Source organism: Stenotrophomonas sp. YJH_SMC_12-1 (assembly GCF_059370935.1).
Map to the genome: position 1 here is coordinate 1 of NZ_JCAFUD010000009.1, position 54,856 is coordinate 54,856.

General features: G+C 67.5%; 55 protein-coding genes, 1 tRNA gene and 1 other RNA gene (1 of these 57 cut by a window edge). 33 read left to right on the forward strand and 24 right to left on the reverse strand.

The window, feature by feature from the left end; genetic code table 11:
* Positions 1 to 184: 184 nt before the first annotated feature.
* The 5 genes from recG to gmk all read right to left on the reverse strand — a co-directional run bounded on the left by recG (position 185) and on the right by gmk (position 6,182).
* Positions 185 to 2,296 carry an ATP-dependent DNA helicase RecG gene (gene recG / locus AC5P8Y_RS16490; RefSeq protein WP_049403446.1) on the reverse strand — a complete coding sequence of 704 codons (2,112 nt, stop codon included), beginning with the start codon at positions 2,294 to 2,296 and terminating at the stop codon, positions 185 to 187.
* 7 nt (positions 2,297 to 2,303) lie between these two features.
* Positions 2,304 to 2,690, reverse strand: coding sequence for a RidA family protein (locus AC5P8Y_RS16495; RefSeq protein ID WP_005410875.1), 387 nt, complete (start codon positions 2,688 to 2,690; stop codon positions 2,304 to 2,306).
* A 148-nt stretch (positions 2,691 to 2,838) separates the two neighbouring features.
* Positions 2,839 to 5,001: a RelA/SpoT family protein gene (locus AC5P8Y_RS16500; RefSeq protein WP_005410876.1), complete on the reverse strand. Its 2,163-nt coding sequence runs from the start codon at positions 4,999 to 5,001 to the stop codon at positions 2,839 to 2,841.
* Between the two features lie 105 nt (positions 5,002 to 5,106).
* On the reverse strand, positions 5,107 to 5,406 hold the full coding sequence (gene rpoZ / locus AC5P8Y_RS16505) for a DNA-directed RNA polymerase subunit omega (RefSeq protein ID WP_005410877.1): 300 nt from the start codon (positions 5,404 to 5,406) through the stop codon (positions 5,107 to 5,109).
* A 110-nt stretch (positions 5,407 to 5,516) separates the two neighbouring features.
* Positions 5,517 to 6,182, reverse strand: a complete 666-nt coding sequence (gene gmk, locus AC5P8Y_RS16510; protein WP_032956072.1) for a guanylate kinase — start codon at positions 6,180 to 6,182, stop codon at positions 5,517 to 5,519.
* 290 nt (positions 6,183 to 6,472) lie between these two features.
* Between gmk and fdnG the strand changes: the two genes are divergently transcribed.
* The 9 genes from fdnG to selD all read left to right on the forward strand — a co-directional run bounded on the left by fdnG (position 6,473) and on the right by selD (position 17,068).
* Positions 6,473 to 9,541, forward strand: coding sequence for a formate dehydrogenase-N subunit alpha (gene fdnG, locus AC5P8Y_RS16515; protein WP_146257010.1), 3,069 nt, complete (start codon positions 6,473 to 6,475; stop codon positions 9,539 to 9,541).
* Positions 9,542 to 9,551: 10 nt separating this feature from the next.
* Entirely contained in the window at positions 9,552 to 10,469 is a 918-nt protein-coding gene (gene fdxH / locus AC5P8Y_RS16520) for a formate dehydrogenase subunit beta (RefSeq protein ID WP_033834948.1), read from the forward strand.
* Positions 10,466 to 11,113 carry a formate dehydrogenase subunit gamma gene (locus AC5P8Y_RS16525; RefSeq protein WP_005410882.1) on the forward strand — a complete coding sequence of 216 codons (648 nt, stop codon included), beginning with the start codon at positions 10,466 to 10,468 and terminating at the stop codon, positions 11,111 to 11,113. The genes fdxH and AC5P8Y_RS16525 overlap by 4 nt, the downstream gene beginning before the upstream one ends.
* A gap of 252 nt (positions 11,114 to 11,365) precedes the next feature.
* Entirely contained in the window at positions 11,366 to 11,521 is a 156-nt protein-coding gene (locus AC5P8Y_RS16530) for a hypothetical protein (protein WP_158228824.1), read from the forward strand.
* Positions 11,502 to 12,485, forward strand: a complete 984-nt coding sequence (gene fdhE / locus AC5P8Y_RS16535) for a formate dehydrogenase accessory protein FdhE (RefSeq protein WP_049403445.1) — start codon at positions 11,502 to 11,504, stop codon at positions 12,483 to 12,485. Before AC5P8Y_RS16530 ends, fdhE begins: the two co-directional genes overlap by 20 nt.
* A gap of 4 nt (positions 12,486 to 12,489) precedes the next feature.
* The gene (selA, locus tag AC5P8Y_RS16540) at positions 12,490 to 13,914 is read left to right on the forward strand and encodes an L-seryl-tRNA(Sec) selenium transferase (protein WP_049433561.1); all 1,425 of its coding nucleotides are present in this window, start codon (positions 12,490 to 12,492) and stop codon (positions 13,912 to 13,914) included.
* Complete coding sequence (selB, locus tag AC5P8Y_RS16545; RefSeq protein ID WP_495202095.1) at positions 13,911 to 15,842, forward strand: selenocysteine-specific translation elongation factor; 1,932 nt, start codon at positions 13,911 to 13,913, stop codon at positions 15,840 to 15,842. Before selA ends, selB begins: the two co-directional genes overlap by 4 nt.
* A gap of 24 nt (positions 15,843 to 15,866) precedes the next feature.
* A tRNA-Sec gene (locus tag AC5P8Y_RS16550) sits at positions 15,867 to 15,962 on the forward strand.
* A 26-nt stretch (positions 15,963 to 15,988) separates the two neighbouring features.
* Positions 15,989 to 17,068 (forward strand): selenide, water dikinase SelD, encoded by a 1,080-nt coding sequence (gene selD / locus AC5P8Y_RS16555; protein WP_184014293.1) that lies wholly within the window; start codon positions 15,989 to 15,991, stop codon positions 17,066 to 17,068.
* Positions 17,069 to 17,125: 57 nt separating this feature from the next.
* On the opposite strand, the gene AC5P8Y_RS16560 is transcribed toward selD, so the two are convergent.
* Entirely contained in the window at positions 17,126 to 17,986 is an 861-nt protein-coding gene (locus AC5P8Y_RS16560) for a YicC/YloC family endoribonuclease (RefSeq protein WP_005410888.1), read from the reverse strand.
* Positions 17,987 to 18,109: 123 nt separating this feature from the next.
* Between AC5P8Y_RS16560 and rph the strand changes: the two genes are divergently transcribed.
* From rph to pepQ, 7 genes are all read left to right on the forward strand, one after another.
* Positions 18,110 to 18,835, forward strand: a complete 726-nt coding sequence (rph, locus tag AC5P8Y_RS16565; protein ID WP_495202096.1) for a ribonuclease PH — start codon at positions 18,110 to 18,112, stop codon at positions 18,833 to 18,835.
* Positions 18,832 to 19,221, forward strand: a complete 390-nt coding sequence (locus AC5P8Y_RS16570; protein ID WP_005414366.1) for a VOC family protein — start codon at positions 18,832 to 18,834, stop codon at positions 19,219 to 19,221. Before rph ends, AC5P8Y_RS16570 begins: the two co-directional genes overlap by 4 nt.
* Positions 19,218 to 19,814 carry an RdgB/HAM1 family non-canonical purine NTP pyrophosphatase gene (gene rdgB / locus AC5P8Y_RS16575; protein ID WP_033834954.1) on the forward strand — a complete coding sequence of 199 codons (597 nt, stop codon included), beginning with the start codon at positions 19,218 to 19,220 and terminating at the stop codon, positions 19,812 to 19,814. Before AC5P8Y_RS16570 ends, rdgB begins: the two co-directional genes overlap by 4 nt.
* Before the next feature lie 56 nt (positions 19,815 to 19,870).
* Positions 19,871 to 21,097: a radical SAM family heme chaperone HemW gene (gene hemW, locus AC5P8Y_RS16580; protein ID WP_033834955.1), complete on the forward strand. Its 1,227-nt coding sequence runs from the start codon at positions 19,871 to 19,873 to the stop codon at positions 21,095 to 21,097.
* A gap of 202 nt (positions 21,098 to 21,299) precedes the next feature.
* Positions 21,300 to 23,579: a DUF1631 family protein gene (locus tag AC5P8Y_RS16585; protein ID WP_033834956.1), complete on the forward strand. Its 2,280-nt coding sequence runs from the start codon at positions 21,300 to 21,302 to the stop codon at positions 23,577 to 23,579.
* The gene (locus AC5P8Y_RS16590; protein ID WP_005410894.1) at positions 23,576 to 23,950 is read left to right on the forward strand and encodes a PilZ domain-containing protein; all 375 of its coding nucleotides are present in this window, start codon (positions 23,576 to 23,578) and stop codon (positions 23,948 to 23,950) included. The genes AC5P8Y_RS16585 and AC5P8Y_RS16590 overlap by 4 nt, the downstream gene beginning before the upstream one ends.
* A gap of 75 nt (positions 23,951 to 24,025) precedes the next feature.
* Positions 24,026 to 25,357, forward strand: a complete 1,332-nt coding sequence (gene pepQ, locus AC5P8Y_RS16595; protein ID WP_012481166.1) for a Xaa-Pro dipeptidase — start codon at positions 24,026 to 24,028, stop codon at positions 25,355 to 25,357.
* 559 nt (positions 25,358 to 25,916) lie between these two features.
* Here the strand turns inward: pepQ and AC5P8Y_RS16600 are convergent.
* The gene (locus tag AC5P8Y_RS16600) at positions 25,917 to 27,239 is read right to left on the reverse strand and encodes an aminopeptidase P N-terminal domain-containing protein (protein WP_088470160.1); all 1,323 of its coding nucleotides are present in this window, start codon (positions 27,237 to 27,239) and stop codon (positions 25,917 to 25,919) included.
* Positions 27,240 to 27,244: 5 nt separating this feature from the next.
* On the reverse strand, positions 27,245 to 27,793 hold the full coding sequence (locus AC5P8Y_RS16605) for a YecA/YgfB family protein (RefSeq protein WP_005410897.1): 549 nt from the start codon (positions 27,791 to 27,793) through the stop codon (positions 27,245 to 27,247).
* A gap of 153 nt (positions 27,794 to 27,946) precedes the next feature.
* On the opposite strand from AC5P8Y_RS16605, the gene AC5P8Y_RS16610 reads away from it, so the two are divergent.
* From AC5P8Y_RS16610 to AC5P8Y_RS16645, 8 genes are all read left to right on the forward strand, one after another.
* Positions 27,947 to 28,168, forward strand: coding sequence for a TIGR02449 family protein (locus tag AC5P8Y_RS16610; RefSeq protein WP_005410898.1), 222 nt, complete (start codon positions 27,947 to 27,949; stop codon positions 28,166 to 28,168).
* Positions 28,165 to 28,461 carry a cell division protein ZapA gene (locus AC5P8Y_RS16615; RefSeq protein WP_006467013.1) on the forward strand — a complete coding sequence of 99 codons (297 nt, stop codon included), beginning with the start codon at positions 28,165 to 28,167 and terminating at the stop codon, positions 28,459 to 28,461. The genes AC5P8Y_RS16610 and AC5P8Y_RS16615 overlap by 4 nt, the downstream gene beginning before the upstream one ends.
* Before the next feature lie 97 nt (positions 28,462 to 28,558).
* Positions 28,559 to 28,744: non-coding RNA, 6S RNA (gene ssrS / locus AC5P8Y_RS16620), on the forward strand.
* A gap of 83 nt (positions 28,745 to 28,827) precedes the next feature.
* Entirely contained in the window at positions 28,828 to 29,421 is a 594-nt protein-coding gene (locus AC5P8Y_RS16625; RefSeq protein ID WP_033834478.1) for a 5-formyltetrahydrofolate cyclo-ligase, read from the forward strand.
* A complete protein-coding gene (locus AC5P8Y_RS16630; RefSeq protein ID WP_005410901.1) occupies positions 29,418 to 29,897 on the forward strand; it encodes an EVE domain-containing protein in 480 nt (159 codons plus the stop codon). The genes AC5P8Y_RS16625 and AC5P8Y_RS16630 overlap by 4 nt, the downstream gene beginning before the upstream one ends.
* Before the next feature lie 22 nt (positions 29,898 to 29,919).
* On the forward strand, positions 29,920 to 30,567 hold the full coding sequence (gene rpiA / locus AC5P8Y_RS16635) for a ribose-5-phosphate isomerase RpiA (protein ID WP_111172499.1): 648 nt from the start codon (positions 29,920 to 29,922) through the stop codon (positions 30,565 to 30,567).
* A gap of 21 nt (positions 30,568 to 30,588) precedes the next feature.
* Positions 30,589 to 31,032, forward strand: a complete 444-nt coding sequence (locus AC5P8Y_RS16640) for a DUF192 domain-containing protein (RefSeq protein ID WP_005410903.1) — start codon at positions 30,589 to 30,591, stop codon at positions 31,030 to 31,032.
* A 144-nt stretch (positions 31,033 to 31,176) separates the two neighbouring features.
* Positions 31,177 to 32,022, forward strand: a complete 846-nt coding sequence (locus AC5P8Y_RS16645) for a SirB1 family protein (RefSeq protein ID WP_024957828.1) — start codon at positions 31,177 to 31,179, stop codon at positions 32,020 to 32,022.
* A 78-nt stretch (positions 32,023 to 32,100) separates the two neighbouring features.
* On the opposite strand, the gene AC5P8Y_RS16650 is transcribed toward AC5P8Y_RS16645, so the two are convergent.
* Complete coding sequence (locus AC5P8Y_RS16650) at positions 32,101 to 32,325, reverse strand: rubredoxin (protein ID WP_005410905.1); 225 nt, start codon at positions 32,323 to 32,325, stop codon at positions 32,101 to 32,103.
* A 34-nt stretch (positions 32,326 to 32,359) separates the two neighbouring features.
* On the opposite strand from AC5P8Y_RS16650, the gene thiE reads away from it, so the two are divergent.
* The gene (gene thiE / locus AC5P8Y_RS16655; protein WP_049403926.1) at positions 32,360 to 32,986 is read left to right on the forward strand and encodes a thiamine phosphate synthase; all 627 of its coding nucleotides are present in this window, start codon (positions 32,360 to 32,362) and stop codon (positions 32,984 to 32,986) included.
* A gap of 16 nt (positions 32,987 to 33,002) precedes the next feature.
* A complete protein-coding gene (gene hemL, locus AC5P8Y_RS16660; protein ID WP_495202097.1) occupies positions 33,003 to 34,292 on the forward strand; it encodes a glutamate-1-semialdehyde 2,1-aminomutase in 1,290 nt (429 codons plus the stop codon).
* A 123-nt stretch (positions 34,293 to 34,415) separates the two neighbouring features.
* Here hemL and azu read toward each other — a convergent pair whose 3' ends face one another.
* The gene (azu, locus tag AC5P8Y_RS16665) at positions 34,416 to 34,865 is read right to left on the reverse strand and encodes an azurin (protein WP_005410908.1); all 450 of its coding nucleotides are present in this window, start codon (positions 34,863 to 34,865) and stop codon (positions 34,416 to 34,418) included.
* 122 nt (positions 34,866 to 34,987) lie between these two features.
* Between azu and AC5P8Y_RS16670 the strand changes: the two genes are divergently transcribed.
* Positions 34,988 to 35,590: an HAD-IA family hydrolase gene (locus AC5P8Y_RS16670; protein WP_005410909.1), complete on the forward strand. Its 603-nt coding sequence runs from the start codon at positions 34,988 to 34,990 to the stop codon at positions 35,588 to 35,590.
* 53 nt (positions 35,591 to 35,643) lie between these two features.
* On the opposite strand, the gene AC5P8Y_RS16675 is transcribed toward AC5P8Y_RS16670, so the two are convergent.
* The gene (locus tag AC5P8Y_RS16675) at positions 35,644 to 36,870 is read right to left on the reverse strand and encodes an acetylornithine transaminase (RefSeq protein WP_049431186.1); all 1,227 of its coding nucleotides are present in this window, start codon (positions 36,868 to 36,870) and stop codon (positions 35,644 to 35,646) included.
* A gap of 63 nt (positions 36,871 to 36,933) precedes the next feature.
* On the opposite strand from AC5P8Y_RS16675, the gene AC5P8Y_RS16680 reads away from it, so the two are divergent.
* On the forward strand, positions 36,934 to 37,806 hold the full coding sequence (locus AC5P8Y_RS16680) for an ion transporter (protein ID WP_049403922.1): 873 nt from the start codon (positions 36,934 to 36,936) through the stop codon (positions 37,804 to 37,806).
* Between the two features lie 61 nt (positions 37,807 to 37,867).
* On the opposite strand, the gene AC5P8Y_RS16685 is transcribed toward AC5P8Y_RS16680, so the two are convergent.
* From AC5P8Y_RS16685 to AC5P8Y_RS16695, 3 genes are all read right to left on the reverse strand, one after another.
* Positions 37,868 to 38,818, reverse strand: a complete 951-nt coding sequence (locus AC5P8Y_RS16685) for a YiiG family protein (RefSeq protein ID WP_495202098.1) — start codon at positions 38,816 to 38,818, stop codon at positions 37,868 to 37,870.
* 159 nt (positions 38,819 to 38,977) lie between these two features.
* On the reverse strand, positions 38,978 to 39,970 hold the full coding sequence (locus tag AC5P8Y_RS16690; RefSeq protein WP_049431194.1) for a YiiG family protein: 993 nt from the start codon (positions 39,968 to 39,970) through the stop codon (positions 38,978 to 38,980).
* 93 nt (positions 39,971 to 40,063) lie between these two features.
* Complete coding sequence (locus AC5P8Y_RS16695; protein WP_005410913.1) at positions 40,064 to 40,882, reverse strand: SDR family oxidoreductase; 819 nt, start codon at positions 40,880 to 40,882, stop codon at positions 40,064 to 40,066.
* 108 nt (positions 40,883 to 40,990) lie between these two features.
* Between AC5P8Y_RS16695 and AC5P8Y_RS16700 the strand changes: the two genes are divergently transcribed.
* Positions 40,991 to 41,674: a hypothetical protein gene (locus AC5P8Y_RS16700; protein ID WP_049403917.1), complete on the forward strand. Its 684-nt coding sequence runs from the start codon at positions 40,991 to 40,993 to the stop codon at positions 41,672 to 41,674.
* A gap of 51 nt (positions 41,675 to 41,725) precedes the next feature.
* Here AC5P8Y_RS16700 and AC5P8Y_RS16705 read toward each other — a convergent pair whose 3' ends face one another.
* The gene (locus AC5P8Y_RS16705; RefSeq protein ID WP_033834484.1) at positions 41,726 to 42,232 is read right to left on the reverse strand and encodes a DUF2867 domain-containing protein; all 507 of its coding nucleotides are present in this window, start codon (positions 42,230 to 42,232) and stop codon (positions 41,726 to 41,728) included.
* The gene (locus AC5P8Y_RS16710) at positions 42,229 to 42,891 is read right to left on the reverse strand and encodes a serine/threonine-protein kinase (protein ID WP_049403914.1); all 663 of its coding nucleotides are present in this window, start codon (positions 42,889 to 42,891) and stop codon (positions 42,229 to 42,231) included. The genes AC5P8Y_RS16705 and AC5P8Y_RS16710 overlap by 4 nt, the downstream gene beginning before the upstream one ends.
* Positions 42,892 to 42,976: 85 nt before the next feature.
* Between AC5P8Y_RS16710 and AC5P8Y_RS16715 the strand changes: the two genes are divergently transcribed.
* Positions 42,977 to 44,974 carry a bifunctional DedA family/phosphatase PAP2 family protein gene (locus tag AC5P8Y_RS16715; RefSeq protein WP_033834485.1) on the forward strand — a complete coding sequence of 666 codons (1,998 nt, stop codon included), beginning with the start codon at positions 42,977 to 42,979 and terminating at the stop codon, positions 44,972 to 44,974.
* 149 nt (positions 44,975 to 45,123) lie between these two features.
* Here the strand turns inward: AC5P8Y_RS16715 and AC5P8Y_RS16720 are convergent, their stop codons facing one another.
* The 3 genes from AC5P8Y_RS16720 to AC5P8Y_RS16730 form a co-directional block, all read right to left on the reverse strand.
* Positions 45,124 to 45,702 carry an LON peptidase substrate-binding domain-containing protein gene (locus tag AC5P8Y_RS16720; RefSeq protein WP_012481182.1) on the reverse strand — a complete coding sequence of 193 codons (579 nt, stop codon included), beginning with the start codon at positions 45,700 to 45,702 and terminating at the stop codon, positions 45,124 to 45,126.
* Positions 45,699 to 47,063, reverse strand: coding sequence for a UDP-N-acetylmuramate:L-alanyl-gamma-D-glutamyl-meso-diaminopimelate ligase (gene mpl / locus AC5P8Y_RS16725; protein WP_024957120.1), 1,365 nt, complete (start codon positions 47,061 to 47,063; stop codon positions 45,699 to 45,701). The genes AC5P8Y_RS16720 and mpl overlap by 4 nt, the downstream gene beginning before the upstream one ends.
* Positions 47,064 to 47,392: 329 nt before the next feature.
* Positions 47,393 to 47,956 carry an adenylate kinase gene (locus AC5P8Y_RS16730; protein ID WP_033835617.1) on the reverse strand — a complete coding sequence of 188 codons (564 nt, stop codon included), beginning with the start codon at positions 47,954 to 47,956 and terminating at the stop codon, positions 47,393 to 47,395.
* 136 nt (positions 47,957 to 48,092) lie between these two features.
* Between AC5P8Y_RS16730 and AC5P8Y_RS16735 the strand changes: the two genes are divergently transcribed.
* Both AC5P8Y_RS16735 and AC5P8Y_RS16740 read left to right on the forward strand, forming a co-directional pair.
* Positions 48,093 to 49,349 (forward strand): 6-phosphofructokinase, encoded by a 1,257-nt coding sequence (locus tag AC5P8Y_RS16735; protein WP_005410921.1) that lies wholly within the window; start codon positions 48,093 to 48,095, stop codon positions 49,347 to 49,349.
* 118 nt (positions 49,350 to 49,467) lie between these two features.
* Complete coding sequence (locus tag AC5P8Y_RS16740; protein ID WP_033835619.1) at positions 49,468 to 49,857, forward strand: DUF488 domain-containing protein; 390 nt, start codon at positions 49,468 to 49,470, stop codon at positions 49,855 to 49,857.
* A 73-nt stretch (positions 49,858 to 49,930) separates the two neighbouring features.
* Here the strand turns inward: AC5P8Y_RS16740 and AC5P8Y_RS16745 are convergent, their stop codons facing one another.
* A complete protein-coding gene (locus AC5P8Y_RS16745; protein WP_012481186.1) occupies positions 49,931 to 50,434 on the reverse strand; it encodes a hypothetical protein in 504 nt (167 codons plus the stop codon).
* A gap of 308 nt (positions 50,435 to 50,742) precedes the next feature.
* On the opposite strand from AC5P8Y_RS16745, the gene AC5P8Y_RS16750 reads away from it, so the two are divergent.
* Positions 50,743 to 52,770, forward strand: coding sequence for a sodium-translocating pyrophosphatase (locus tag AC5P8Y_RS16750; RefSeq protein ID WP_005410924.1), 2,028 nt, complete (start codon positions 50,743 to 50,745; stop codon positions 52,768 to 52,770).
* Between the two features lie 78 nt (positions 52,771 to 52,848).
* Here AC5P8Y_RS16750 and AC5P8Y_RS16755 read toward each other — a convergent pair whose 3' ends face one another.
* The 4 genes in view from AC5P8Y_RS16755 to AC5P8Y_RS16770 are tightly spaced (at most 9 nt apart) and all read right to left on the reverse strand, a layout consistent with a single transcriptional unit that may run on beyond the window.
* Entirely contained in the window at positions 52,849 to 53,568 is a 720-nt protein-coding gene (locus AC5P8Y_RS16755; RefSeq protein ID WP_231522123.1) for an energy transducer TonB, read from the reverse strand.
* Positions 53,565 to 53,990: a TonB system transport protein ExbD gene (exbD, locus tag AC5P8Y_RS16760; protein WP_005410926.1), complete on the reverse strand. Its 426-nt coding sequence runs from the start codon at positions 53,988 to 53,990 to the stop codon at positions 53,565 to 53,567. Before exbD ends, AC5P8Y_RS16755 begins: the two co-directional genes overlap by 4 nt.
* A gap of 9 nt (positions 53,991 to 53,999) precedes the next feature.
* Entirely contained in the window at positions 54,000 to 54,728 is a 729-nt protein-coding gene (gene exbB / locus AC5P8Y_RS16765; protein WP_049403908.1) for a tonB-system energizer ExbB, read from the reverse strand.
* A protein-coding gene (locus AC5P8Y_RS16770) for a YbaN family protein (protein ID WP_049453128.1) crosses the window boundary here: on the reverse strand, positions 54,715 to 54,856 show its end. Its footprint extends 326 nt past the window's final position; 142 of the gene's 468 nt are visible here — the last part of the coding sequence; the start codon falls outside the window, past its right edge; it ends in the stop codon at positions 54,715 to 54,717. The genes exbB and AC5P8Y_RS16770 overlap by 14 nt, the downstream gene beginning before the upstream one ends.

The following is a 54,856-nucleotide window of genomic DNA, read 5'->3' on the forward strand; positions in this document are numbered from 1 at the left end:
CAACTGTTCGGGCGGTTCAGGGAGAATCCGGCGTGGGGACCCAAGCTACTTCTCGGTCGCAAGACCTGGATCCACACGGTCGCCCACGCCGGGCTCTCGGCACCCAAGGTGCCAGATTGGCAAGAGATAAGATCCACGCCACGCGTGGATGCGTGGACCAAGGTCCACACCCATCAAGGTGGCGCTACGCCGAGGCGTAACGCACGGCGGTGCCGATCCAGCGCTGCACCACGCGGTCGGCCAGCGTGGGTTGCTGGGCCAGCAGGCGCTCGGCCAGGTCGTGCACGCCGGGCAGCAGGCCGGCATCGCGGGCCAGGTCGGCGATGCGGAAACCGGCCAGGCCGGTCTGGCGGGTGCCGAGCAGTTCGCCGGGGCCGCGCAGTTCCAGATCCTTTTCGGCAATGACGAAACCATCGTTGGTTTCGCGCATGGTCTGCAGGCGCTCGCGTGCCATCTGCGAGAGCGGTGCCTGGTACAGCAGCACGCAGCGCGACACCGCCGAACCGCGGCCAACACGGCCGCGCAGCTGGTGCAGCTGGGCCAGGCCGAGGCGTTCGGCGTTCTCGATCACCATCAACGAGGCGTTCGGTACGTCCACGCCCACTTCGATGACGGTGGTCGCCACCAGCAGGTCGATCTGCCCGGCCTTGAACGCCACCATCGTGGCCAGCTTTTCCGCAGCTTTCAGGCGGCCATGCACCAGCCCCACGCGTACGCCGGGCAGCAGCGCCTGCAGCGATTCGTAGGTGGCCTGCGCGGGCGTAGCGTCCAGCTCTTCGCTTTCCTCGATGAGCGTGCACACCCAGTACACCTGCCGCCCTTCCTGGCAGGCCAGGGCGATGCGCTCGATCAGCTCCGGGCGACGATCGTTGTTCAATGCGACGGTCTGCACCGGGGTGCGGCCCGGCGGCAGTTCGTCGATGGCCGAGACATCCAGGTCGGCGTATTCGGACATCGCCAGCGTGCGCGGAATCGGTGTTGCGGTCATCACCAGCTGGTGCGGCACGCTGTTGCCGCCTGCGCCCTTGTCGCGCAGCGCCAGCCGCTGGTGCACGCCGAAGCGATGCTGCTCGTCGACGATGGCCAGGGCGAGATCCTGGAACACCACCGCCTCCTGCATCAGCGCGTGGGTACCCACCACCACCTGCGCTTCGCCGCTGGCGACCTGCTCCATCACCTTGGCGCGCGCCTTGCCGGTGACCTTGCCGGCCAGCCAGGCGATGCGCACGCCGAGCGGTTCCAGCCAGCCGCGCAGGTTGTTGAGATGCTGTTCGGCCAGCAGTTCGGTGGGCGCAGCCAATGCAACCTGCTTGCCCTGCTCCACCGCCAGCATCGCCGCCAGCGCGGCGACCACGGTCTTGCCGGAACCGACGTCGCCCTGCACCAGCCGCAGCATCGGGCTGGGCCGCGCGAGGTCCTCGCGGATCTGCTTGAACACGCGCGCCTGTGCGCCGGTCAGGGCGAACGGCAGCTGCTTCAGCAGCGCCTTGGCCAGTTTGCCGGGGCCGGCCAGCGGCGGCGCATGGTGCGCCTGCAACGCGATGCGCTGGCGACGCAGGCTGAGGTGGTGGGCCAGCAGCTCTTCCATCGCCAGGCGGCGCTGCGCCGGGTGGGTGCCGGCGGCCAGCGCGGCCAGATCGGCATCTGGTGGCGGCCGGTGCACGGTCAGCAGCGCGCTGCGCAGTGACGGCAGGCCGAGGCCATCGAGCCAGCCGCTGGGCAGCAGTTCCAGCGCGCTTTCCTCGGGCAGGCGGTCCAGCGCCTGGCCGATCAGCTTGCGCATGGTCATCGGACCGACGCCTTCGACGGTGGGATACACCGGGTCGAGGCGGTCGCCGAGTTCGGGATCGTCGTTACGGCCCAGCACCTGGTAGCTGGGGTGGACGATTTCCAGGCCGAGCTGGCCCGGTTTGGGCGTGCCGAAGCAGCGCAGCCGGTTGCCGACCGCGAAGTGGCCGACCTGCTGCTGGCGGAAGTGGAAGAAGCGCAGCACCAAAGTGCCCCGCCCTTCGTCTTCCACCGCCACTTTCAGCATCGGCCGGTAGCGCATGCCGCGCTCGACCGCGACCACCCGCCCTTCCACCTGCGCCGGTACGCCGTTGCGCAGGTCTTCAATGCGGGTCAGCCGGGTCCGGTCTTCATAGCGCAGCGGCAGATGAAGCCAGAGATCCTGCAGGGTGGCCAGGCCACGCGCCTGCAGTTTGGCGGCCACGGCCGGACCGACGCCCGCGAGCATCGCCAGGGATGCTTCGCCGGACGGTGACAGGACCGGGGTGACCGCCGCCTTGCGTGCCACGTGGCGGTCAGTCGATGACCATCACCGCGTCGACCTCGAAGTTGGCGCCCTTCGGCAGGCCGGAGACTTCGATGGTGGAACGGGCCGGGTACGGGGCCTGGAAGTAGTCCTGCATGACCGCGTTGACCTTGGCGAACTCGCCCAGATCGGTCAGGTACAGGCCCAGACGCACGACCTTGTCCAGCGAGCCACCAGCGGCTTCGGCCACGGCCTTGAGGTTGTCGAAGGCGCGGCGGGCCTGTGCTTCGACGTCACCCGCGCCGACGATGTCGCCGGTGGCCGGGTCGAGCGGGATCTGGCCGGAGAAGTACACGGTGTTGCCGGCGCGCACGGCCTGCGAGTACGGGCCGATGGCGGCGGGGGCCTTTTCGGTGTTGATGATCTGGCGGGACATGGGTCGCTCCGGTGCTTGGGGGAAAACAGAGCGGTGATTGTACCGGGTGGGCGCGGCATCGGCTGGGGGTCGGATCCGTTTCCCGGCGGGAAACGGATCCGACCCCGTACGTCGTGTGCGCGGAACGTCATCCACGCATGGCGTGGACCTACTGACGGCGTACCGACTGCACGACCGACAGACGACGCAGGCGGCGCATCACTTCGGCCAGGTGGTTGCGGTCGCGTACCTGGATGTTGAACGCCAGCACGGCGGCGTTGAAGTCGCGGTCCAGGTAGTCCACGCGCTCGATGTTGGAATGGCTCTGGGCGATGGCGGCGGCCAGCTGCGCCAGCACGCCGGTGCCGTTCTCTACTTCCACCACCAGCGAAGTGTCGTAGTCGCCGGAGACGGTGGTGTCCCAGCCGATCGGCACCCAGCGCTCGGGCGACTTGCGCAGCTCGGCCAGGTTCGGGCAGTCCATGCGGTGCACCACGATGCCCTTGCCGGCGGTGTGGTAGCCCATGATCTCGTCGCCGGGAATCGGCTGGCAGCAGCCGGCGAAGGTGACCACGCCGCGCTCGCTGCCGTTGATCAGGATCTTTTCCTGCGAGTGGTGGCGCGAATGCGGGCCGCCACGCAGTTCGGCGTAGGCCATCAGCGCCTGCGCGGCCTGGGTCGGCATCCAGTTGCCCAGCGCCACCTCGGCCAGCAGCGCCTCCAGACGCGGGAAACGGTGCTCGGCCAGGAACGCATCCAGGCGCCCCTTCGGCAGCCGTTCCAGCGACGAATCCATCGCCTCCAGCGCACGGTCGAGCATGCGGTGGCCGAGCTGCACGGCATCTTCGTGCTCCAGCTGCTTGAGCTGGTGGCGGATGGCAGTGCGCGCCTTGCTGGTGACCACGAATTCCAGCCACTGCGGTTTCGGCGTGGCCGAGCGCGCGGTGATGATCTCCACCGACTGCCCCGACACCAGCTTGGTGCGCAGTGGCACCAGTTTCTTGTCCACGCGCGAGGCCACCGCCATGTTGCCGACATCGGTATGCACGGCGTAGGCGAAATCGAGCGCGGTGGAATTGCGCGGCAGGGCCAGGATCTTGCCCTTCGGCGTGAACAGGTAGACCTCGTCCGGGAACAGGTCGACCTTGACGTTGTCGAGGAACTCCAGCGAGGAGCCGGCGGCGCGCTGCGAGTCGATCAGCTCGACGATCCAGGCGTGGGCACGGCTCTGCGCGCTGTTGGGCGAATCGCCACCAAACTTGTAGGTCCAGTGCGCGGCCACGCCGCGCTCGGCGATCAGGTCCATTTCCTCGGTACGGATCTGCACTTCGATCGGCGAGCCGTACGGCCCGAACAGCACGGTGTGCAGCGACTGGTAGCCGTTGGCCTTGGGAATGGCGATGAAATCGCGGAAGCGGCCATCCAGCGGTTTGAAGGTGGCATGCACCGAACCCAGCGCGTGGTAACAGCTGGGCACGCTGCGCACGACCAGGCGGAAGCCGAACACGTCCATCACCTGGTCGAAGGATTTGTTCTCGTCGCGCATCTTGTTGTAGATGCTCCACGGGGTCTTGATGCGGCTGATCAGCCGATGCTCGATCCCCTCCTTGGCCAGGCGCTGCGACAGCTGCACTTCCACCTGCGCCATCGCCTCGCGGCGCACCACCGGCTGGCTGCGGATGTGTTTTTCAATGATGGCGTGGCGCCACGGGTAGAGCGCCTTGAAGCCGAGGTTCTGCAGCTCGCTCTTGACCAGGCTCATGCCCAGGCGCTGGGCGATGGGCGCGTAGATCTCCAGCGTCTCGCGGGCGATGCGGCCGCGCGCTTCGCGGCTCTGCGCGCCCAGCGTGCGCATGTTGTGCAGGCGGTCGGCCAGCTTGATCATGATCACGCGCAGGTCGCGCGACATCGCCAGCAGCATCTTGCGGAAGCTCTCGGCGGCCGCTTCCTGGCGGTCGCGGAACTTCAGCTTGTCCAGCTTGGTCACGCCGTCGACCAGTTCGGCCACAGCTTCGCCGAACTCGGCAGCCAGCGCCTCGCGGGTGAGCGGGGTGTCTTCGATGGTGTCGTGCAGGATCGCGGCGATCAGCGCTTCCACGTCCAGGCCGAGCTCGGCCAGCACCTGGGCCACGGCCACCGGATGGGTGATATAGGGCTCGCCCGACTTGCGCGTCTGCCCAGCGTGCGCGGAGGCACCGACTTCCCAGGCACGGCGCAGCAGCGGCAGCTGTTCCGGCGGCAGGTAATGGGCGGCGCGTTCAAGCTGGAGGACGTAGTCGGGTACGGCGGCAGCGGGGGCTGCGGCGACCTTGGCAGTGGGGCCTGGGTTCATGCCCGAAGCCTATTCCAGCGCGACGTTTACGGCAAATCCTGAATGCGAAACAGCCCGCACGGGGCGGGCTGTTCGGCGATCCAGCAATGACGTTGATCGATGCGATCAATCGTCGTTCTTGGACATGTCTTCGTCGGCGACCACTTCGGCGGCAGCCCACTCCAGCGCTTCGCGCTCGGCGCGCTCACGCTCGGCCTTCTCGACTTCGTCGATCAGCGCGTTGTCGATCTTGCGGGCGGCGATTTCACGCAACGCCAGCACGGTCGGCTTGTCCTCGGTCTCGCTGTTGTCCAGCGTGGCCTGCACGCCGTTGGCGAGCTGGCGGGCACGCTTGGAAGCCATCATGACCAGTTCGAAACGGTTGTTAACGACTTCCAGGCAATCTTCTACGGTGATGCGGGCCATACGGGCTCCCGGCGACCGGTCGGCCGCTCAGTCGAATGAGGGAAAGGGGACGGAGTGTACTGGCAGGGGCTGGAAAAAATCAAGCCAACCCCCACCCGATTCTTTTGGAATCAGTCAGTTGCACCCGGATCGGGGGTCAGCAGAGCCTGGATCAGGCCGGCGTGGCGGACCTTCTGGGCCTCCCGGCGCAGGCGGCTGGCGGTGAAGATGGCGCACAGCTCGTCCACGGCGGTGTCGAACACCTCGTTGACGATGACGTAGTCGAACTCGTTGAAGTGCAGCATTTCATCGCGTGCCGCGCCCAGGCGCTGGGCGATGACCGCCTCGCTGTCCTGGCCGCGCTTGCGCATGCGGTCCTGCAGGGCCTGCTTGGACGGCGGCAGGATGAACACGGTGACCGTGCCCGGCACCAGCTGGCGCACCTGCTGCGCACCCTGCCAGTCGATTTCCAGCAGCACGTCCTGGCCGGCGGCCAGCTGCGGCTCCACCGACTGCCGGGCGGTGCCCTTCCAGTCGCCGTGCACCCAGGCATGCTCGAAGAAGTCGCCGGCGGCGATCATTTCCTCGAACCTCTCCGCAGAGACGAAATGGTAGTGCTGGCCGTTCACTTCACCCGGGCGCATCGCGCGCGAGGTGAAGGAGATCGACAGGGCGATCTGCGGGTCACGCGCCAGGGTGGCGTTGACGATGCTGCTCTTGCCGGCGCCGGACGGGGCGGCCACGATGTACAGCGTGCCGCGCGCAACGGCGTCCGACGGCTTCGACGGGGCGCTCATGCGCGGAACCCAATTGGTTGATTTCGCAAAATTTTTCCTCGGTGTTCCAGGTCCGGCGCGGAGGATCGCGCCAGGACGGCGGGGGCTGCGCGGAACATCCTGGAACCAGGCCCGGCAGACGCTTCCCCAGGGGGCGGGCACGCAACTTTACCAGAGCAGGCCCTTTCCGGGCCCGTCCAGCAGGCGCCGCGCCTTGTGCCACATGGGCATCCGGAGGCCTGTGCTATAACCGGCCCGTACCCAACGACAGCCCGGAGGCCTGCGCCTCCCCGCCATCCCAGGAGAACGGCATGCCATCGATGAGCCGCCGCCAGTTCCTGAAAGTGACCGGGACAACCCTGGTCGGCTCCAGCCTGGCATTGATGGGCTTCGCGCCCGGCATCGCGCTCGCGGAGGTCAGGCAGTACAAGCTGACCCGCGCGACCGAGACCCGCAACACCTGTACCTACTGTTCGGTGGCCTGCGGCATCCTGATGTACAGCCTCGGCGATGGTGCCAAGAACGCCGAACCGAGCATTTTCCACATCGAGGGCGACCCGGACCATCCGGTGAACCGCGGCACGCTGTGCCCGAAGGGCGCCGGCCTGGCCGACATCATCCACAGCAAGTCGCGCCTGCTCTACCCCGAGTACCGCGCGCCGGGCTCGAACGAGTGGAAGCGGCTGAGCTGGGACGATGCGCTGGACCGCATCGCGCGGCTGATGAAGGAAGACCGCGATGCCAACTTCGTGCAGAAGAACGAGGCCGGGCAGACGGTCAACCGCTGGCTGACGACCGGCATGCTGGCGGCCTCGGCCACCAGCAATGAAACCGCGGTGCTGACCCACAAGGTCGTGCGCTCCCTTGGCATGTTGGCATTCGACAACCAGGCACGTGTCTGACACGGCCCGACGGTGGCAGGTCTTGCCCCGACGCTAGGCCGTGGTGCGATGACGAATCACTGGGTCGACATCAAGAATGCCGACCTGATCCTGATCATGGGTGGCAATGCCGCCGAGGCGCACCCGTGCGGGTTCAAATGGGTGACCGAGGCCAAGGCACACAACAAGGCACGCCTGATCGTGGTCGATCCGCGCTTCAACCGCTCGGCCGCGGTGGCCGACGTGTACGCGCCGATCCGCACCGGTACCGACATCGTGTTCCTGGGGGGCCTGATCAACTACCTGCTGACCGAGGACCGCATCCAGCACGAGTACGTTCTGAACTACACCGACATGTCGTTCCTGGTGAAGGACGAGTTCGCCTTCAAGGACGGCCTGTATTCGGGCTACAACGAAGAGAAGCGCAGCTACGACCGCTCCAGCTGGGACTACGCCTACGGTGATGATGGCTTCGTGCGCAGCGACCCGACGCTGAAGGACCCGCGCTGCGTCTACAACCTGCTCAAGCAGCACTATGCGCGCTACACGGTGGAGATGGTCGAACGCATCTGCGGCACGCCGGCCGACAGCATCCGCCAGATCTGGGACATGATCGCGTCCACCGCCGGCAAGGACAAGGCGATGACCATCCTGTACGCGCTGGGCTGGACGCAGCACTCGATCGGCGCGCAGAACGTGCGTGCCGGCACCATGGTGCAGCTGCTGCTGGGCAACATCGGCGTGGCCGGTGGTGGCATGAACGCCTTGCGAGGGCATTCCAACATCCAGGGCCTGACCGACATCGGCCTGATGTCCGACCTGCTGCCCGGCTACCTGACCCTGCCGAAACAGGACGAGCAGGACTACGAGGCCTACATCGCCAAGCGCACGCAGAAGCCGCTGCGCGCCAACCAGATGTCGTTCTGGCAGAACTACCCGAAGTTCCACGTCAGCCTGATGAAGTCGTGGTGGGGCGATGTCGCCACCGCCGACAACAACTGGTGCTTTGATTACCTGCCCAAGCTGGACAAGCCGTACGACATGCTGCAGGCGTACGAGCTGATGAACGAGGGCAAGATCCATGGCTACATCTGCCAGGGCTTCAATCCGCTGGCCTCGGCGCCGAACAAGGGCAAGCTGATCAGTGCGTTCTCCAAGCTGAAGTTCATGGTCAGCATGGACCCACTGGAGACCGAGACCATCGCCTTCTGGCAGAACCACGGTGCGTTGAACGACGTCGACCCGAGCACGATCCAGACCGAAGTATTCCGCCTGCCGACCACCTCCTTTGCCGAGGAGAACGGCGCGGTGGTGAACTCCTCGCGCTGGCTGCAGTGGCACTGGAAGGGTGCCAACCCACCGGGCGAAGCACGCAGCGACATCGAGATCATGTCCGAGCTGTTCCATCGCATCAAAGCGCTGTACGAGAAGGACGGCGGTGCGTGGTGGGAGCCGGTGCGCGACCTGGCCTGGAACTACGCCAACCCTGAGGTACCCACGCCCGAAGAGCTGGCGATGGAATACAACGGCAAGGCGCTGGCCGACGTGTTCGATCCGAAGGACCCAACCAAGCTGGTGCGCAAGGCCGGCGAGCAGCTGGCCGCATTCGGCGACCTGCGCGACGACGGCAGCACCGCCTCCGGCTGCTGGATCTACATCGGTGCCTGGGGCCCGACCGGCAACATGATGGCGCGGCGTGACAACAGTGACCCCACCGGCATCGGCAACACGCTGGGCTGGGCCTGGGCGTGGCCGGCCAATCGTCGCGTGATGTACAACCGCGCCTCGTGCGACGCCGCCGGAAAGCCATTTGATCCACGGCGCACGCTGCTGGCGTGGAACGGGAAAAACTGGGGCAGCGTGGACGTGCCCGACTTCAAGGCCGACGAAGATCCCGCCGGCGGAATGGGCCCGTTCATCATGAACCCGGAGGGCATCGCGCGCTTCTTCGCCAAGGCCGGCATGGCCGAAGGCCCATTCCCTGAGCACTACGAACCGTTCGATACACCGCTGCGCAGCAACCCGCTCAGCCCCGGCCAGGCACTGACGCTGAACAACCCGGCCGCCCGCGTATTCGCCAGCGATCGCGCACAGATCGGTTCACCGGACGAGTTCCCGCATGTGGCCACCACCTACCGACTGACCGAGCATTTCCACTTCTGGACCAAGCACGGCAAGTTGAACGCCATCATCCAGCCCGAGCAGTTCGTCGAGATCGGCGCGGCGTTGGCCGATGAGCTGGGCATCAACAACGGCAGCCGCGTGCGGGTCAGTTCCAAGCGCGGCCACATCGAAGCGGTCGCCATGGTGACCAAGCGCATCAAGGCCCTGCAGATCGATGGCCGGACCGTGCACCAGGTGGGCGTGCCGATCCACTGGGGCTTCCTCGGTGCGGCCAAGCCCGGATACATCGCCAATACGCTGACCAACGCCATCGGTGACGGCAACTCGCAGACGCCCGAATCGAAGTGCATCCTGGTCAAGGTCGAGAAGGTGTAGGAGACACGCCATGTCACTGCAATCCCTGGACATCATCCGCCGCTCGGCCACCACCACGCCCTCGCCGGAGGCGCGTGGTGCGCACACCGGCCAGGTCGCCAAGCTGATCGATGTGAGCAAGTGCATCGGCTGCAAGGCCTGCCAGGTCGCCTGCATGGAGTGGAATGACCTGCGCGACGACGTGGGCAGCTGCGTTGGCAGCTACGACAACCCGCCCGACCTGAGCGATCAGTCGTGGACGGTGATGAAGTTCCGCGAGTACGAGGACGAGAAGGGCAAGCTGGAGTGGCTGATCCGCAAGGAAGGCTGCATGCACTGCAGCGATCCGGGCTGCCTGAAGGCCTGCCCGTCGCCCGGTGCCATCATCCAGTACGCCAACGGCATCGTCGACTTCCAGGAAGAGAACTGCATCGGCTGCGGCTACTGCGTGACCGGTTGTCCGTTCGACGTGCCGCGCATCTCCAAGAAGGACCACAAGGCCTACAAGTGCACGCTGTGTTCGGACCGGGTGGCGGTGGGCCAGGAACCGGCCTGCGTGAAGACCTGCCCGACCGGCGCAATCACCTTCGGCAGCAAGCAGGCGATGACCGAGCATGCGGCCGGACGCGTGGAAGACCTGAAATCGCGCGGCTACGAGAACGCCGGCCTGTACGACCCGCAGGGCGTCGGCGGAACCCACGTGATGTACGTGCTGCAGCACGTGGACAGGCCGGAGCTGTATGCCGACCTGCCCAAGGACCCGCGCATCAGCCCGATGGTGGAGGTGTGGAAGGGCGTGGCCAAGCCGCTGGGCGTGCTGGCGATCGCCGCCACCGCCTTCGCCGGCTTCCTGCATTACATCGGCATCGGCCGCAACACGGTCAATGACGAGGAAGAAGAGGAAGCCGAGCACGAGGCGAAGAAGATCGAAGAGGAACAGCGGCCATGAAGTACGCCCCGCACCCGCGCCAGATCATCCGCTACCGCGCACCGACCCGCATCAACCACTGGATCGTGGCAATCTGCTTCGTGCTGACCGCGCTGTCCGGGCTGGCGCTGTTCCACCCTGCCCTGTTCCCGTTGACCCAGTTGTTCGGTGGCGGACCGTGGACGCGCATCCTGCATCCGTTCATCGGGCTGGCCATGGTGGTGGGCTTTGCGCTGCTGGCGTTCCGCATGTGGCGCGACAATCTGCCGACCGCCGACGATCGCGCATGGATGCGCGGCATGCGCGATGTACTGCGCAACGAGGATGAGAAGCTGCCGCCGGTGGGCCGTTTCAATGCCGGCCAGAAGCTGCTGTTCTGGGCCATCATCGGCTGCCTGTCGGCGCTGCTGCTGACCGGCTTCGTGATCTGGCGGCAGTACTTCAGCCACTTCTTCCCGATCGGGGTGATCCGCTTCTCGGTGCTGGCCCATGCGCTGTTCGGCTGGGTGCTGGTGTGCGCGATCGTGGTGCACATCTATGCGGCGATCTGGATCAAGGGCTCGGTGCGGGCGATGACCCAGGGCAAGGTGACCTATGGGTGGGCGTACAAGCACCACCGGCAGTGGTTCCGGGACATCCTGCGCGGACGTCGGGAAGAGGGTTAGCGGCAGGGCCTGCGGCCCTGCACCCGCAGAGGCAAGGTCAACGTCAACGTCAAGAGCGGGCTTCCTGAGGGGTGGCGGGGTGGATCCGGTTGCGGGGGACGCCGTCAACCCGTCCTTGGGGGCTTGGCCGCGGCATCCATGCCGCGGACACCCCCCGCAACCGGATCCACCCCGCCTTCGACAGTTTCCCGCTGCTGTCGGAATGGCATGAGCTGCTCTTGGTGGGTGTCGACCTTGGTCGACACGATGAACATGGCAACGACCGAAACCGGTTTTTGTAGAGTCGAGCCGTGCTCGACTGCTCTGCTCGACTGCGCTGCCTGGAACACGCTGGACGCGAGCGCCGACAACGGCGAGGATGGAGGCTGGTTCTTCTGGCTGGCCCTGCATGGCGCAACGCATCCTTGAACCCGGTGAGATCGAGACGCTCGCCTCGCGCGATGTGCCGCGCATCATCCTGCCCGATATCGAGTCACTGTTCGCCGAGCGCGCGACGCGCCTGCGCAGCCTGGCCGCGCACAGTGCCATCGGCGGTTACCTGCAGCTGCTGGCGGCGTTGGCCGATGCACAGCAGGCGCTGCTGGATGAACTGACACCGCAGCAGCGCGAGGCACTGCAGTCGCAGGCGCGTGCGCAGCAGTCGAGTGCGGCGGCCGGTGCCGGCATGCCGTTGCGGCCGGCCAACACGCTTCAGCTGGATGGATGCTGGCGCGACTGGCTGCGCACGCTGTGCCAGCACTGTGCCGACGAAGCCGGGCTTCCGGTGGAAACCCGGCAGGAGCTGCAACGCGTCGCGGCTGCCGACGACGCCTGGCTGGATGCTCAGGCGCACGCGGTGCTGGAGCGCGATGACGCGCCGTCGGTGGATGCGGTCACTGCGCTGCTGGTGATGAACGCACTGCAGGTTTACTGGGCGGTGCTCGCAGCCAGCTTCCGCCCTACCGACCTGAAGCCGCTGGCTGATGCGCCAGGGCTGTGCCCGCTGTGCGGCACGTTGCCGGTGACCAGCGTGGTGCAGGCACGCCCACCCTATGCATCCTACCGTTACCTGTCGTGCTCGCTGTGCGCCTGCCAATGGCACTACGTGCGCGTGCAGTGCAGCCAGTGTGGTGCCGCCGGCAAGGACATCGCCTATCGCGCCCTGGCCGATGTGGACGGCGACAGCGGCGAGGCGGTGCGCGAGAGCGCGGTGCGTGCCGAGACCTGCGACCACTGCCACAGCTACCGCAAGATCCTGTATCTGGAAAAGGACCCGTCACTGGAGCCGGTGGCCGATGACCTCGGCACGCTGGCGCTGGATCTGCTGCTGGCCGAGGAAGGCTATGCGCGTGCCAGCCAGAATCCTCTGCTGTGGCAATCCGACGGCGACTGAGGCGATGACAGCCATACCCCCCGCCCCGGCATCGGCCGCCGCCCTGCCCTCGCTGGACCGGGTGCTGCGCCTGCCTGCACTGGCGCCACTGATCGAAGGCCACGGTCGAAGCCGCATCACCCAGCTGCTGCGTTCGCACCTGCAGGTGCTGCGTGAGGGCGTCAGCGCCGGCCAGTTGTCGACCGCGCAGCTGCAGGAAGCGGTCGACGGCCCGGCGCTGGTGGCAGCGGTCGAGGCCGCACTGGCAGCCGATGCACGGCTGGACCTGCAGCCGATGTTCAACCTGACCGGCACCGTACTGCATACCAACCTGGGTCGCGCATTGCTGCCCGAGGCCGCGGTGCAGGCAGTCACCCGCGCGATGACCGCGCCGGTCGATCTGGAGTTCGACGTCATCCGTGGCCGTCGCGGCGACCGCGATGCGCGGGTACAGGCACTGATCTGCGAGCTGACCGGTGCCGGAGCCGCCACTGTGGTCAACAACAATGCCGCAGCGGTCCTGCTGCTGCTCAACAGCCTGGCCAACCGCCGTGAGGTGGTGGTGTCGCGCGGCGAGCTGGTGGAGATCGGCGGCGCTTTCCGCATCCCGGATGTGATGCGCAGCGCGGGCGCTCGGCTGCTGGAAGTGGGTACCACCAACCGCACCCATGCGGCCGACTTCACCAACGCCATCGGCGCGCGCACAGCGCTGCTGATGGAGGTGCATGCCAGCAACTACGCGATCACCGGATTCACTGCCAAGGTCGACACGGCGGCGATGGCCACGATCGCGCACGAGCATGGCCTGCCGCTGGTGGTGGACCTGGGCAGTGGCAGCCTGTGCGATCTGGCCACGTTCGGCCTGCCGCACGAACCCACCGTGCAGGAAACGCTGACGGCCGGCGCCGATCTGGTTTCATTCAGCGGCGACAAGCTGCTGGGTGGTCCGCAGGCCGGCATCATCGCCGGCCGCGCCGACCTGATCGCGCGGATCAACCGCAACCCGCTGAAGCGGGCACTGCGCATGGACAAGATGGGCCTGGCCGCACTGGAAGCGGTGCTGGCCCTGTACCGCGAACCCGAGCTGCTGGCACAGCGGCTGCCGACACTGCGCACGCTCTCGCGCACGCAGGATGACATTGATGCGCAGGCCCAGCGCCTGCTGCAGCCGATGCGTGCCTCGCTCACGGCGGACTACACCCTCGGGCCCGCTTCGATGCACAGCCAGATCGGCAGCGGCGCCCAGCCACAGGCGCAGCTGGCCAGCGCCGGACTGCGCATTACCAGCGCGCGCCGTGGCGGACTGGATCGGCTGGCCAAGCGCCTGCGTCAGCTGCCGCGACCCGTGCTGGGCCGCATTGCCGATGACGCGCTGTGGCTGGACCTGCGCTGCCTGGAACCGGCCGACGAAGCCGACTTCCTCGCCCAGTGGAGCACGCTGCAGGCATGATCGTCGGCACCGCCGGGCATATCGACCATGGCAAGACCAGCCTGGTGCGGGCACTGACCGGCATCGAAACCGATCGCCTGCAGGAAGAGCGTACGCGTGGTATTTCCATCGAGCTGGGCTATGCCTATGTTCCTGTGGAACGCAGGGACGGCACAGGTCCTGTCGCGACGCTGGGTTTCGTCGACGTGCCGGGCCACGAGCGCTTCGTGCACACGATGGTGGCCGGCGCCACGGGTATCGACGTCGCCCTGCTGGTCATCGCTGCCGACGACGGCGTGATGCCACAGACCCGCGAGCATCTGGCCATCCTGCAGCTGCTGGGCGTGAACCGGGGTGCGGTGGCGCTGACCAAGATCGACCGTGTGGATGCGGCGCGCCTGGCCCGGGTCGAGATCGAGGTCGCTGCCCTGCTGGCCGGCACGCCGCTGCAGGATTCCCCTGTGTTCACCTGCAACAGCACCGCACCCGACGATGCTGGCATCAACGCGCTGCGTACCCAGCTGCACGCGTGGGCGGCGGACGACGCCAGCACGCGCCAGGCCGAACTGCGCAGCGAGCTGTTCCGCATGCCGGTGGACCGCGTGTTCTCGCTGGCCGGTCATGGCACGCTGGTGACCGGTGCAGTGCACGGCGGCATCGCCTCGGTGGGTGAGCATCTGCAGCTGATGCCGGCCGCCACTGACGTGCGCATACGCAGCATCCACGCGCAGAACCAGGCCAGTGACCACGCGATGGCCGGGCAGCGCTGCGCGCTGAACCTGGCGGCCATCGCCCGTGATGACATCCGTCGCGGTGACTGGATCGCCGACGCACGCGCACTGCTGGCCACCACCCGCGTTGATGTGCGGTTGCGGCTGTCCGCGTTGGCCGCACCGTTGCGCGACTGGGCACCGCTGCATATCCACTGGGGCACGATGCACCGGCAGGCCCATGTGGTGCTGCTGGAGGACCATGACCACGGTGATGGGCAGTTGGTGCAGCTGGTGTTCGATGCTCCGGTCTGTGCGATGTGTGGCGATCACTTCATTGCCCGCGATTCAGCGGCCACCCACACGCTGGGCGGCGGCCTCGTGCTCGATCCGGACCCGCCACAGCGGCGCCGGCGCAGTCCTGCACGGCTCGCATGGCTGGGAGCACTGGAGCAACTGGCCGCGGGTGCGGGAATCGGCCCACTGTTGCAGCAGGCGCCCTTCGGCGTTGCCATGGCCGCGCTGCAGCGTTACTGCCGGCGCGCCGCCGACCGGATCGATCTTCCTGCAGACACGCGACGCATCGTCACTCGCGAAGACACGGTAGTCATCCTTGTGTCGCACTGGCAGGCATTGCGCGAGCAGGTGATCGCCTCACTGCGTGGATGGCATGAGCGACGCCCGGACGAACCCGGTGTCGACAGCGGCCGCCTGCAGCGCAGCACCCTGCCCGCGCTTGCAGCGAGCCTCTGGAATGCGCTGCTGCAGGACCTGCTGGACGACGGCAGCGTGCAACGCGTGGGTGCCTGGTGGCGCCTGCCCGGGCATGACCATGCGCCACCGGAACGCGAGCGTCTGCTGCTGGAACGCGTGCTGCCGCAACTGCACGCCGGTCGCTTCGATCCGCCGTGGGTGCGCACCCTTGCTGCCGAGATCGGCCTGGCCGAAGACGAAGTCCGCGCCGTCCTGCGCCGTGCCACCGCACGTGGCGAGCTGTTCCAGGTGGTGCCGGACCTGTTCTATGCACCCGCGTGCATTGCGGAACTCGCCGCGATCGTCGCGCAGCTGTCACAGGCCAGCGGCACGGTGGATGCGGCCACGTTCCGCGATGCCATCGGCCTGGGCCGCAAACGCAGCATCCAGATCTTGGAGTTCTTCAATCGCGTTGGCTACACTCGACGCGTCGGTGACCAGCATCGGCCGCGCGGCGACCTGCAGTGGAACGCAGCCCGCGACTGAGCCCACCGGTACCGCCGTACTTTCGGAAGGCATGCGCATCCGGGCATGCGGCTGGGCTTCAAACCCAGTAGGGGGCGTCGATCGTTCCCTGGTAGGTTCGACTCCTGCTGCCTTCCGCCATTCGCGTTCCCGCAGGAGATGTCGGCATGGCCACGCACGCGCAGTCCCCCGCCCCTTCAACGGCCGATGCCCCGCAACGACTGACCTCTCTCGCGCATGGCGGCGGCTGCGGCTGCAAGATCGCGCCGGGCGTGCTGAGCGAACTGCTGCGTGGCGTTCCAGTACTTCCGGCACCGGCTGAGCTGCTGGTGGGCCGTGAGAACAGCGACGACGCCGCGGTGTATCGCCTCGATGACCGGCAGGCGATCGTCGCCACCACCGACTTCTTCATGCCGATCGTCGACGACCCGTTCGACTTCGGCCGCATCGCGGCCACCAACGCGCTGTCGGACCTGTATGCGATGGGCGCGCGCCCGCTGTTCGCACTGGCCATCGTCGGCATGCCGATCAACACGCTGCCGCAGGACACGATCCGCGGCATTCTGCAGGGTGGCGAACGCGCCTGCGCCGATGCTGGCATCGTGGTCGCTGGTGGCCACAGCATCGATTCGGTGGAACCCATCTACGGCCTGGTTGCGATCGGCGTGCTCGACCCGCAACGACTCAAGCGCAATGCCGATGCCCGCGCCGGCGACGTGCTGGTGCTGGGCAAGCCGTTGGGCGTGGGCGTGTATTCGTCGGCGCTGAAGAAGGAAGTGCTGGATGCCGACGGCTACCGGCAGATGATCGCGTCGACCACCCGCCTGAACACCGTGGGCGTGCCGCTGGCCGCGCTGGACGGTGTGCATGCCATGACCGACGTCACCGGCTTCGGCCTGCTCGGCCACCTGCTGGAAGTGTGCCGCGCCAGTGGTGTCGCTGCCGAGGTGGACAGTGCACAGGTGCCGCTGCTGCCGCAGGCGCTGGAGCTGCTGCAGCGTGGCTGCGTGACCGGCGCATCCAACCGCAACTGGGCCTCCTATGGCACCGAGGTGCGCTTCGCCGATGGGTTGCCGGCACACTGGCAGCCACTGCTGACCGACCCTCAGACCAGCGGCGGACTGCTGGTGTCGTGCGCTCCGGAGGCGGTGGATGCAGTGCTGGCCTGCTTCCACGACGCGGGGTTCGGCCAGGCAGCCGTGGTCGGGCGTTTGAGCGAAGGAGCGCCGGGCGTCAGCGTGCGCTGATGCGCTGGAACGACAAGGGCGCCCGAAGGCGCCCCTGCTGTACCGCTGGATGCAACATCACTCGATGTTCTGCACCTGTTCGCGGATCTGGTCGATCAGCACCTTCAGCTCCACCGCGGCATTGGACGTACGGCTGTCCACCGACTTCGAGCCCAGCGTATTGGCTTCGCGGTTGAACTCCTGCAGCAGGAAGTCAAGGCGGCGACCGACCGGCTCGCGCTGCTTGAGCACGCGGCGGATCTCGACGATGTGGCTGCCGAGGCGGTCCAGCTCTTCATCCACGTCCAGCTTCTGCAGCCACAGGACCAGTTCCTGCTCGGCGCGGCCGGGGTCGACCGGGTGCGGCAGGTCGGCCAGGCGTGCGGCCAGCTTGGCGCGCTGGCCGTCGCGAATGGCCGGAATCAGCGTGCGGACTTCGGTGGCGATGCGTTCGATGCCGTCCACACGCTCGCTGATGGCCGCAGCCAACTTGCCGCCTTCGCGCTCACGGGCCTCGACGAAGCCATCCAGCACCTGGTCCAGCAGCGCCAGCGCCTCGACCTGCAGGGCGGCGGCGTCGGTGGCCTCGCCACGGGTCACGCCCGGCAGCTGCAGCAGGTCGGTGAAGCTGACCTGCAGGTTGGGGAAATCGGAGGTCAGGCGGTGCGCCAGGCGGCCCAGCTGGCCCAGCAGGGCCTCGTCCACCTGCAGGTTGGCCGCCGCTTCCGGCGCGCGCAGGCGCATCACCAGATCCAGCTTGCCACGGCTCAGGCGCGCGGCGATGCGCTCGCGTAGCTGCGGCTCCAATGCCCGCAGTTCTTCAGGCAGGCGGGTGCCGACCTCCAGGAAGCGGTGGTTGACCGAGCGCAGCTCGCAGCCCAGCGTGCCCCACGGGGTGACCCGCTCGCCACCCGCGTAGGCGGTCATGCTTCGAATCATGGAATGTGTCCGGTGCGTGCAAAGGGGGAATGGTACCCTAGCGCCCTCACCAGAGCCCTCCTGCCCGCCCCGTGAAGGTCGCGGGCATGGCGGCGTACTCCCCGCCCTTACGGAACCCGCACCATGTCCGATTCCCGCCCCAGCGGCCGCCAGCCCGACCAGCTCCGCCCGGTCGTCATCCAACGCGGCTTCACCCGCCACGCCGAAGGTTCGGTGCTGGTGTGCTTCGGTGAAACCCGTGTGCTGTGCACCGCCAGCGTCGAGAACCGCGTGCCGGGCTTCCTGCGCGGCAGGGGCGAAGGCTGGGTCACCGCCGAATACGGCATGCTGCCGCGCGCCACCCACACCCGCAGTGACCGTGAAGCGGCCCGTGGCAAGCAGGGTGGCCGCACCCTGGAGATCCAGCGACTGATCGGCCGCAGCCTGCGCGCCTGCGTGGATCGCAACGCGCTGGGCGAGCGCACCATCACCCTCGACTGCGACGTGCTGCAGGCCGACGGTGGCACCCGCACGGCCGCCATCACCGGCGCCTACGTGGCGCTGGTCGATGCGGTGAACGTGCTGATGAAGCGTGGTGACATCAAGCGCAACCCGATCCTGGGCGCAGTGGCCGCCGTATCGGTAGGCGTGTACCGCGGCACCCCGGTGCTGGACCTGGACTACGCCGAAGACAGCGACTGCGACACCGACATGAACGTAGTGATGAACGATGGTGGCGGCTTCATCGAGCTGCAGGGCACCGCCGAAGGCCACGCCTTCCGTCGCGATGAACTGGATGCGCTGCTGGGCCTGGCCGAAAAGGGCGTGGGCGAACTGCTGGCCGCACAGCAGGCGGCGCTGTCGGCATGAACCGCCGCATCGCCCTGACCACCCTGGTGGTGGCCGACTATGACGAAGCCATTGCCTGGTACACCGGCAAGCTCGGCTTCGCACTGTTGGAGGACATCGACCAGGGCCACAAGCGCTGGGTGGTGGTCGGCCCGACCGACGGCAGCGCCGCCGCCCTGCTGCTGGCCCGCGCCAGCGACGAGGAGCAGCGCAGCCGCATCGGCAACCAGACCGGCGGCCGCGTCGGCTTCTTCCTCAACACCGACGACTTCCGCCGCGACCACGCGGCGATGGTCGCCGCCGGCGTCGAGTTCCTGGAAGCGCCGCGCGAAGAACCCTATGCAACGGTTGCGGTGTTCCGCGATCTGTATGGCAACACCTGGGACCTGCTGGAGCCCCGTCAATGAAGAAACTGGTACTGGCCAGCCACAACGCCGGCAAGCTGGTGGAGATGCAGGAGATCCTTGCCGATCTGCCGCTGCAGATCACCTCGGCCGCCGAACTGGGCCTGGGCGATGTGGAAGAGACCGGCCTGACCTTCGTCGAGAACGCGCTGCTGAAGGCACGCGCAGCCTGCGAAGCGACCGGCCTGCCGGCGCTGGCCGATGATTCGGGCCTGATCGTCGATGCCCTCGGCGGTGCGCCGGGCCTGTACAGCGCACGCTATGCCGGCCACCCGACCAATGCCGCAGCCAACAATGCCAAGCTGCTGGACGCGATGACCGACATTCCCGATGGCCAGCGCAGCGCCCGCTTCTATGCGGTGATCGTGCTGCTGCGCCACGCCACCGACCCGCAGCCGTTGATCTGCGAAGGCCGCTGGGAAGGGCAGATCATCCGCGAACTGCGTGGCACCAATGGTTTCGGCTACAACCCGGTATTCCTGGACACCACCCACGGCCTGACCGCCGCGGAAATGGAGCCGGCACTGAAGAACGCCATCAGCCACCGCGCCATTGCCCTGCAGCAGCTCAAGCAGCAACTGGCGACGCTGTACTGACGCCACCCGATCGACCCAGGGAAGCCGGCCATCGGCCGGCACTACCGAAGAAGCCCATGCCGCACGCCCACGACCACTGCAACCATCTGCCCGGCGAAGCCTGCTCCGCCGACCACGACAACCCGCCGCGGCTGGTGCCGCCACCGCTGTCGTTGTACGTGCACCTGCCGTGGTGCGTGCGCAAATGCCCGTACTGCGATTTCAATTCGCACCAGGCCAAGGGCGAGCTGCCGTTCGACGCTTATATCGATGCGCTGCTGCGCGACCTCGACCAGGACCTGCCGCTGGTCTGGGGCCGGGTGGTGCACAGCGTGTTCTTCGGTGGCGGCACGCCCAGCCTGTTCCCGCCGGAGGCGATCGACCGCTTCCTGCAACAGGCCAGCGCACGCCTGCGTTTCGCGCCCAATGCCGAAATCACCCTGGAAACCAACCCGGGCACCGCCGAACATGGCCGCTTCGACCGCTATCGCGCGGCCGGCGTGAACCGCCTCAGCTTCGGCATCCAGAGCTTCGACGACGCCATGCTCAAGCGCCTGGGCCGCATCCACGACAGTGGCGAAGCCGAGCGCGCGGTGAAGATGGCGCAGGACGCGGGCTACGACAACTTCAACATCGACCTGATGTACGCGCTGCCGGAACAGACCCTGGCCGGTGCCGAGGCCGACCTGGAACGCGCGTTCGCGCTGCAGCCGGCACACATCTCCCACTACCAGCTGACCCTGGAACCGAACACGGTGTTCTTCGCGCGGCCGCCGCAGGGCATTCCCGATGAAGACAACGCCTGGGACATGCAGGAACACTGCCAGGCATTGCTGGCACAGGCCGGTTTCGGCCAGTACGAGGTCAGCGCCTATGCGCGCCCCGGCCGGCAGAGCGCGCACAATCTGAACTACTGGCGCTTCGGCGACTACCTGGGCATCGGTGCCGGCGCGCACGGCAAGATCAGTTCCGGCGCCGAGGAGCATGTGCTGCGACGTTGGAAGCTGAAGCACCCGCAGGCCTACCTGGACAGCGCCGGCACGCCCGCCTCGTTCGGCGGCGACGATGTGATCGCGCCGGAGCGCCTGCCGTTCGAGTACATGCTCAACCTGCTGCGCCTGCACGAAGGTTTCGGCCTGCGCGATTTCGAGTCGCGCACGGGGCTGCCGCGCAGCGTGCTGGACGCTCCCCTGGCCGAGGCCGTGCAGCGCGGCTGGCTGGACATGACCGATGGCCATGTGCAGCCGACCGAGCTGGGCCGCCGCTTCACCAACGATGTGGTGAGCCTGTTCCTGGAGGATTGATCCTCGCCTGACAGAGGATCGTTCCGGCCGCTGGCCGGCAATCCGGTGAAGACATATCTGCCGGCCAGCGGCCGGCACTACCGTTCATCGGTCGGGCCAGGCCCGGCGGATGCGATTCACGTTCAGCCTAAAGTAGCGCCTACATCGGCCGACACGGTAGATTCACCAGATCGATCCGCGGGAATCCGGGTACCGCCTGCCGATGTCAGCTGTCTTTTCCATCACTCCTGCCGACAAGAACCGCCTGGCCGCCAGCGATCTGCCACCGCGGGTACGTGAGCTGCTGGGCGCGCTGATCGGCCTGTGCCGGCAGACCCTGGCGGCGCCCCTGATCCTGACCGTCGAGGCGCTGGAGCAGACCCTGCTGCACGACGCCGACCGCGCACGCAATCCGCAGCAGCAGGCCGAGCTGATGGCCCAGCGTGGACAGCTGCACGCCTTCGCCGGCCATTTCGCCGATCGCATGCTCGATGCCGTGGCCGACGCCCTCACGCGGTTGCGCGAACCGGTCAGCGCTGTCAGTACCAGTGCTGGGCCGCCAGCGCTGCCGGGCATGCTCGGGCTGTCGCTGGTTGATGAGCACGAAGTGGATCGCGACCTGCTGCTGACCGAGATGGTGCGGCGCGAAACCCTGCGTTCAACCAACACACTGAACCTGCTTGGCCAACGCCTGGGCGTGCTGGCGGCGGCGCCGGCCTTCGAGGCCGACACCCTGCCACTGGCACCGCAGGCACTGTGCGCGATGGTGCGCCGGATTGCCGAACAGGACGCGCTGAGCGTCGAGGTACAGCTGGCGCTGTATCGCAGTTTCGAACGGCAGGTGCTGGAACGGCTGGGCGATATCCTTGACCGTGCCAATGCCCTGCTGGCCCAGTCCGGTGTACTGCCGGGGCTGGTCTACACCCCCTACCTGGCACGCTCGTCGAGCACGCGGCGGATCATCACCCAGTCGGTGGGGGGCGGCCGCACCACGCAGCCGGCCAAGCGCACCGCAGCCCCCCTGACAGGCTGGAACGGTTCGGCACCGGCCGGCTCCTGGTCCAGCCTGGTACAGGACGCCTTCCACGAGGGCGGCGCAGGCGGCCCCGCCACGCCGGGCGTGACCACCTCCACCGGCAGTGCACTGCATGAACTGCTGCAGCAGGCACGGCACGGCAGCCCTGCCCCGGCGGACAGCGGCGCGGTGCCCAGCGCGGCAGTCGACGCGGTACTCGCGCGCCTGCAGGCCCAGTCCAGTGCGGCAACCGGTGTGGCCGACCTGCAGGCTGCCGTGGTCGCGCAGCTGCGCAGCGAGCATGGTGCGCAGGCCCAGCTGGGCAGTCACGACCGGGACAACCTCGACCTGCTGCGCATGCTGATGCAGCAGGTGCAACAGCAGCAGCGCCCCGATCCAGTGCCGGCCGCGCTGCTGGCCCGCCTGCAGGTACCTCTGGCACGCGCCGCCATGGCCGATCCGGGCTTCTTCGTGCGCGACGAACACCCCGCGCGTGAGCTGCTCAATCAGATCGCCGAAGTCGGCGCCAACTGGCTGGGCGATGAGGATGTCGACCCGCAGTTGCTGCAGCGCATGGCGCAGAGCGTGCAGGGCCTGCTGGGGCAGGATGCGCGTTCGCCGGAAGTCTTTGCCGCCGCCAGTGAAGACGTGCAGCAGCACCAGCGCGCGGCGGCCCATCGTGCCGAACTGGCCGAGCGCCGCCATGTGGAAGCCGCGCGCGGCAAGGAACGATTGGAACTGGCCCGTCGCCAGGCCACCGCACAGATCGACCAGTGCTGCGACACCCGGTCGCCACCGCGCTTCGTGCAGACCTTGCTGCGCCAGGCCTGGGCCGATGCACTGACCCTCACCCGCCTGCGCCATGGCGACGATTCACCGCAATGGCAGGAGCGCCTGCAACAGACCGAGCGCATCGCTGCCATCACCGCGCAGGCCATCGACGCTCCCGGCGGCACCGATACCGTACTGGCAGCGGACGTGGAGGCCGCATTGCTGCAGGTCGGCTACCACGCCGAGGAAGCCGCCGCTGTAGCGCGCAGGCTGGCCACGCCCGGCGGCGAGGATGAAAGCACCTCGCGTACCGAGCTCAGCGCACGCCTCAAGGCACGTGCGCGCCTGGGCGAGCACGCCGGCACGAACAGTGGCGCCGCACCTGCCACGCCGCGCAGCAGCGCCGAAGAAGCCGCCTACCAACAGCTGTCCAGCCTGCCGTTCGGCAGTTGGTTCGACATCGACACGGGCGATGGCACGATGCGCCGCCAGCGCCTGTCCTGGTACAGCCTGCTGACCGGCCACGCGTTGTTCGTCAATGCGCGCGGGCAGAAGATCACCGATACCGACCTGGATGCGCTGGCACGGCAGATCAGTGCCGGGCGCGCGCAGCTGGTCACCGAAGACAAGGGCCGGCTGGTCGACCGTGCCTGGGAAGCCAGCCTCGGTGCGCTGCGCGCACTGGCCACGGCTCGCGCACAGGAGACCCCCGCATGAAAGCCGTACCGCCGCAGGACACCCGCCGCGCGCCGCGCCGCCAGGTCTCGGACCTGGTGCCGGTTACCGACCAGATGCGCGAGTGCGTGGTCGGGCGCCTCGGCAATGTCTCCGAAACTGGCATGCTGATGCTGGCCAGCATGCCGCTGCGCGAGGATGCGCTGTACCAGCTGCGCTTTCCCTTGCCATTGGGTGATGGCCGCCAGCAGGCCATCGACGTAGGCGTGCATCTGCTGTGGAGCGAGCCCGCACACGTTCCCGGGCAGAGCTGGACCGGCTTCCGCTTCCTGACCCTGTCGCGCGAACATCGACAGCTGCTGCGGCAGTGGGTGGGCGAAGACAGCGACGAGGGACCGGTTTCGACGGCCTGAGTGCCGGTTCCGGCACAGCGGTTTTTCGCGGTATGCGGCAGAATCTAAGGCCGTTTTCCGTGTCGAGCCACCGCAATGATCCAGCAAGACCCCGGCGCCCTGTATTCCGACCACCTGGCCGTGCTGTGCCGACGCGCCGAGCAGGCGCTGGCCCGCGGCGGCTTCGACCATCTGGTGGTGCCCAGCGGCACCCTGCACTACCAGGTGTTCGACGACCGCGACTACCCGTATGCGGTCAACCCGCAGTTCAAGGCCTGGCTGCCGCTGACCCGCGTGCCCAACAGCTGGATCGTGTTCACCCCGGGCAAGCGCCCGGCAGTGATCTTCCACCAGCCCTTCGACTACTGGCACGTGGTACCGGACGCCCCCAGTGGCTGGTGGGTGGAGCACTTCGACATCCACATCATCCGCAAGCCCGAAGAGGCGCTGGCCCTGCTGCCGGCCGACCCGTCGCGCTGCGCGATCCTGGGCGAGCCGCAGAGCGCACTGGGCAACTACGTGCCGAACAATCCAGCGCCGGTGGTGAACTACCTGGAATGGCACCGCGGCAGCAAGACACCGTATGAAATCGCACTGATGCGCCAGGCCCAGGTGCTGGGCGTGCGCGGCCACCGCGCCGCCGAGGCCGCGTTCCGCAACGGTGCCGACGAATTCAGCATCCACATGGCGTACTGCCAGGCCGTCGGCCAGGATGCCAACGAGCTGCCCTACGGCAACATCGTGGCGTTGAACGAACACGCCGCCGTGCTGCATTACACCGAGCTGGGCCGCAAGGCACCGCAGCCGCTGCGCAGCTTCCTGATCGACGCCGGCGCCAGTGCGCACGGCTACGCCAGCGACATCACCCGCACCTACGCCGCGCAGGGCCACGACGAATTCGCCGCGATGATTGCGGCCGTCGACGCCGCCCAGCAGCAGATGTGCGCAGCGGTGCGCCCGGGCTTCGACTACAAGCAGCTGCACGTGGACGCACATCTTTCGCTGATGGGCGTGCTGAAGGACTTCGGCGTGATCAAGGTGTCGCCACAGACCGCGCTGGAGACCGGCGTCAGCGCCGCATTCTTCCCGCACGGCATCGGCCACCTGATCGGCCTGCAGGTGCACGACGTGGCCGGCTTCGCCGCCAGCGACGAGGGCGGCCGCATCGAGCGCCCGGCCGGCCATCCCTACCTGCGCCTGACCCGCGTGCTGGAACCGGGCATGGTGGTGACCATCGAGCCAGGCCTGTACTTCATCGACATGCTGTTGAACGAAGTGAAGGACGCCGGCCATGGTGATGCGATCAACTGGGAGCGCGTGGACTTCTTCCGTCCGTATGGTGGCATCCGCATCGAAGACGAAGTGCTGTGCACTGATGGCGAGGCGGACAACCTGACGCGGCCGGCGTTTGCGGCGGCGAACGGCTGAGCCCCTCGTGGTGGGGCGCTGAATTCAGAAGCCGCGCTTGGTGGGGCGGGTAGGCCATGCAGGGGACGCTGCAAGTACGTCCCTGTAAGCTCGATGGCGCCATCCATGGCGCCAACGCCCCTGCATGGCCTACCCGCCCCACCTTTGACAGTTTCCTGCCGCGTCCAACCACGGAAAAGAAAAAAGAGAAGCAGAAGCGGGTCGCTCGCTGCGCTCGCTCTGTGTCGACCACGGTCGACAACTACCCAACAGCCGCAATTGCCCGTAGATCCACGCCATGCGTGGATGATTCATTCGATATCTGACAGATGTGCCGATCAACGATCGGCACCCACCAACAGCCGCGTGAACCTGTCGAAGGCGGGGTACTGTGGGTTTGCGGGGTGTGAGCGGCATGGATGCCGCGACCAAGCCCCCATGGACGGGTTTACGGCGTCCCCGCAAACCCACAGTGCCCCGCCATCCCACGGAATGCCCGCTGTTGCTGTTGCTGTTGAGGTTGCCGGCCAGCGGCCGGCACTACCGCGGGTGCAGGGCTGCAAGCCCTGCAGAACACCCCTTACCCCGCCATCACCGCTTCAATCTCGTCGGCGCTGCGCGCCAGGCCTTCGGTCAGCACGCGATGGCCATCGTCGGTGATCAGCACGTCATCCTCGGTACGGATGCCGATACCGCGCCAGCGCGGCTCCACCGTCGTGTCATCCACGCCGATGTACAACCCCGGCTCGATGGTGAACGCCATGCCCGGCTCCAGCAGACGCGAGTCACCGGCCAGGCGGTAGTCGCCCACGTCGTGCACGTCCATGCCGATCCAGTGCCCGGTCTTGTGCCGGTAGAAGCGCTGGTACAGGCCTTCGGCCAGGTTCTTTTCCAGCGTACCCTTCAGCAGGCCCAACCGCAGCAGGCCCTCGGTCAGGGTCTGCACTGCGGCGAGGTGACCGGCCTCGTACGGCACGCCCGGCCTGGCCTGGGCCAACGCAGCGGCCTGCGCATCGCCGACCAGGTCGTGCAGTGCACGCTGCTCGGCACTGAAGCGGCCATTCACCGGGAACGTGCGGGTGATGTCACTGGCGTAGCCACGGTACTCGGCACCGGCGTCGATCAGCACCAGCTCGCCGTCGCGCGAACGCGCGTTGTTGTCGCGGTAATGCAGGATGCAGCCGTTGCGGCCGGCGCCGACGATGCTGCAGTACGCGGGCACCGCATCATTGGCGCGGAACACGCGTTCCAGCTCCGCCTGCAGTTCGTACTCGTGGATGCCGGCCCTGGCGGCCTTCATCGCGGCCAGATGCGCACGCACGCTGATCTGCGCGGCGTGGTGCATCAACGCCACTTCGGCACCGGACTTGAACAGGCGCTGCTCGTGCAGCAGGTGGCCCAGTTCGAGGAACTCGTGCGGCGGCTGCGCCCCGTGGCGCACCTGCGAACGCACGCGGTTGACCCAGCCGATCAGCTTCAGGTCGAAGTCGGCATCCCGGCCGAAGTGGTAGTAGACGCGCGAACGGCCTTCCAGCAGGCCCGGCAGGATGTCGTCCAGATCATTGATCGGGTAGGCGTCGTCCATGCCGTACTGCGCCACCGCGCCTTCCTGGCCGGCGCGGCTGCCGTCCCAGGCTTCGCGTTCGGCATCGCGCTCGCGGCAGAACAGGATGGCCTCGCCGTGGCGTCGGCCCGGGATCAGTACCAGCACTGCTTCCGGCTCCGGGAAGCCGCTCAGGTACTGGAAATCCGAATCCTGCCGGAACGGATAATGGGTATCGAGGCTGCGCACCTTCTCGGCCGCCGCCGGCAGCACCAGGATCGCGTCCTCGCCGGCCATGTCCATCAGCTGGCGGCGGCGACGCTTGTACTCGCCGGCGGCAATGCCGGTGCGCTGCTTGATGTCCATCAGTTCAGGCGCTGACGATGGCGCGAGGCCAGCACCACGTCGCCGTGCAGCAGGAGCACCGCCACGCGGATGAATTCCTCGATCTCCGACAGAGCTTCGTCGTCATCATCGCCACCGGCCTCGAAATCCTCGCTGGAGGCACGCGCCAGGCTGGCCATGTCGGTCAGCGCTTCCTCGCCCTCTTCGGACAGGGTCGGGCGGCGGCCGCCGCTGCCCAGGCCGAAGCCGCCCAAGAAGGAACGGGTCCAGCTGAACATGGCATCGGCCTGCGCGGATACGTCGTCGCCGTCGGTCAGCAGCAGCTCGAAGGCGAAGTCGCGGTCTTCCAGCTGCTTGATGGTGGCCTGCAGCAGCTGCCCCAGCACGCTGTCGGCGGCCACCGGCGGCAGGTTGTCGTCGGCCAGCACGCGCGCCGGCCAGTCGTTGCCGGGGGCACCGCCGGCAGCCAGCCAGCCGCACAGCGCGCCGTGCAGCTCTGCAGCGGTGGCGCCCAGGCCCAACGCCTGGCTGGCGCGGGTAACGTCGTCGACGGAGGGAAGTTCGGTCATCGTGCGGCTCGTTCGGAAAGGAAACCCGGGGCGCGCACGCGCGCGCCCGTGAGACCCCGTAGTGTAGCAACCCGACGGCATCCTCTCCGCAGGCGTCCAGCCTTGCTGCGACAACGCTTGACCGCCCTTGCCCGGCTTGCCTATCGTGCCCGCATGGAACCCGCCGATCCCCTTGCCCAGCTGCAGGACTTCGCCGCCCGCGTGGAAGCGTTGCTTGAACGCAACCAGCGCCTGGCCGAGGAGAACCGCAGCCTGCGCCACCAGCAGGAGCAGCTGGTGGCCGAGCGCTCGACGCTGCTGGCCAAGAATGAGCAGGCACGTTCGCGGGTGGAAGCAATGATCAGCCGGCTCAAATCCCTGGAGCAGCACACATGAGCGCCGAACCGGTCAGTGTCCGCATCCTCGATCGTGAATACACCGTGGGCGTCGGCGGCGATGAACGTGACAGCCTGATGGCCGCCGCGCGCCTGCTGGATGCTCGCATGCGTGAGATCCGCGGCAGCAACCGCATGGCCGCGGTCGATCGCGTCGCCGTGTTGGCCGCGCTGAACCTGGCCCACGAACTGCAGCTGCTGCGCGACGAAAACGCCCGCCAGGCCGTGGCCCTGCAGCAGACCCTGGCCGACCTGAACCGGCGCCTGGACCGCGCCATCGACGGCGGCGCCTGAAAATCGTGCAAAACGCGTCTTCTCATATCTGAATTGGCACGGACTGTTGCCGACGAACGGCCTATCCAGATCCTGCGTGCTGGCTATAATGGCCACGCGTTCTCTGCGGTACTCGACGGCATGTGCAAACATTCGCCTTGTCCCTTAAGAACGACACCGGGAGCGCGACAGCGCCGGGAGTGCAGGTCCGCCTTGCAGCGGGAAGCCCGATGGTTCTCCAGCGTTCCCACTTGAGCCCCCGGGTTCAAGGTCGTTTCGCATGCATCGACATTGCGGAGAATGCAATATTCCAGCAAGGGCGGCGTCTTCGGGCGTCGCCCTTGTTCTTTCCGGCACAATGACGGCTGATCCTTGCCGCACGCTGCCATGACCGACCCGCGCCAGGCCCTGCGCCACGACCTGCGGCAACGCCGCCGCGACCTTTCCGCCGCTGAGCGCATCGCCGCCGCCGAATCGCTTGCCGATGCCCTGCTCGCCCTGCCGTTCGCCCCGCGCGAAGGCGCCGTGGCCGGCTACTGGGCGCTGGATGGCGAGATCGCCCTGCACCGCTGGCAGTTGCAGTTGCCCGAAGGCCTCACCTACTGCCTGCCGGTGCTGGCCGGCGACGTGCTGCGCTTCGCGCCGTGGCGGCCGGGGCAGCCGCTGACCAGCAACCGCTACGGCATTCCCGAGCCGGACGTGGCGCTGGAAGACACACTGGAACCAGCACAGATGGCGCTGGTGGTGGCCCCGCTGGTGGGTTTCGACACGCAGTGCCGGCGGCTGGGCATGGGGGGCGGCTGGTATGATCGCAGCTTCGCCTTCCGCCACGACCGGCCGGCGCCGCCCTGGCTGGTCGGTGCTGCGTTCGCGGTGCAGCAGGTCGAGTCCTTGCCGGTGGCGTCGTGGGACGTGCCGGTGGATGCGATCTGCACCGAAGACGGCACCCTGTTCCCCTCCGCTGCCCCCGTGAACGCATGACCGCCCGCAAGCGCTACTGGCTGATGAAGTCCGAACCGGACGCCTTCTCCATCGATGACCTGGCCAAGGTCAAGGTCGAACCCTGGAACGGGGTGCGCAACTACCAGGCGCGCAACTTCATGCGCGATGGCATGCAGGTGGGCGACGGCATCCTGTTCTACCACTCCAATACCAAGGTGCCCGGCATCGTCGGCCTGGCCACCGTGGCCAGTACGGCCTACCCGGACGACACCCAGTTCGATCCGAAATCCGACTACCACGACCCCAAGAGCACGCGCGAAAACCCGCGCTGGATGCTGGTGGACGTGGCATTCGACCGCAAGCTCAAGCAGGTGATCGCGCTGGACGAGATCAAGCTGCACGCCGAAGAACTCGGCGAGGGCTTCCCGCTGGTTGCCAAGGGCAACCGCCTGTCGGTGTTCCCGGTGACCGCCGCGCAGTGGAAGCTGCTGCTGTCGCTGGAAAAGAAATCCTGATTCCCTGCCTGAGAGTTCTCCCATGTCCGAAGCCAAGCGCCTGGCCGCCGAGAAAGCCATCGAGTACGTTGAAGACGGCATGATCGTCGGTGTCGGCACCGGTTCCACCGTGGCCTATTTCATCGATGCCCTGGCCCGCATCCAGCACCGCATCAAGGGCGCCGTTTCCAGCTCCGAGCAGAGCACCGCGCGCCTGAAGCAGCACGGCATCGAGGTGATCGAGCTGAACCACAGCGGCAACCTGTCGCTGTACGTCGATGGCGCCGATGAGTGCGACGCCAACAAGTGCCTGATCAAGGGCGGCGGCGCCGCGCTGACCCGCGAGAAGGTCATCGCCGAGGCCAGCGAGCGCTTCATCTGCATCATCGACCCGAGCAAGCAGGTGCCGGTGCTGGGCAGGTTCCCGCTGCCGGTGGAAGTGATCCCGATGGCGCGCAGCCTGGTCGCCCGCCAGATCCGCGACATGACCGGCGGCCAGCCGACCTGGCGTGAAGGCGTGGTCACCGACAACGGCAACCAGATCCTGGACATCCACAACCTGCAGATCACCGATCCGGAAAAGCTGGAGCGCGAGCTCAATCAGCTGCCGGGCGTGGTCTGCGTCGGCCTGTTCGCGCGCCGCCGCGCAGATGTGGTGATCGTCGGCGGCGAGCCGCCGGTCGTGCTCTGACCCTTTCGAAGGATCCTGACGATGTCGCTGTTGCGTTCGCTGCTGATGCTCCCGCTGCTGGCCCTGGCTGGCTGCGCCACCGACGCGGCCCGCCACTGGGTCGAACTGGATGGCGCCCGCTACCAGGTCGAGCTGGCCACCAACGATGAAACCCGCGCACGCGGTCTGATGTTCCGCGACCAGATGGCGGCCGACCACGGCATGCTGTTCATCCACGACCGCGAGGAAATGCAGGCGTACTGGATGAAGAACACCAGGATCGCGCTGGACATCCTGTACTTCGACAGCCAGCGCAAGCTGGTCAGCCAGCAGCGTGATGTGCCGCCGTGCTCGGCCGGCGACATGTGCCCGCCCTACCCCAGCGGTGGCCCGGCACGTTACGTGCTGGAGCTCAACGCCGGCCAGGCCGAGAAGCTCAAGCTGAAGGACGGCACGGAGCTGAAGTTCGGCCCAGGCATCGAGTAACAGGGTTCTGCCCGCGGTAGTGCCGGCCGCTGGCCGGCAACCCTGCAGGGGTCAGATCCCTTTCGCACGCGAAAGGGATCTGACCCCTGGATTTTTCACGCGGCACCGCTTGAAACCGCCTGCGAATGACGCCAGTCTGTGGTCATGCAGGACCGGATCACACTCCCCGACTGGGATGCACTGGCCGACCTCGAAGACGAGGCGCTGCCCTTGTTGCCGACCGCGCTGCTGATCGCGCGCGATGAATACCCCGATCTGCAGCCGTCCACCTACGACGCGCTGATCCAGAGCCATGTCGACCACCTCCGTTCGGAAGTGGAGAGCATCGACAACAGCCCACTGAAAATGGCGGCGATCAACCGCCACCTGTTCGACGAGCTGGGCTACAGCGGCGACCACGACGAGTATTACGACCCGCGCAACAGCTACCTCAACCAGGTGTTCGAGCGGCGCCTGGGCAATCCGATCTCGTTGGCGCTGGTGCAGATGGAAGTCGCGCGCCGGCTCGGCATACCGTTGGATGGCGTGTCCTTCCCCGGCCACTTCCTGGTGCGCTTGCCGGTGGACGACGGCGTGCTGGTGATGGACCCGTTCAACGGTGGCCGGCCACTGGACGTGGACGAACTGCGCGAACGCGCCAAGTCACACCTGGGCGGGCAGATGCCCGATGACCAGGTGCTGGCGCAGATCCTCGACCCGGCGCCGGCGCGCGCGATCCTGATGCGCATGCTGCGCAACCTGCATGGCGTCTACGCCGAAGCCGGTGAATGGGATCGTGCCGCACGCAGTGCCGACCGCCTGCTGAAACTGGCGCCCGAGCAGGACGACGCGCTGCGCGACCGCGGCCTGGCGTACCTGCAACTGGAGTATCTGGCCGGTGCCCGCCATGACCTGGGGCAGTACCTGAAGCGCAATCCCGAGGCCAGCGATGCGCAGTGGCTGCGCGAGAAGCTGATCGACCTCGGCGGGCCGATGCCGCGGCTGCATTGAGGGTGTCGGTGTGTGGACCAACGGTCCACACCCACCCCAACGGTCAGCACCCACAGGATGGGCCGGGTGGCCCGCCGGTCAATCGACCTCGACCATCTCGAAATCGGCCTTGGTCACCCCGCAGTCCGGGCAGGTCCAGGTCTCGGGAATGTCCTCCCAACGCGTCCCGGGCTCAATACCCTCCTCCGGCAAGCCTTCCGCTTCGCTGTACAGGAAGCCGCAAACCACGCACATCCAGGTTCGCAGGGTGGTGGGGCTGGCGTCGCTCATCGGATAATCGGGGCTGGATTCACGGGCGGCCATTGTCCCATTGCAGCCCACGCACCGGTAGCCATCGATGACTTCTGCTTCCCCGGCGCCCCGCGGCGTCTACCTGATCACCCCGGACGAGCCCGATACCGCGCGCCTGCTGGCCCGTACCGCGCCGCTGCTGGCCGCGGGTGCCACCTGGCTGCAGTACCGCAACAAGACCGCCAGCGACGCGCTGCGGCAGGAACAGGCGGCGGCCCTGCAAGGCCTGTGCGCCGCCCACGGCGTGCCGCTGATTGTCAACGACGATCCGGTGCTGGCCAAGGCCGTGGGCGCCGCCGGCGTGCATCTGGGCGGCACCGACGGGGACATCCCCAGCGCGCGCGCGCTGCTCGGTGCCGAGGCCATCATCGGCGCCTCCTGCTACGACCAACTGGCCAATGCCGAGAAGGCCGTGGCGGCCGGCGCTAGCTATGTGGCCTTCGGCGCCTTCTTCCCGACCACCACCAAGGTCACCAGCAGCCGCGCCCACACCGACCTGCTGCGGCAAAGCGCCGCACTCGGCGTGCCGCGGGTGGCGATCGGCGGCCTGACGCCGGACAATGTCGGTCCCATCATCAACGCCGGCGCCGATCTGGTGGCCGTGGTCAGCGGTATCTATGCCGCATCGGACCCGGTCGCGACCCAGCGCGCCTATCTCGCCCAGTTCGCGTAATGCCCAGGAAAGCCCCATGAACCACGACCAGTCCCACGCCCTGTTCTCCCGTGCCCAGCAGCTGCTGCCGGGCGGCGTCAATTCGCCGGTACGTGCGTTCAAGTCGATCGGCGGCGAGCCGTTCTTCGTTGAACGCGCCGATGGCGCCTACCTGTACGACGTCGATGGCAACCGCTACATCGACTACGTCGGTTCCTGGGGCCCGATGATCGTCGGCCACAACCACCCGGCCGTGCGCCAGGCGGTGAAGAAGGCGATCGACAATGGCCTGTCCTTCGGTGCGCCGTGCGCGGCCGAAGTCACCATGGCCGAGACCATCACCCGCCTGGTGCCATCGTGCGAGATGGTGCGCATGGTCAACTCTGGCACCGAGGCCACGCTGTCGGCGATCCGCCTGGCGCGTGGCGCCACCGGCCGCAACCGCATCGTCAAGTTCGAAGGCTGCTACCACGGCCACGGCGACTCGTTCCTGGTCAAGGCCGGCAGCGGCATGCTGACCCTGGGCGTGCCGACCTCGCCGGGCGTCCCGGCCGGCCTGAGCGAACTGACCCTGACCCTGCCCTACAACGACTTCGAAGCGGCCACCGCCCTGTTCGAACAGCAGGGTGAGGACATCGCCGGCCTGATCATCGAACCGGTGGTCGGCAACGCCAACTGCATCCCGCCGCGCGAGGGCTACCTGCAACACCTGCGTGCGCTGTGCACGAAGCATGGCGCGCTGCTGATCTTCGACGAAGTGATGACCGGCTTCCGTGTTGCCCTCGGCGGTGCGCAGGCGCATTACGGCATCACCCCGGACCTGACCACTTTCGGCAAGATCATCGGCGGTGGCATGCCGGTGGGTGCTTACGGTGGTCGCCGCGAGCTGATGCAGCAGATCGCACCGGCCGGCCCGATCTACCAGGCCGGCACGCTGAGCGGCAATCCGGTGGCAATGGCCGCCGGCCTAGCGATGCTGGAGCTGGTCCAGCAGCCGGGCTTCCATGCCGACCTGGCCGAGCGCACCGCACGCCTGTGTGCGGGTCTGGAAGCGGCCGCCGCCGACGCCGGTGTGGCCGTGACCACCACCTGCGTGGGTGCGATGTTCGGGCTGTTCTTCACCAGCGAGAAGGTGGAGACCTATGCGCAGGCTACCGCCTGCGACATTCCGGCGTTCAACCGCTTCTTCCATGCAATGCTGGAGCAGGGCGTGTTCCTGGCACCGTCGGCGTACGAGGCCGGCTTCCTGTCCAGCGCCCACGACGATGCCGTGATCGAGGCGACGCTGGCCGCAGCACGCGTGGCGTTCAGGGCTGCCAAGGGCTGATCGCAAAAAAGGGGACGGAGGGGATTGAGTCGTTTGTGCACGAACGACTCAATCCCCTCCGTCCCCTTTTTTCATCCACGCATGGCGTGGATCTACTGGTAGAGCCACGCCATGCGTGGCTGCTCAACCGAAGACGAACTTGCCCTTCATCATCGCGAAGTGGCCGGGGAACGAGCAGAAGAAGGTGTAGTCACCGCCCTTCTGCAGGCCCTGGGTGGAGAAGCGCACGCGCGTGGTCTCGCCACCGCCGATCACCTTGGTGTGCGCCAGCACGCGCTTGTCGGCCTTCGGCAGGTAGCTGTCGGCCAGGGTCATGCGCATGCCCGCCATCGCCACCGGCTGGTAATCGGCGGTACGGGTCAGCACCCAGTTGTGACCCATCGCGGTGACAGCCAGCTTGCCGGTGTGGCGCAGGGTCAGGTCCACGGCGGTGCAGTCGGCGGCGACCTTGATCTCGCGGCTGCTGAAGCTCATCTGGTCGGTGCTGTCGATGCTGACCGCACACACCCGCGCCATCGCCGATGGCGCCAGCATCAGCGCGCCCAGTCCCACTGCCACCATCCAAGCCTTCATCGTTGCATCTCCTGCGGATTCAAACGCCATTCTAGGCAGCCCCCTGTGGCCGCGTCTGCGACCGTCTGTCGCACGCGCACTCCAGGGTTTCCGCGCATCCACCGCGATGGCATGCTCGGCCGATGCGGATCGATCTGTTGCTGCTGGATGTGGACGGCGTGCTGGTGCAGTACCAGCGCGCGCAGCGCGTGCTGCATCTGGCACAAGCGCTGGATGTCGCGCCGGAAACCGTGCAGGCCGCGCTGTACGACAGCGGGCTGGAAGCAGCACATGACAATGGCACGCTGGATGGCCCGGCCTATCTGGCGCAGCTGAGCAAACAGCTGGGCCGCACCGTTGATGTACACACGTGGATCGCGGCGCGACAGGCCGCCAGCCATCCACAGCCGGCCGTGCTGCAGCGGCTGCAGGCCCTGCAGCTGCCGATGGCGGTGCTGACCAACAATGGCGCACTGATGCAGCAGGCCTTGCCCACTCTGCTACCGGAACTGTTCCCGGCCCTGCATGAGCGCGTGTTCTGCAGCGCGGAGTTCGGCTTGCGCAAACCGGCGCCCGCGGTGTTCCTGCGCACGCTGGAAGCACTGGACGTGGCACCTGCGCGCACGCTGTTCGTCGATGACCTGTTCGCCAACGTGCGCGGCGCACGCGCCGCCGGCCTGCACGCGGAAACCGTGCGCGATGGCCGTGGGCTGGGCAAGGTGTTGAAGCGTTACGCGGTGGGCTGATCGGGGTCAGAGCCCTCTGCGCAGGAGAGGGATCCGCCCCCGACGCCAGGGCGTCAGCGCGCGGCGATGAACGCGGCAATTGCCGCGCGCAGGCGCTTGAGGCCTTCAGCCACTTCTTCGTCGGTGATGTTCAGCGACGGCACGAAGCGCAGCACGTCCGGGCCGGCCTGCAGGGTCAGCAGCCCCTGCCCGGCAGCGTGGTCGAGGATCGCACCAGCCTGGCCGGCGAAGTCCTTGCTCAGCACCGCACCCAGCATCAGGCCGCGACCACGCACCTCGCTGAACACGCCGAACTCTTCGTTGATGCGCGCGAAGCCATCGCGCAGCGCCTTCGACTGGCGGCTGACGTTGGCGGCGATCTCCGACGAGGCCAGCTTGCGCAGCGCCACGCGGGCCACCGCAGCGGCCAGCGGGTTGCCACCGAAGGTGGTGCCGTGCGCGCCAAACTGCATGGTCTCGGCCACCTTCGGGCCGGCCAGCATCGCACCGATCGGGAAGCCGCCACCCAGTGCCTTGGCCAGGGTGACCATGTCCGGCACCACGTCGTCCTGCCAGTGCGCGAACAGCGTGCCGGTGCGGCCCATGCCGGCCTGGATCTCGTCCAGCACCAGCAGCGCGTCGTGCTGGTCGCACAGTTCGCGCACGCGCTTGAGGAAGCCGGACTTGGCCGGCATCACGCCGCCCTCGCCCTGGATCGGCTCCAGCATCACCGCCGCCACGTCACCGGCGGCCATCGCGGTTTCCAGCTGCACTTCGTCGTTGAAATCGATGTAGCGGAAGCCACCCGGCAGCGGCTCGTAGCCTTCCTGGTACTTCGGCTGCGCGGTAGCGGTCACCGCGCCCAGGGTGCGGCCGTGGAAGCTGCCACGGAAGGTGATGATGACGCGCTTGTCGGCCGGGCGGCCCTGGCTGGAGGCCCACTTGCGGACCATCTTGATCGCCACTTCGTTGGCTTCGGCGCCGGAGTTGCACAGGAACACCCGCTCGGCGAAACGACTGGCCTTCACCAGTTCCTCGGCCAGGTGCAGCGGCGGTGCGCTGTAGAACACGTTGCTGGTGTGCCAGAGCTTGCCGGCCTGCTCGACCAGCGCGGCCACCAGGTCCGGATCGTTGTGGCCCAGGCCGCACACGGCGATGCCGGCAGCCAGGTCGATGAACTCACGGCCCTGGCTGTCCCATACTCGGGCGCCCTGGCCTCGCTCCAGTACCACCTGGCGGGGCTTGTAGACCGGCAGGTAATAGTGCGAAAGGGAGATCAGCGGATCGGTCGCGGCGGTCATGGCAGTCGGCAGGGTTCAGGAACGCCCATTCTCGCGCCGGAACCCCTGCGGCACAATGCGCCCATGCGACCGTTTTCCGCCCCCCAGCTCAACCCCGCCACCGAGACCGGCTGGCGCCGTCGGTGGTTCGACATCATCTACCGCCATGACACCCGCCCTTCGCGCAATTTCGACCTGATCCTGGTGGTGGCGATCGTCGCCAGCATCCTGGTGGTGATGATCGACAGCGTGCAGCACCTGCATGCCGAATGGTCCACCGGCCTGTACATCCTGGAATGGGGATTCACGATCATCTTCACCGCCGAGTACCTGCTGCGGCTGGCGGTGGTCAAGCGCCCGCTGCGGTATGCAGTGAGCATCTGGGGCATCATCGACCTGCTGTCGATCCTGCCCGCCTACCTGTCGATGTTCATCCCCGGCGCGCAGAGCCTGCTGGTGGTGCGCGCGCTGCGCATCCTGCGGGTGTTCCGCATCCTGAAGCTGACCCGCTACATCGAGGAAAGCGGCGTCCTGATGACGTCGCTGTGGCGCAGCCGGCGCAAGGTGCTGGTATTCCTGTTCACGGTGATCACCATCACCATCATCGCCGGTGCGCTGATGTACGTGATCGAGGGCCCCGAACACGGTTTCACCAACATCCCGGCCAGCATGTACTGGGCGGTGGTGACCATGGCCACGGTCGGCTTCGGCGATATCGTGCCGCAGACCGTGCTCGGCCGCTTCGTCACCTCGGTGCTGATCCTGATCGGCTACAGCATCATCGCCGTGCCCACCGGCATCTACACCGCCGAACTGGCCAGCACCATGCGTGAAGCCGAGCAGGCCGCGCGCCGCGATGCGCGTGGCTGCCCGGAGTGTGGGCTGGAAGGCCACGAGCCGGATGCACGGTATTGCCGCAAGTGCGGCGGTCAGCTACCGGATCCGTTCAACCATTGAGGCGCATGCCGGCCAGCGGCCGGCACTACCCTTGGCGCTTATGCATGGATGCGCGCGCTGCTCATCGCAGGCGGTTGCTGGTGGAGACCAGATCGTTGTAGGCGTCCAGCAGAGTGGATTGCGCACCTTCCGGCGCCGAGGTGTCCCAGCTGCCGGAGGCCTTGCGCTCGGCAGCCAGCCCTTCGGCGGTGATCGGCTTGCCCTGCTGCAGACGCTCCACGCCGCGCCCGGCGGTGCGTACCAGCTTGTCCGCTGAACGCTGCACGTGGCCCCACATCGGGTCGTCCTTGCCCACCCCGGAGTTCTGGATTTCCGTCACCAGCGCCTGGTAATCGGCCAGCTGTACGCGCAACGCCGCCAGATCCGGTGCGTCGCCCTGGAAGGCCATGGCCAGCTGCTTGCCATCGCCCAGCAGGCGCAGATGGTAGTAGGCCAGCGAACGGCCTTCGCTCTCCTCGATCTGCTTCAGCTGTGCCGCGCGACGATCGTTCTCGTTCTTCTCCAGTGCCGCATCCAGTGCCTCGCTGGCCTTGAAGAACCCGGCGTAGGCCTGCATCAACGGCGCGTGCTGGCTGCGCAGGCCCTCACCGCCATCGCGGCGATAGTCCTCACGGGTGAAGTAGCCGTCGGCGCGTTCGATCAGCGCGTACAGCGACTGGAAGGCCTGCTGGTAGTCACGCGCCGGTGCATCCAGCGCGGTAGACGGGTTCTTTGCCAGCGCATCGGTCAGCGCCTGGCCGCAGTACTCCACGCGGTGCGACAGCACCTTGCCCGGTGAGCGCGGCTGCGTTTCCTTGCCGGTCGGACCGGCTTCGGGGTCCTTCATCCAGCCGGTGTAGGTCTGGAAGCCTTCGTGGATGGGCTGTTCAACGCCGTTGTAGCACTCGATGTAGGCGTTGACCTTCTCCAGGCCGGTATCGGCCGCCGCCGGCCCCGGCACTTTGTCGCAACCGACCGTACCGACCAGCGTGCCGAGCAGAAGAAGGGGAAGCAGGCGTACAGAAGCGTTCAAATCGATTCCTTGCAGAAAGAGGCGGTAGATATCCTCGCGCATGACGCAAGCACCCGCATCGGCGGCCTCGCAAAGGCCCTGCCGTTCGGAAGTGTGCGATGCGATGCGTCGCAATCGACCTGTTCGATTGCGACACAAATGACACGATGGACGCTGCGATTACTGGCGGTTGCTCTGGAAAACCAGCGAGTTGTATTCCTGCATCAGCTTGCTGGCAGAGCCGCGCGGCGCCATCGAGGGCGAATCCAGCATACGCCGTTCGAAATCGCTGTAGGGCGTCTTGCTGCTGACCCGGTGCAGCCGCTCCTTGCCTTCCCGACGGAAGTTCTCGGCTTCGCGCTCGAAGCTGTTCCAGTCCAGCTTGCCCGGCTCCTGGTCAGCCACCTTCGCATGCGCTTCGTCGGAAATGCGGTTGAACGCATCCAGACGCTCGCGGGCCTTGGCCTGATCGAAATCATCCTCGCTCATCAGATCCATGATGGCCTTGGCTTCCAGCATCATCGCCAGGCGGTAGTACTCGCGCGTGCGACCCTCGGCCTGCTCCAGTGCCTTGAGCTGCTCGCGCTGGGCGGCGTCGTTCTGGCGCTCCAGCTCGGCATTGAACGTTTCGCTGGCAGCCACGAAATCCTTGAAGGCGGCCATCAAGGGCGCGTGCAGCTGCTTGCCCTTGGCGAACTGGTCGTCTTCGTAGTCCTGGCGATCGTAGTAGTCGTGCGCGTCCTTGCTGATCGGCACCAGTGCCTTCAGCGCCTGCTGGTAGTGGCCGGCAGCAGCATCGAGTTCGGCCAGCACTGGCTTGGCAGCCATCGCCTCGGTCACCGGGGCATCGCACTGCTTCATGTCGTAATCGCTGATCTCGAACGGACCGTACACCTGTGTCTCGCGACCGGTCGGGCCGGCGGCGACATCCTTGATCCAGCGCGTATAGGACTCGATGCTGCCGTGGGTCTTCGAATCAAGCGCGTTGAAGCAGCCGATGTAGGCGTTGAGCTTGGCGGCCAACTGCTGCTGCGGGTCGGACGGCGCCGCGCTGGCGTCCGGCGTGCCGGAGGCAGCGGCGCCGCCCGCAGCGGCGGGTGCCTTGCCACCGCAGGCGGCCAGGATCAACGACAGCGAAGCGGCCAGCGCCGCGACGGAAAGAGTGCGTGACATGTGCTCACATCCCTGTTGAAAACGATTACAGCCGCACATTCTAGCGCAGCAGGCCGAAGGTCGCAGCCCTCGGCCTCTTCCGGCGACGTACGATCAATCCAGGAACAGATCCGGCAGCAACGGACGCGATGGATCCACTGCGTAGCCCGAAAGATCGGTGATACCCGCCTGCGCCAGCACGTCATCGTCGATCAGGAACTGGCCATGGAAGCCCGCCGCTTCGCGTACCAGCACCGCATGCGCGGCATCAGCCATGATCTGCGGCGTGCGGCAGCCGGCCGCATCCACGCCCGGGATCATGTTGATCGCATCGGTGGCGATGACCGTGCGCGGCCACAGCGCATTCACCGCCACGCCCTGCGGGCCGAATTCCGCGGCCAGGCCCAGGGTAACGAAGCTCATGCCCATCTTCGCCAGCGTGTAGCCGGTATGCGGTGCCCACCACTTCGGCTCCAGGCTGGGCGGCGGTGCAAGGGTGAGGATGTGCGGATTCGGCGCCTGCAGCAGGTACGGCAGGCAGGCCTGCGCGCACAGGAAACTGCCGCGCGCATTGACCTGCTGCATCAGGTCGAAACGCTTCATCGGCGTATCCAGCGTACCGCGCAGCCAGATCGCGCTGGCGTTGTTGACCAGGATGTCGATGCCGCCGAAGGTATCGACCGTGGCCGCAACCGCCGCGTGCACCTGCTCTTCCTCGCGGATGTCGCACTTCAGGGCCAGGCCCTGCCCGCCTGCCGCCGTCACCGCTTCAGCCGCGGTATGGATGGTGCCCGGCAGCTTCGGATTCGGCACCGACGACTTGGCCGCAATGGCCACGTTGGCGCCGTCGCGCGCAGCGCGCAGTGCGATGGCCAGGCCGATCCCACGCGAGGCTCCGGTGATGAAAAGCGTTTTGCCCTGCAGACTGCCCACGTTCCACACTCCAGCGTATGCAATGAGCCCCTAGTATGCCGCGCCGACGCGGAGTTCACCCGGCCTTGACGATACTCGGGCCTCCAGCCAACGCACGAGGTCCACGCCATGCGCCGTTCCCGCCTGTTGCTGCCTGCCTTGGGGCTTGCCCTGCTGACTGCCTGCCAGGGCCGTTCGCCGGAACCCGGCAAGGAGCCACCCGCCGGTGACGCGCCCAGCGCGGAGAAGGCCGCCGCCGACGGCAAGATGCGCTGGAGCGAGGCCGTGGTCTGGGATGGCGATCTGAACGCATGCCGCCAGGGCGAGAATGCCGCCACCCGGGATTGCCTGCGCGATGCGATGCGAGCGGGGGGAGCAAGCGCCGAGGCGATCACCGCGGCCGAGCAACTGTCCAGCGCCGGGGAACTGGCGTATGTCACCGCCTGGCATGAGAACGAGGGGCTGGGCATTGCCACGGTCGAGTATCCCTTCCGGGCCAACACCAACGAAGGCACCCGCCTGGTCGACGCCAGCGGCAAGCGCATCGATGTGGATGCCGTACAGCTGGACAACACGCTGCGTGCCGACCCGGCCGTGCAGGAGCTGTTGAAGGCCAACCCGCAGGCCACGCCGTTCGCGCCGGCGCAATCGGCCGGAGCGACACCGCTGGAGGGCGGCGGGATCCGCCTGCTGTACCGCACACCGCTGCGCGACTGCCACGCCTGCCCGGACGTGGGCCAGCTGCAGATCGCCTATGACTTCGATGCCAAGCGCAACTTCATCGGCCAGCAGGTGGTGCCGGCGACGCCGTAACCCGGAAACGCCGCGTGTCGCCGGGCATGGCCCGGCGAGCGCAGTGTCGAATCATCGGTACGCCTGCACCTGCTTCTGCAGCAGATGCGGCACGATCAACCTGTGCACGGGCGCGACCGGCAGCATGTAGAGGCGCCCGAATGCGTTATGCGTATGCACCACCGTCACCACTTCCAGCGCATCGCCCTGCCATTGCAGGGCCAGCTGTACGCGCAGGTGGCGATCATCGTCTTCCAGCACGATGGCATCGTCATCCAGCGACTGCAGGGTGAAGATGCCCAGCCGCTGGCCGGCAGCCGGATCGTCGGTGTCCTGCACCGCACGCAATGAGCCAAGGTGCTTCATCCCAAGCAGGCGCATGCCTTGGTTGCGCAGCGCCATCAGACCATCGAACCAACCGGGAATGCTCGCGGCCATGTCGCGATAGGCCTGCAAGGCCGAGCGCCCATCACGACGGGTGGTCGCATGGCACGCATGCACGAAATCCGCACCGGGCAGCTGAGTTCGCAGCACGCTGCCCGCGCTCGGCGGCGCGCTCATCACCTGCGATGCACTCACGGCTTCGGTCCCTGCCCCTCGTTGTCTTCCCAGTGCAGGATGCGGCGGGTGACGAAGCGGTAGACCGGCTTGCCGGTGGCGAACCACAGTTCGCGCACCCACGAGGTGCGCTTGAGCACGCGCTTCTCCACCGGGGTGAGTGATTCGCGGCAGTACATGCGCTTGTGCTTGAGCAGGTGGCGCAGGTCCTCGCGGGCCAGCAGCCGCATCCAGCGCGAGCGCGGGTTGCCGATCACCGCCAGCTGGAAGTCGATCAGCGCCGGTCGCCCATCTTCAGTGACCAGCCAGTTGGCTTCCTTGGCCAGGTCGTTGTGGGCCACGCCATTGCGATGCAGCTGCTGCAGCAGGCGACGCGCGGCGCGGAACCAGGCCAGATCGCCGCGCGGCGGACGCTGGTACATGGCATCGCCGGCCATGAAGCTGCGGTCGAGGTGGCGGCCATCCCAGGCCAGCAGCTGCGGCACATCGGCCATGCCATGGATATGGCGCAGCGCGCGTGCTTCGCGACGTGCAAGCCACCACGCGGGCAACCGCAGCCACAGCGGCGTGGCCCCCAGATCGCGGCGTACGAACGGGCCATCGGGCCCTTCAACCAGAAGGATCCGGCCGAAACTGTCGGCCTTCAAAGCACGGTGGGGAGCGTCTGGCGTATGCGGCATGACTCCATTCTAGGCGATGGCGCCGGTTGCAAACGGTCACGAAGCGGCTGGGAACCAGTCACCTTCACGCCCCTATAATCGGGCAATGGACTCTTCATGGATCGACGCCACGCTCGCGTGGATTGCCGCTCACCCCGTGCTGGCGGGCGCCGTTATCTTCCTCATCGCCTTCTGCGATGCGGTCATCATTCTTGGCGCCATCGTGCCGGCACTGCCACTGCTGTTCGCGGTGGGCGTGTTCATTGGCCTGGGCCAGATCTCCGGGCCGTACGCGGTGGCGGCTGCGGCATTGGGTGCGTTTGCCGGCGATGGCATCAGTTACTGGATCGGCCGCCGCTGGGGCGACCGCCTGCGTGGCGTGTGGCCGTTCAGCCGTTACCCGCAGCTGCTCGACCGGGGCGAAAACCTGTTCCGCCGCAATGCCTTCAAGAGCATCCTGGTGGCACGCTACGTCGGCGCGATCCGCCCGTTCGTGCCGGCCATCGCCGGCATGATGAAGATGCCCGCCAGCCGCTACGTGCAGGCCAGCGGCATCGCCAGCATTTCCTGGGCGGTGCTGTTCCTGGCGCCGGGCTGGATCCTCGGCGAAGCGTACGACGCGGTGGCTGCTGTGGCCGGGCGGCTGGTGGTGGTGGTCGGCCTGCTGGCAGTGATCCTTGGCCTGGTCTGGGCCATCGTGCTGTACGGCTACCGCTGGTCGGCCGCACGCATGGACAACTGGCTGGCACGCCTGCTGGACTGGTCCAACCGCCACCCGACGCTGGGCCGCTACACCGTTGGCGTGCTGGACCCGAAGCGGCGCGAATCGGTGCCGCTGGCGATGCTGGCGCTGATGCTGCTCCTGCTGGGCTGGGGCTGGTTCGCGCTGTTGACCGTGGTGGTCGCACACGGCGAGCCGCTGGCGATCGACCTGCTGGTGCACCAGGCCATGCTGGCGCTGCGCAATCCGCTGGCCGACTACCCGATGGCTGCGCTGGCGTCGCTCGGGGCCTGGCAGGTCCTGCTGCCAGCCACCGCCGCGGCGATGGGCTATCTGATCTGGCGCCGACGCTGGATGGCCGCTGCTCACTGGCTGGCGGCACTGGCCTTCGGCCTGGCGCTGACCATGCTGCTGGGCGCCACCGTGGATGTGGTGCGCCCGATCGACGCCAGCAGCGGCTTCGGCTTCCCGTCGGTGTCGGTGACCATGGCCACCATCACCTTCGGCTTCTTCGCGGTGCTGATCGCACGCGAGATGCCCGGCCGCACCCGCGTCTGGCCGTACCTGGTCTCGGGCATCGTGGTCAGCCTGATCGGCTTCTCGCGCCTGTACCTGGGCGCGCATTGGCTGAGCGACGTGATCGGCGGCATGCTGTTCGGCACGTTCTGGCTGCTGGTGCTGGGCATCGCCTATCGCCGCCGCTTCAACCGCTCGTTCTGGGTGAAGCCGGTGGCCTGGCTGTTCTACGGCGTCTTCGCCGTGGCGGCGATGTGGTACGCACCGCGCAACATCCCGGTGAAGCTGGAACGCTTCGAACCGACCCTGCCGGCCCCGCAGGCGATGGACATGCAGGCCTGGTGGCAGCACGACTGGGCCACGCTGCCGGCGCGCCGCAACGAGTTCGACGACGACCAGCGCTGGCCGCTGGACGTGCAGGTGGCCGGGCCATTGGCACCGCTGCAGGCGCAGCTGGAAGCGCGTGGCTGGAAGCGGCAGGAACAGGCAGGCTGGCAGCAGGCGCTGCTGATGCTGGACAAGAACACCGGCGCCGATGAACTGCCGGTGCTGCCGGCCACGCTGGACACCCGCGTGGAAGCACTGCTGATGGTGCGCCAGGGTGCGAAGCCGGACGAACGCTATGTGCTGCGCCTGTGGCCGGCACCCGCGCAGCTGCAGGCGGGCAACACGCCGCTGTGGCTGGGCAGTGCACAGACCCTGCGTTACGAACGCCACTTCGAATGGATCGGCATGTGGCACCCGCTGCGTGGCGTCGACCCGGCGTTGAACGCGGTGAAGGACGCCGTGCAGGGCCTGCCGCAGCGCGAGGACGTGCACAGCGAAACCGGGTTGCCGGTGCTGCGGTTGAAGACGACAACGCCCTGAGGAGGCCGCCGGGCATGACCCGGCGCTGCCGGAACACGACAGGTAGCGCCGAACCATGCCCGGCGGAGTAGATCCACGCCATGCGTGGATGACATTCCCCGCATGCATCAGCGTGTGCACCAAGGTGCACACCCACCCGAGGCAGGCTGCTACGGCATCCAGCCCAGCAACTGCTGCAACCGCTGGTGCGGGTCGTCCATCTGCAGCAGCTGCAGGCGCTGCTGCTCGCTCAGCGGCAGCAGTTCGGCCAGCCGCCAGCCAACCCAGCTGGCCTGGTCCAGCAACGCCGGATTGGCCGGCGCATAGGCCTCACCGGCCTGCTCGATGATGTGCCCCAGCACCGTGGCCAGCAGCGCATGCTGCGGCCGCAGCTCATCGTCGGGGTCTTCGTCGCACCAGCGCACGTCGGCCACCACCAGGCCGTTGTCGCGTACGCGGGTGCGCTCGACATGGAAGCGGCGGGTGCCTCGCAGGCGCAACTGCAGCACACCGTCGGCGCCGACATCGAAGTCTTCGATGCGTACCTGCACGCCATACGCTGCCGGTGTCGCCGGGGCTCCCACTTCCTGGCCGTCGAGGATCAGGCAGACACCGAAGCCCTCGCCACTGCGGCCGCTGTCGCGGACCAGATCCAGGTAACGCCGCTCGAACACGCGCAGGCCGACCGCTGCACCCGGCACCAGCGTGGTGTGCAGCGGAAACAGCGGCAGTGATGTGTCGCTGCTCATCGGGCCTGCAGCGCGGCGAGGAAGCGGCGCGGTGCGCCGTCGAAGCCCCCATTGGACATGAACACCACGTGGTCGCCGCTGCGCGCGCTGGCCTGCAACTGCGCCAGCAGCGCGTCGGTATCGGGCACCGCGTGCGCTTCGCCTCGCACTGCGGCGATCACCGCGGCCGCATCCCAGGCCAGTTCCGGGCGATGCAGGAACACCACCTCGTCAGCCAACGCCAGCGACGGGGCCAGCGCCTGCGCGTGAGCGCCCAGCCGCATCGAATTGCTGCGCGGCTCCATCGCGACCACGATGCGCGCGTCACCCACCTTGGCACGCAGGCCTTCCAGCGTGGTGGCGATCGCGGTCGGGTGATGGGCGAAATCGTCGTAGATGGTGATGCCGTCATGGCGGCCGATCACTTCCATGCGGCGCTTGACGCTGCGGAAGCGCGCCAGCGCAGGAATCACGTCGGCCGGCGCCACGCCCACCGCATGTGCGGCAGCCAGCGCAGCCAGGCCGTTGAGCACGTTGTGGCGGCCCAGCAACGACCAGTGCACATCGCCCATTGCCTGCCCGCGGTGGTGTACGCGGAAGGCGCTGCCATCGGCGGCCAGCAGCTCGGCATGCCATTCCAGCGACGGGTCGAAGCCGAAGCGCTCGACCGGGGTCCAGCAGCCCATCGCCAGCACTTCGGCCAGATGCGGGTCCTCGCCATTGACGATCAGTCGGCCACGCGCCGGCACCGTGCGCACCAGGTGGTGGAACTGGCGCTGGATCGCGGCCACGTCCGGGAAGATGTCGGCGTGGTCGTATTCAAGGTTGTTGAGGATGGCCACCAGCGGCCGGTAGTGCACGAACTTGCTGCGCTTGTCGAAGAACGCGGTGTCGTACTCGTCGGCCTCGACCACGAACTCGCGGCCCTGGCCCAGCCGGGCGGAGACGCCGAAATCCTCGGCGACGCCGCCGATCAGGAAACCGGGCGAACGACCGGCGCTTTCCAGCAGCCAGGTGAGGATGGTGGTGGTGGTGGTCTTGCCATGGGTACCTGCCACGGCCAGGGTGTCGCGACCCGGCAGTACCTGTTCGGACAGCCATTGCGCTCCCGAAATGTAGCGCTGGCCGGCGTCGAGCACGGCCTCAACGGCGGCATTGCCGCGCGAGAGGGCGTTGCCGATCACCACGTCATCGGTGCCGGCCGGCACGCTGTCGGCGCGGTAGCCTTGGTCCAGGGCGATGCCCAGCTGCTCGAGCTGGGTCGACATCGGCGGATAGATGGCCTGGTCGCTGCCGCTGACCGTATGGCCCAGTTCCCGCGCCAGGGCGGCCACGCCGCCCATGAAGGTGCCGGCGATTGCAAGGATATGTACGCTGCTCATGACCGAGGATTGTGACCGATGACGGCTGTATAGGGCCAATGTCCGCCCCCGGGTAAGACAAGTCCTACACGGGATGTGAGAAAACTCCAATCACCTGTCAGGGAATTCCCGATAGCGATGTTCTGTGAACCCGGACACAATTCGAACTGCCAGCCGCAGTACCCGAACCGGTCCTACTCCCCAAGAGGCCATCCCCAAGGGAGCTCATGCTGCGGGGCCCTGAGCAAGCCCTTCGCTGGCGCCTGTCAAACGACACAGGCCTGATCCTCACGGACCAGGCCTGTGTTTTTTTGCGCCCGAAGGGCCGGCAACAGACCGGCCCCGCCGGATCAACCCTTGATCGCCGCCAGGATGCGGGCTTCGATCTCGTCCAGCTCACCGACGCCATCGACGCGGGCCAGGGTGCCACGGCCGGCGTAGAAGTCGACCACCGGGGCGGTCTGGTCGTTGTAGACCTGCAGGCGCTGGCGCACCGCGTCCGGCGTGTCGTCGGCGCGGCCCTGTTCCTTGGCACGACCGGCGATGCGCTCGACCAGCAGCTCGGTGGCCACGTCCAGCTGCACCACGGCATCCAGCGGCTGGCCGATCTTGGCCAGCAGGCCGTCCATCGCATTGGCCTGGGCCACATTGCGCGGGTAGCCATCAAGAATGAAGCCCTTGGCGACATCGGGCTGGGTCAGGCGCGACTCCAGCATGCCCAGCAGGATGTCATCCGACACCAGGTTGCCGGCATCCATCACCGTCTTGGCCTGCTTGCCCAGCTCCGTGCCCGCGGCGATTTCCGCGCGCAGCATGTCACCGGTCGAAATGTGGGCGATCCCCAGCTTTTCCTTCAGGCGCGTCGCCTGTGTCCCCTTGCCCGAACCGGGCGGTCCCAACAGAACCAATCGCATTGACCTGACTCCAACGTGTTGAAAACAAAGAAGGTTCGCGTCCCGGACGGACCGGTATCGCTGCACCGCAATAGCGCCACTTTACCGCATCCGGGTAATGTCCCTGCAATGTCCTTTCCCCCGAGCAGGTAGACGCATGCGCAACGGTACTCTCCTCTACGCCCAATCCGGTGGTGTCACCGCGGTCATCAACGCCACGGCGGCGGCAGTGATCGAGCAGGCCCGGGCCAAGGGCATCAAGGTCCTGGCCGCGCGCAACGGCATCCTCGGCGCGCTGCGCGAGGAACTGATCGACACCAGCAAGGAGAGCGCTGCGGCCATCCGCGCCCTCGCCCATACCCCGGGCGGCGCCTTCGGCTCCTGCCGGGTCAAGCTGAAATCGCTGGACGCCGACCGCGCCCGCTACGACCGCCTGCTGGAGGTGCTGCGCGCGCACGACGTGCGCTGGTTCCTCTACAACGGCGGCAATGACTCGGCCGATACCGCGCTGAAGGTCTCGCAGCTGGCCAAGGCCTCCGGCTACGACCTGACCTGCATCGGCGTGCCCAAGACCATCGACAACGACCTGGCAGTGACCGACACCTGCCCCGGCTTCGGCTCGGCGGCCAAGTACACCGCGGTGTCGGTGCGGGAAGCGGCACTGGACGTGGCGGCGATGGCCGAGACCTCCACCCGCGTCTTCATCTACGAGGCGATGGGCCGCCACGCCGGCTGGCTGGCCGCGGCCGCCGGCCTTGCCGGCAACGGCGATGACGAAGCGCCGCACATCATCCTGCTGCCCGAACGCGCCTATGACGAGGCGGCGTTCCTGGCCAAGGTGAAGGCCGTGGTCGAGCGCGTCGGCTACTGCGTGGTGGTGGCGTCGGAGGGCATCGCCACCGCCGATGGCCGCTTCGTCGCTGACGCTGGCGGCGGCAAGGACTCGTTCGGCCACTCGCAGCTGGGTGGCGTGGCCGCGCACCTTGCCGGCCGGGTCAAGGACCAGCTGGGCCTGAAGGTGCACTGGGCGCTGCCCGACTACCTGCAGCGCTCGGCCCGGCACCTGGCCAGCAGGACCGACTGGGAGCAGGCGCAGGCGGTCGGCAAGGCCGCCGTGCAGCTGGCGCTGAAGGGCCAGAACGGCGTGATGCCGGTGATCGTGCGCAGCAGCGATGCGCCCTATCGCTGGAAGATCGAGGCGGCGCCACTGTCGAAGATCGCCAACCATGAAAAGAAGATGCCCGCCGGCTTCATCCGCCGCGACGGCTTCGGCATCACCGCCAGGGCGCGGGCCTACCTGTCGCCGCTGATCAAGGGCGAAGCACCGCTGCCGTATGGCGCCGACGGCCTGCCGAAGTACGTCACCCTGAAGAACGTGGCGGTGAAGCAGAAGCTGCCGCCGTTCGAGGGCTGACCCGAAAAAGGGGACGGAGGGGATTAAGTCGCATACGCCCCTCTGTCATCTCCAACAGCGTCAGTAGTGGGTCGGATGCGACTTAATCCCCTCCGTCCCCTTTTAGTGGAGGCACACCATGGCATTGCGTGTTGTTCGACTCGGTACGCCGCGCGTGCCTGGCGAGGGCCTGCGCATCGGCACCGTGCGGCGGCCGCCGCGCGGCGTGCCGCGCAGCGAGTTCGCCCAACAGGACTGGTACGACGTCTGGTTCCCGACCCTGTCACCCAGCGCGGAACTGGTGAAGCGGGCGCATGAGGCGAAGACGGCCGCCGACTGGACCGCGTTCTTCCGCCACTACAAGGCCGAGATGAAAGCGCCCGATGCCGCCCATGCACTGGACCTGCTTGCCGCACTGTCGCAGCACAACGACATCAGCGTGGGGTGCTACTGCGAGGATGAGGCGCACTGCCATCGCAGGGCTTTGCGCGAGCTGCTGGTGGCGCGCGGGGCGACGCTGGCGGAGTGATGATTGCAGGGTTGCCGGCCAGCGGCCGGCACTACCCGTGGATGACCGCGTGGGTACACCGCCCACGCAAAATTCAATTGCAGGCCTTGCCTTCCACCTGCAGCTGCGCGGCGAACATCGTTACCTGCGGAATCTGGCCGGCAGCGGCCTGCTTCCTGGCCTCTTCCAGATAGATGCGTGACTGGCCCTGACCGTCCAGCTCCACCTTGTTGGTCGACGGCAGCCGCCACACGCGCACCACCGCCTGCTGCGCCGGGCACGCGGCGCTGGGCACGCGGATCACATCATTGAGCTTCCAGCCCTTGTCGGCACTTGGCTGCGCCTTGGCGTAGTCGACGAAGCGCGCGCGTGGCTGGCATTGTTCGCTCGTACGCACCGCAGAGAAGCGGTACGGCTCGGCCGCCTGCCCGGTGAAGGCGCCTTCCAGGCGCGCACAGGCCTCGGGGATCTGCCGCAGCGTATGCACCGCCCCTACCGCCTGCGGAGCGCCCACGGCGCGCTGTAGCTCCGGGGTTTCCGCGGCGAGCGCCGGTACAGCCGGGACCAGGGCGGCAAGCATCAACAGGGACAGGCGCATGGGGGATCTCCTTCAGGACTCCACGCAGGCTTGCAGAGGCTGGCTTAACGGGGTGCAAAGGCCGGTGGCTCTCGAATCAAGCCCATTGACTGGCGGCATGCGCTGCGGCTCGCAGAAGCCAGTCGAGCACGGCTCGACTCTACAGTGCGCGGCACGCATACTGCGGGCACCAGGGAATGCTGAACACCGCCATACGTCGGACGACCGCCAAGGTCGGTACGGGTTGGTTCCAGGCTGCAGCCCGTCGTCCCCCTCGTGGTGCCGTTCATCGCCACTGGATGCCTACATCCATTCTGCGGAGGGGTCTAATGCTGGAACGTCACGGGCTGTCACTGGCGCTGGGCTGCGCCATTCTCGCGATCCTGTTCGGAATCGTCTCGGCGCGCTGGATCCTGCGCCAACCCACCGGCAATGAACGCATGATCGCGATCGCCACGGCGATCCAGGAAGGTGCGCGTGCCTATCTCAACCGCCAGTACCTGACCATTGGCGTGGCCGGTGTGGTGCTGTTCGTGCTGGTCGGTGTGTTCCTCAGCTGGTACACCGCGATCGGCTTCGCGGTCGGCGCGGTACTATCCGGCGCGGCCGGCTACATCGGCATGAACGTGTCGGTACGCGCCAACGTGCGCACTGCCGAAGCTGCACGCCACGGCATCAGCGCCGCAATGGACGTCGCCTTCCGCGGCGGTGCCATCACCGGCATGCTGGTGGTCGGCCTCGGCCTGCTGGGCGTGGCCGGTTACTACGCGCTGCTGCTGCGCATGGGCCTGCCGATGGAACAGGCGCTGCATGCGCTGGTCGGCCTGGCCTTCGGCTCGTCGCTGATCTCGATCTTCGCGCGGCTGGGCGGTGGCATCTTCACCAAGGGCGCCGACGTCGGCGCCGATCTGGTCGGCAAGGTGGAAGCCGGCATTCCCGAGGACGACCCGCGCAACCCGGCGGTGATCGCCGACAACGTGGGTGACAACGTGGGCGACTGCGCCGGCATGGCCGCCGATCTGTTCGAGACCTACGCGGTGACCGTCATCGCAACGATGCTGCTGGGCAGCCTGATGCTGGCCGAGGCAGGCGCCAATGCGGTGCTGTATCCGCTGGTGCTGGGCGGCGTATCGATCATCGCCTCGATCATCGGCGCGCTGTTCGTCAAAGTGAAGCCTGGCGGCTCGATCATGGGCGCGCTGTACAAGGGCGTGATCGTCTCCGGCGTGCTGGCCGCCATCGCCTTCTACCCGATCACTACCGGCCTGATGGGTGACAACGTGCACGGGCCGATGGCCCTGTACGGCTGCGCGTTGATCGGCCTGGTCCTGACCGGGCTAATCGTGTGGATCACCGAGTACTACACCGGCACCCAGTACAAGCCGGTGCAGCACGTGGCGCAGGCCTCGACCACCGGCCACGGCACCAACATCATCGCCGGCCTCGGCATCTCGATGAAGTCCACCGCGCTGCCGGTGGTGGCCGTGTGTGCGGCGATCTGGGGCGCGTTCGCGCTGGGTGGGCTGTACGGCATCGCCATCGCCGCCACCGCGATGCTGTCGATGGCCGGCATGATCGTCGCTCTCGATGCCTACGGGCCGATCACCGACAACGCCGGTGGGATTGCCGAGATGGCCGAGCTGCCCTCGGAGATCCGCGACATCACCGATCCACTGGATGCGGTTGGCAACACCACCAAGGCGGTGACCAAGGGCTATGCGATCGGTTCGGCCGCACTGGCCGCATTGGTGCTGTTCGCGGACTACACGCACAACCTGCAGGCTGCACATCCGGGGCAGGAATTCCGCTTCGACCTCAGCGACCACACGGTGATCATCGGCCTGCTGATCGGCGGCCTGATTCCCTACTTGTTCGGTGCGATGGCGATGGAAGCGGTCGGCCGCGCGGCGGGTGCGGTGGTGGAGGAAGTACGTCGCCAGTTCCGCGAGATCCCCGGCATCATGCAGGGCACCGGCAAGCCGCAGTACGACAAGGCGGTGGACATGCTGACCCGCTCGGCGATCCGCGAAATGATCGTGCCCTCGCTGCTGCCGGTGGCGGTGCCGGTGGTGGTCGGCCTGCTGCTGGGGCCACGCGCACTGGGTGGCCTGCTGATCGGCACGATCGTGACCGGCCTGTTCGTGGCCATTTCGATGACCACCGGCGGTGGCGCCTGGGACAACGCCAAGAAGTACATCGAAGATGGCCACTTCGGCGGCAAGGGCAGCGAGGCGCACAAGGCTGCGGTGACCGGCGATACCGTCGGTGACCCGTACAAGGACACGGCCGGCCCGGCGATCAATCCGCTGATCAAGATCATCAACATCGTCGCGCTGCTGCTGGTGCCGCTGTTGTAGATCCACGCCATGCGTGGATGACGGCCTCGATGGGGTCAGAGCCCTTTCCTGGGGAAAGGGATCCGAGCCCACCGTCAATCACCGCCCGCGCAGGAAGAACGACACCGGCACCATCACGTCCACCGGGTCGCCGGCCACTTCGGCCGGCGGCGCCGGTACCGGGCTGGCGCGCTGCACGGTGTCCAGCGTCTCCTGGTCAAGCAGCGCGAAGCCACTGCTGCGGCCCAGCTTCAACCCCGAGACCGCGCCATCGCGGGCCACGGCAAAGCGCACGTAGACCACGCCCTGCTGGCGCAGCCGCTCGGCCTGGCGCGGATAGCGGCGATGCTTCTGCAGGTGCCCCAGCAGGCGACCTTCCCAGCTTGCCTCGGCGCGACTGCGCTCACCCGCCGTGGTCTGCGGTGCGGCGTAGCGCGCGGCGGCGTCAGCGGCCACCTGTGGCGGTGCGCTGGTCTGCGCGACATTGGCGTCGGCGACATCCGGCGAGGGCGTCGGCTCTGGTGTACGCGGCGGTGGCAGGTCACCCTGCGGCTGCACCGGCGCCTTCGGTTGCTCGCGCAGGGCCGGCTTCGGCGCCTGCCGCTGCTGTTGCTGCTGCAGTGGACCGGTGGCGACCTCGCGCGGCGGCACCGGCGGTGCCTGCGCCATCGGTGCCAGTTCCAGCATCAGCGCGGCGGGCGGCGCCGTCGCAGCCAGTACCGGTGCGCGCGTCGCCCACCAGCAGGCCGCGCCGATCAGCAGCGCGTGCACCAGCAGCACGATCACCAGGCTGGTCGCCCAGCGCCGCAATCCGCTCATCGCGCGCCTTGCTCCAGTCCAACCAGTGCCACCTTCAAGTAGCCTGCGCCACGCAGCGCGTCCAGCGTCGCCATCAGTTCACCGTAAGGCACGCGGGTATCGGCACGCAGGAAGATGCGCTGCGCGGTGTCGCCGTGGGTGGCCGCCTGCAATGCAGCGGCCAGCCCGTCACGCGCCACCGCCTGCTCGCCCACGCGCAGCGACAGATCGGCCTGCACCGTCACATACACCGGCGCCTGTTCGGGCGGCGTGGCACTGGCGCTGCTGGCCGGCAGCTGCACGGGCACTGATACGGTGGCCAGCGGTGCGGCTACCATGAAGATGATCAGCAGCACCAGCATCACGTCGATGAAGGGCGTGACGTTGATCTCGTGTGCTTCTTCCGGTGCGTCGTCGCGGTCGGACGCGGTCCTGATCGCCATCGTCGCGCCTCAGTGCACCGCGCGCAGCGGTGCCGCTGCGGTACGCGGCACGGCACGATCAAGATCGCGCGAGACCAGCTGCTGCACGGCCGCCGACAGATCGCCGAGCAGGCCCCGCAGGCCGGCCAGCACGCGGCTGAAATGGTTGTAGACCAGTACCGCGGGAATCGCCGCGACCAGGCCGAGTGCGGTCGCCAGCAGGGCCTCGGCGATGCCGGGCGCAACCACCGCCAGGTTGGTGGTGTTGCTGTGTGCGATGCCGATGAAACTGTTCATGATGCCCCACACCGTGCCGAACAGGCCGACGAAGGGCGCCACCGCGCCGATGCTGGCGAGCACACCGATGCCACGCCGCTGCACGCGCGCGGTCTCCAGCTCGATGCGGTCCAGGCGCGAGGCGATGCGCTCCTTGATGCCGTCGCGACTATCCAGATCCTGCGACAGACGCAGTTCGGTGCGTGCTGCGTCCAGCATCGCCAGCGCGGTGCCCTGCTGCAGGCTTGCCTCTTCGCTCTGCGGCGGCAGCTGTGCGGACTGCAGCAACAGCGCGCGCGCCGCACGCAGCTGCCGGGCCTGGCGCGTCAGTTCCCAACCCTTGGCCAGCAGTATGGTCCAGGTGGCCAGCGACGCCAGTGCCAGCGCGATCATCACGGCCTTTACCACCACGTCGGCGGCCAGGTACATGCCCCACGGGGTCAATGCGGGGGCGGCCACGGGGACCAGGTCAGCAGGCAGCATCGTCTCGGTTTCCATCAGCATCAGGGGTCGCTGCGCGACGACGGGCCGCGCGCGGATCATTGGCGTCGTCCACTTCCACGACCGGATGGGGTTCCAGCCGCGGTGCCGGTCGGCTCAGCACGTAGCCG

Coding starts and splice junctions, on each gene's coding strand:
- AC5P8Y_RS16495 (WP_005410875.1), bottom strand. CDS start 2,690: ATGTCCCGCCAGATCATCAACACCGAAAAGGCCCCCGCCGCCATCGGC.
- AC5P8Y_RS16500 (WP_005410876.1), bottom strand. CDS start 5,001: ATGAACCCAGGCCCCACTGCCAAGGTCGCCGCAGCCCCCGCTGCCGCC.
- rpoZ (WP_005410877.1), bottom strand. CDS start 5,406: ATGGCCCGCATCACCGTAGAAGATTGCCTGGAAGTCGTTAACAACCGT.
- gmk (WP_032956072.1), bottom strand. CDS start 6,182: ATGAGCGCCCCGTCGAAGCCGTCGGACGCCGTTGCGCGCGGCACGCTG.
- fdxH (WP_033834948.1), top strand. CDS start 9,552: ATGTCACTGCAATCCCTGGACATCATCCGCCGCTCGGCCACCACCACG.
- AC5P8Y_RS16525 (WP_005410882.1), top strand. CDS start 10,466: ATGAAGTACGCCCCGCACCCGCGCCAGATCATCCGCTACCGCGCACCG.
- AC5P8Y_RS16530 (WP_158228824.1), top strand. CDS start 11,366: ATGGCAACGACCGAAACCGGTTTTTGTAGAGTCGAGCCGTGCTCGACT.
- fdhE (WP_049403445.1), top strand. CDS start 11,502: ATGGCGCAACGCATCCTTGAACCCGGTGAGATCGAGACGCTCGCCTCG.
- selA (WP_049433561.1), top strand. CDS start 12,490: ATGACAGCCATACCCCCCGCCCCGGCATCGGCCGCCGCCCTGCCCTCG.
- selB (WP_495202095.1), top strand. CDS start 13,911: ATGATCGTCGGCACCGCCGGGCATATCGACCATGGCAAGACCAGCCTG.
- selD (WP_184014293.1), top strand. CDS start 15,989: ATGGCCACGCACGCGCAGTCCCCCGCCCCTTCAACGGCCGATGCCCCG.
- AC5P8Y_RS16560 (WP_005410888.1), bottom strand. CDS start 17,986: ATGATTCGAAGCATGACCGCCTACGCGGGTGGCGAGCGGGTCACCCCG.
- rph (WP_495202096.1), top strand. CDS start 18,110: ATGTCCGATTCCCGCCCCAGCGGCCGCCAGCCCGACCAGCTCCGCCCG.
- AC5P8Y_RS16570 (WP_005414366.1), top strand. CDS start 18,832: ATGAACCGCCGCATCGCCCTGACCACCCTGGTGGTGGCCGACTATGAC.
- rdgB (WP_033834954.1), top strand. CDS start 19,218: ATGAAGAAACTGGTACTGGCCAGCCACAACGCCGGCAAGCTGGTGGAG.
- hemW (WP_033834955.1), top strand. CDS start 19,871: ATGCCGCACGCCCACGACCACTGCAACCATCTGCCCGGCGAAGCCTGC.
- AC5P8Y_RS16585 (WP_033834956.1), top strand. CDS start 21,300: ATGTCAGCTGTCTTTTCCATCACTCCTGCCGACAAGAACCGCCTGGCC.
- AC5P8Y_RS16590 (WP_005410894.1), top strand. CDS start 23,576: ATGAAAGCCGTACCGCCGCAGGACACCCGCCGCGCGCCGCGCCGCCAG.
- pepQ (WP_012481166.1), top strand. CDS start 24,026: ATGATCCAGCAAGACCCCGGCGCCCTGTATTCCGACCACCTGGCCGTG.
- AC5P8Y_RS16605 (WP_005410897.1), bottom strand. CDS start 27,793: ATGACCGAACTTCCCTCCGTCGACGACGTTACCCGCGCCAGCCAGGCG.
- AC5P8Y_RS16610 (WP_005410898.1), top strand. CDS start 27,947: ATGGAACCCGCCGATCCCCTTGCCCAGCTGCAGGACTTCGCCGCCCGC.
- AC5P8Y_RS16615 (WP_006467013.1), top strand. CDS start 28,165: ATGAGCGCCGAACCGGTCAGTGTCCGCATCCTCGATCGTGAATACACC.
- AC5P8Y_RS16625 (WP_033834478.1), top strand. CDS start 28,828: ATGACCGACCCGCGCCAGGCCCTGCGCCACGACCTGCGGCAACGCCGC.
- AC5P8Y_RS16630 (WP_005410901.1), top strand. CDS start 29,418: ATGACCGCCCGCAAGCGCTACTGGCTGATGAAGTCCGAACCGGACGCC.
- rpiA (WP_111172499.1), top strand. CDS start 29,920: ATGTCCGAAGCCAAGCGCCTGGCCGCCGAGAAAGCCATCGAGTACGTT.
- AC5P8Y_RS16640 (WP_005410903.1), top strand. CDS start 30,589: ATGTCGCTGTTGCGTTCGCTGCTGATGCTCCCGCTGCTGGCCCTGGCT.
- AC5P8Y_RS16645 (WP_024957828.1), top strand. CDS start 31,177: ATGCAGGACCGGATCACACTCCCCGACTGGGATGCACTGGCCGACCTC.
- AC5P8Y_RS16650 (WP_005410905.1), bottom strand. CDS start 32,325: ATGGCCGCCCGTGAATCCAGCCCCGATTATCCGATGAGCGACGCCAGC.
- thiE (WP_049403926.1), top strand. CDS start 32,360: ATGACTTCTGCTTCCCCGGCGCCCCGCGGCGTCTACCTGATCACCCCG.
- hemL (WP_495202097.1), top strand. CDS start 33,003: ATGAACCACGACCAGTCCCACGCCCTGTTCTCCCGTGCCCAGCAGCTG.
- azu (WP_005410908.1), bottom strand. CDS start 34,865: ATGAAGGCTTGGATGGTGGCAGTGGGACTGGGCGCGCTGATGCTGGCG.
- AC5P8Y_RS16670 (WP_005410909.1), top strand. CDS start 34,988: ATGCGGATCGATCTGTTGCTGCTGGATGTGGACGGCGTGCTGGTGCAG.
- AC5P8Y_RS16675 (WP_049431186.1), bottom strand. CDS start 36,870: ATGACCGCCGCGACCGATCCGCTGATCTCCCTTTCGCACTATTACCTG.
- AC5P8Y_RS16680 (WP_049403922.1), top strand. CDS start 36,934: ATGCGACCGTTTTCCGCCCCCCAGCTCAACCCCGCCACCGAGACCGGC.
- AC5P8Y_RS16690 (WP_049431194.1), bottom strand. CDS start 39,970: ATGTCACGCACTCTTTCCGTCGCGGCGCTGGCCGCTTCGCTGTCGTTG.
- AC5P8Y_RS16700 (WP_049403917.1), top strand. CDS start 40,991: ATGCGCCGTTCCCGCCTGTTGCTGCCTGCCTTGGGGCTTGCCCTGCTG.
- AC5P8Y_RS16710 (WP_049403914.1), bottom strand. CDS start 42,891: ATGCCGCATACGCCAGACGCTCCCCACCGTGCTTTGAAGGCCGACAGT.
- AC5P8Y_RS16715 (WP_033834485.1), top strand. CDS start 42,977: ATGGACTCTTCATGGATCGACGCCACGCTCGCGTGGATTGCCGCTCAC.
- AC5P8Y_RS16720 (WP_012481182.1), bottom strand. CDS start 45,702: ATGAGCAGCGACACATCACTGCCGCTGTTTCCGCTGCACACCACGCTG.
- mpl (WP_024957120.1), bottom strand. CDS start 47,063: ATGAGCAGCGTACATATCCTTGCAATCGCCGGCACCTTCATGGGCGGC.
- AC5P8Y_RS16730 (WP_033835617.1), bottom strand. CDS start 47,956: ATGCGATTGGTTCTGTTGGGACCGCCCGGTTCGGGCAAGGGGACACAG.
- AC5P8Y_RS16735 (WP_005410921.1), top strand. CDS start 48,093: ATGCGCAACGGTACTCTCCTCTACGCCCAATCCGGTGGTGTCACCGCG.
- AC5P8Y_RS16740 (WP_033835619.1), top strand. CDS start 49,468: ATGGCATTGCGTGTTGTTCGACTCGGTACGCCGCGCGTGCCTGGCGAG.
- AC5P8Y_RS16745 (WP_012481186.1), bottom strand. CDS start 50,434: ATGCGCCTGTCCCTGTTGATGCTTGCCGCCCTGGTCCCGGCTGTACCG.
- AC5P8Y_RS16750 (WP_005410924.1), top strand. CDS start 50,743: ATGCTGGAACGTCACGGGCTGTCACTGGCGCTGGGCTGCGCCATTCTC.
- AC5P8Y_RS16755 (WP_231522123.1), bottom strand. CDS start 53,568: ATGAGCGGATTGCGGCGCTGGGCGACCAGCCTGGTGATCGTGCTGCTG.
- exbD (WP_005410926.1), bottom strand. CDS start 53,990: ATGGCGATCAGGACCGCGTCCGACCGCGACGACGCACCGGAAGAAGCA.
- exbB (WP_049403908.1), bottom strand. CDS start 54,728: ATGCTGCCTGCTGACCTGGTCCCCGTGGCCGCCCCCGCATTGACCCCG.